Consider the following 56,472-nt stretch of genomic DNA (forward strand, 5'->3'; position numbering starts at 1 on the left):
ATCGGTGAACTGTTGACGCTGTCACGCGCTGAACATGAGAGCATGCCGGGTGAGCAGTATTTTGACCTTACCGGTTTGCTGCATGCAGTGGTGACGGATGTGCGCTATGAAGCGCAGATTCCCGGCGTAAAGGTGGATTTCAATGTGGATGAGAATGCGGATTATACCGTGCACGGTAATGCTGAGCTGATACGTCGTGGCGTGGAAAACGTACTGCGCAACGCGCTGCGCTTCTCACATCAGGGGCAGCATATCAGCGTGCGCTTACAGGCGGAAAATCAGTGGCTGGCGATTCGCGTACGCGATCAGGGGCCAGGCGTTGATGATGAGAAGCTGTCCAGCATCTTTGATCCTTTTGTCCGCGTAAATTCGCCCATGATGGGCAAAGGTTACGGTTTGGGGCTCTCTATCGTGCGTAAGGTGATTCTGGCGCACCATGGTGAAGTCCAGGCGGTAAATCGCCCGGAAGGTGGGCTGGAGCTGACGTTAAGGCTACCGCGCTGGAAGCAGGACTGAAGGTTTAAAGCGCCTGCAATCTAAACCGCAGCTTTGAATTCTTAATCGAGCGATCCATTCGGCAAAGGCAAGCGCATAATATACAGCGACTTACGCGACAAAAACGATTGCACTTTTCGAGCCATCTCGCACAGTGAAACAGCACGCACTATGTTGAGCAGGGCAGGACGGACCGGGCAGAGGAGCAAAGCGGCCCTCGCCATGGATGACGAGGGTAGAGGCCCTGGGATGGTTTATGCCGTCTTTGCGATCTGCCCGGTCCGTCCTGACCGAGAGCACTGAACTCGACTCCTCCGCACCCTGCAGGCACAAACAAAAACGGCACCCAAATGGGTGCCGTTTTTAATGATGCAAGCGCTGCTTACTTCTTGATGCGGATAACCGGGGTTTCACCCACAGTCACCTGACCGGAGAGTTTGATCAGGTCTTTGATTTCGTCCATGTTCGAAATCACAACCGGCGTCAGCGTAGATTTTGCTTTCTCTTCCAGCAGTGGCAGATCAAACTCGATCACCACATCGCCTTTTTTCACTTTCTGGCCTTCTTCAGCAATACGTTTGAAGCCTTCACCTTTCAGTTCAACCGTATCAATACCGAAGTGGACAAACAGCTCGATGCCATTGTCAGACTCGATGGAAAAAGCGTGGTTGGTTTCGAAAATCTTACCGATAGTACCGTCAACCGGTGCAACCATTTTGTTGCCAGTCGGTTTGATAGCGATACCGTCACCCACGATTTTCTCAGCAAAAACCACATCAGGTACGTCTTCGATATTTACGATTTCGCCTGACAGAGGCGCAACGATATCAATTGTCCCTGACGCGCTCTCTGATTTTTCGCCAAAAAGTTTAGAAAACAAACCCATGATCTTCTCCTAAGCAGTAATTTGGGGCCAGCATCTCGTGGATCAGCAGAGCGTTTTTTCTTTGATGAACTTGTTGACCAGGTTCATCAAATCTTCCGCTGTGGGTTGAGCCAGAGCCTGCTCCGCCAATGCCTTCGCATCTTCGAAATTAGTATTACGAATAATCTTCTTGATGCTTGGGATTGAAATGGCACTCATGCTGAATTCGTCCAGCCCCATTCCCAGTAACAGTAGTGTAGCACGTTCATCACCAGCCAGCTCACCACACATGCCGGTCCATTTCCCTTCGGCATGTGATGCGTCGATCACTTGCTTGATGAGGCCCAAAACAGATGGCGTCATTGGGTTATAGAGGTGTGAAATCAAATCATTACCACGATCGACCGCCAGAGTATACTGCGTCAGGTCATTTGTCCCAATACTAAAGAAGTCGACTTCTTTCGCCAGATGGCGCGCAATCACCGCTGAAGCCGGTGTTTCCACCATAATGCCCACTTCAATGGTTTCATCAAAGGCTTTACCTTCTTCGCGCAGCTGGGTTTTCAGCAGCTCCAGCTCGGCTTTCAGCGCACGCACTTCTTCCACGGAAATGATCATCGGGAACATGATGCGCAATTTGCCGAAGGAAGAGGCACGCAGGATAGCGCGCAGCTGGGCATGCAGAATTTCTTTGCGGTCCATGGCGATACGAATTGCACGCCAGCCGAGGAACGGGTTGTCCTCTTTCGGCAGATTCATGTACGGCAGGTCTTTGTCGCCGCCGATGTCCATGGTTCGCACGATAACAGCCTGAGAACCCATCGCTTCTGCGACGGCTTTATAGGCCTGGAATTGCTCTTCTTCGGTTGGCAGTGAGTCGCGGTCCATGAACAGGAACTCGGTGCGATACAGGCCAACGCCTTCTGCACCGTTGCGCTCTGCACCGGCGACATCACGCACGGTACCGATGTTGGCGCACACTTCAACCTGATGACCGTCCAGCGTGATGGCAGGCAAATCTTTCAGTTTCGCCAGTTCGTGTTTTTCAGACAGGTATTGCGTCTGAATCGCTTTCAGTTCTTCTTGTTCAGCATCGGAAGGATTGACGTAAATCTTGTTGTTTACGCCATCAAGGATCAGGAAATCACCGTTTTTAATTTGCGTGGTGACGTTGCCGGTCCCGACAATCGCTGGGATCTCAAGAGAACGCGCCATGATGGACGTATGTGAAGTACGACCACCGATATCGGTAATAAAGCCCAGCACCTTCTTCAGGTTCAGCTGTGCAGTTTCTGAAGGCGTTAAGTCTTTTGCCACCAGAATAGATTCTTCTGCGATAGCACCCAAGTCGACAATATGCAGACCGAGGATGTTTTGCAGCAGACGTTTGCCGATGTCACGTACGTCAGCCGCACGCTCTTTCAGGTATTCGTCGTCGAGTTCTTCCAACGCCTTGGCCTGGCCATCAATGACAGAGTACGCTGCAGCGTCAGCCGTTGCGTGATCTTTCTTAATCAGGTCGATGATTTCCTGCTCAAGCTCTTCGTCTTCGAGCAGCATGATGTGACCTTCAAAGATCGCCGCTTTCTCTTCACCGAGGGTTTCACCGGCTTTGACACGGATGGCTTCAAGCTGTACTGCCGCTTTGCCACGTCCATCAAGGAAGCGTTGAACTTCTTGCTCAACCTGATCGTCAGTAATTTTTTTACGGCTGATGACGATCTCATCTTCCTTCAGCAGAAGTGCTTTGCCGAAAGCGATACCCGGTGATGCTAAAATGCCTGAAATCATAACCCTACCTTTTAATCACGATGGCTCATTGACCCAATGCGTTGCCACTGTCGCGGAACAGTACTCTAAGGAAGCAAGAACGCGGACAGGTTGTCCGCGATCAAGATATTTGCACTCAATGGGGCAAAGGAGTCGGTTTAGTTGCTTGCCTGAGCGGAATTACTCCAGCTCAGCCATCAGTTTCACCAGGTGCTCAACCGCTTGCTGCTCATCTTCACCTTCAGCAGACAGCGTAACAACCGTACCCTGAGTCAGACCCAGAGTCTGCAGTTTGAACAGGCTTTTCGCGCTGGCAGATTTGCCATTGGAGGTCACAGTGATTTCTGACTGGAAAGCCTTAGCTTCTTTAACAAACTGAGCTGCAGGACGGGTATGAAGGCCGTTAGGTGCGGTAATGGTAACTTCTTGCTGGAACATTCTATTTCCCCAACTTTATCAGGTTTGGTGTTATGGATCTAAAGTCTAGCCTGGAGCCGACACTTTAGCCTATGAAGGTGCGCGGGTATGGCATTAAGCTGACCAAAAAAATGCGCTTAAAAATGTGCGTCTTTCGGTGGCAGATCAAAAACTGCGCGAATTCGTCACCCTGCTAAGTATGCCGCGAATCGCCGTTTCGCCAAATCAGTAAATCAATTCACCTTGATCCACTTCAAAGGCTGATTAATTTCAAGCACCGAAATAATTGTGAGCTTAAATACCAGAGCCGCGTCATTGAAATCAATCTGCCTGGTGGTAAAAGTGAGATCTACGCCACAAAAAAGCACCCATTCGGGTGCTTTTTTCATCGTTTTAAGAATTTGACGTTTACTGTTGCAGCTCTTTTTCGGTGAACAGATCGGCAAACAACGCGGTGCTGAGATAACGCTCTCCCGAAGAGGGCAGAATGACCACGATGTTCTTGTTAGCGAAGGCTTCATCTTCTTGCAGCTTCAGCGCTGCCGCAACCGCTGCACCTGAGGAGATACCGGCGAGAATGCCTTCTTCTTCCATCAATTGACGCGCAGTGCTGATGGCTTCTTCGTTGGTGATAGCCACCACGCGATCGACCAGTTTCAAATCAAGGTTGCCCGGAATGAAGCCGGCACCAATACCCTGGATTTTATGCGGGCCTGGTTTGATCTCTTCACCAGCGATAGCCTGAGCGATGACCGGGGAGTCAGTCGGCTCGACTGCCACCGTAATCAGCTCTTTCTTGCCCTTGGTGTTCTTAATGTAGCGGCTCACACCGGTCAGGGTACCGCCGGTGCCCACGCCCGCGATAAATACGTCCACTTCACCGTCGGTATCTTCCCAGATCTCTGGACCCGTGGTTTTTTCGTGGATTTCTGGGTTAGCGGGGTTACTGAACTGCTGGAGCAACACAAATTTGTCAGGATCGCTGGCCACAATTTCTTCAGCTTTAGCGATGGCACCTTTCATACCTTTAGCGCCTTCGGTCAGCACCAGATTAGCACCAAGCGCTTTCAACAACTTACGGCGCTCAACTGACATAGTCTCGGGCATGGTCAGCGTCAGTTTATAACCGCGCGCCGCAGCCACATAGGCCAGTGCAATACCGGTGTTACCGCTGGTTGGCTCTACCAGTTCAACACCAGGCTTAAGAATGCCGCGTTTTTCCGCGTCCCAAATCATATTGGCACCGATACGGCATTTCACGCTGAAGCTCGGGTTACGCGATTCGACCTTCGCCAGGATGCGTCCATTACCGATGCGGTTCAGTCGAACCAGCGGCGTATGACCAATTGTCAGAGAGTTGTCTTCATAGATCTTACTCATAGCCCGTCCTTAACTGTATGAAATATTGGGAACCCTCAGAGCATACCTGTTCTTCTCGCCTGCGGAAGGAAAGAAATCGTATATCTATATAGCCCACAACCATAAGCCTTAAGCAAAAATGCATAAGGCATTTTTAAGCATAATTAATGACGCGCGTGCTGCGTGCGATAGCGATCAACCCACATTGCGGTTGCCCCGCAAACGGCCACCGGCATGATGGCGAGATTCAGAATCGGAATCATAGTGAAGAGGCTCACCATGGCGCCAAACTGCATATTGGCCGTTTTGTGCTGGCGCAGAGCATTGCGCATCTGGTGAAAACTCACTTTGTGGTTATCAAACGGATAGTCGCAATATTGAATCGACAGCATCCAGGCACTAAACAGGAACCATAATACCGGTGCCACGGTTTGTCCAAATCCAGGAACAAAATAGAGCAATAGCAAACCTATCGCGCGGGGTAAATAGTAGCCGAGCTTCTGTAATTCTCGCTTCATGATACGTGGAATATCTTTGAACATCGCCACCCAGCCGCTGTCGGGGAGGGGTTTTCCGGTGAGCCTGCCTTCCAGTTGTTCCGCCAGCAAGCCGCAGAACGGCGCAGCAATCCAGTTAGCCACGGTCGAGAAGAAATAACTAAACACCAGCACGATGGATATCACCGAAAGCGGCCATAGCAGATAGCTCAACCATTGAAGCCAGTCAGGTATGTGCGACATGAGGTCAGGGATCCATTGACCAAGACGTTTGAAAAGCCAGATAAACGCCCCGCCCAACAACAGGATGTTGACCAGCAGCGGAACAATGACGTAGCGGCGAATACCGGGCAGACGCACCAGTCTCCAGCCTTCGGCAAAGTAATGAAGACCATTCAATGTTGGGGCCGAATTCTCAGCAGGCATAACGAGCCGTTCTCCTTAGGGTTGTCGCGTACGCATCATAACCTGGCTTTTTGTCGGCGGCAGGCGTACTTTGCGCGAAAAAACAGCAAAAAAGCGTGGGACACCTATCTTATTTGTCAGAAAATACTGCACAGACTTGCACTTGTGTAGCTGGGCAAATACAGTTAGAGGATAAAGTTTGCCGTGGTGGCAAGGTATTGGAACAACAGAGAATACAATGATGCAGGATTTGCGTCTGATATTAATCGTTGTTGGCGCGATCGCCATAATAGCGCTGCTCCTTCACGGACTGTGGACCAGCCGTAAAGAGCGGTCTTCTGTGTTTCGCGATCGCCCTCACAAACGTCTGAAACAGCGCGAAGAAGCCGATGAAGATCTGCTGAGCGACGAAGATGATGGCGTAGGCGAAGTTCGCGTGAGCCGTCAGCGTGACGCTCATGAAGAGCCTGAATTCGACGCGCCTGTGGTTAAGCCTGTCAGCGCGCCGCGTGCGCCTGAACCTGCGCGCCAACCCTTCTCGCGCCATGAAGCGCCATTGATGGGCGATCCTCTTCTGGATGACGAGCCAGAGGTGCGTCAGCCTGCGCCGCAGCCGCCTGTCGTGAAGCCAGCGCCGCAGCCTAAACCTCAGCCACAACCTCAACCGGTTCAGGCCGATCCTTTGCTGGATAATGAGCCACTTTCTGCGGCTCAGCCTGAACCTGCATTCCAGGCAGCAGAAGAGCCTGAATATGAAGAAGAAGCACCGGTTGCCCATGAAGAAGTGGCGAAACAACCTGCATCTTCTCAACGTAAAAATGAAGCGGTCTTGGTGTTGCATGTTGCGGCACATGCAGGGGGCGAACTGAACGGTGAAGCACTGTTGCAGGGTATTCTGCAGGCGGGCTTCCAGTTCGGTGAAATGAATATTTTCCATCGCCATCTGAGCCCTGCGGGCAGTGGCCCTGTGCTGTTCAGTCTGGCAAACATGGTCAAACCGGGTTCATTCAACCCAGACACCATGGGCGACTTCAGCACGCCGGGTGTCTCCATTTTTATGATGGTGCCGTCTTACGGTGATGCGAACCAAAACTTCAAATTGATGCTGCAATCTGCGCAGCGTATTGCGGATGACGTTGGTGGAGTGGTGCTGGATGATGAGCGTCGTATGATGACGCCACAGAAGCTGGAAACCTACAAAGCGCGTATTCGCGAAGTTATCGGCTGATAGCTGCTAGCAAAATCAAATATTAACGAAACAACCCCCGCTAGTCGGGGGTTTTTTATCGGATAACAAACTATGAAATCGGTTCAGGAGCAGATAACCGCGCTGCGCACCTCATTACGTCACCATGAATACCTTTATCACGTCATGGATACGCCGGAGATCCCGGATGCTGAATATGACCGATTGATGGGGCAACTGCGTGAACTGGAAGCGGCGCACCCAGAACTCATCACCCCCGACTCTCCCACGCAGCGCGTCGGTGCAGCCCCCTTGGCCGCTTTTGAGCAGGTGCGTCACGAAGTGCCCATGCTGTCTCTCGACAACACCTTTGATGAAGCCGGTTTTCTTGCCTTCAATAAGCGCGTGCAGGATCGCCTGAAAAGTAGCGATGACCTCACCTACTGCTGTGAACTCAAGCTGGATGGCTTGGCAGTGAGCCTGTTGTATGAGGACGGCTTGCTGGTGCGCGCGGCGACACGCGGCGATGGCACCACCGGTGAGAACATCACTGCGAATGTTCGTACCATTCACGCGATTCCACTGCGTTTGCACGGTGACAATATCCCGGCGCGGGTAGAGGTGCGTGGTGAAGTGTTTATGACGGAAGCAGGCTTTGAGAAGCTCAATGAGGATGCGCGTCGTACTGGCGCGAAGGTCTTCGCCAACCCGCGCAACGCCGCTGCGGGATCGCTGCGCCAGCTTGATCCGCGCATCACCGCCAAACGCTCATTGACCTTCTTCTGCTACGGCTTCGGCCTGCTGGAGGGGGGAGAAATGCCTGCCAGCCACTGGCAGCGCCTGCAACAGTTTAAAGCCTGGGGTCTACCTGTCAGCGACCGCATTCGCCTGGCGCACACGGCGGAAGAGGTGCTGGAATTTTATCGTCAGGTTGAGCAGGACCGTCCGTCACTTGGATTTGATATTGATGGTGTGGTGATTAAGGTCGATTCACAAGCGCTACAGGAGCAGTTGGGTTTTGTCGCCCGCGCTCCGCGCTGGGCTGTGGCATTCAAATTCCCGGCGCAAGAGCAGATGACCTTCGTGCGCGATGTGGAGTTTCAGGTGGGACGTACCGGCGCCATTACCCCTGTCGCGCGTCTTGAGCCGGTTCAAGTCGCTGGTGTGGTGGTGAGTAATGCCACGCTGCACAACGCCGATGAAATTGCGCGTCTTGGCCTGCGCATTGGCGACAAAGTGGTGATTCGCCGCGCCGGTGATGTCATTCCGCAGGTGGTGAATGTGGTGGAATCAGAACGCCCGGATGATACGCGTGAAATCGTCTTCCCCAGCCATTGTCCGGTTTGCGGTTCTGATGTTGAGCGTGTGGAAGGTGAAGCGGTTACCCGTTGTACCGGCGGGCTGATCTGCGGCGCACAACGCAAAGAGGCGCTCAAACACTTTGTCTCCCGCCGTGCCATGGACGTTGATGGCATGGGTGACAAGATCATCGATCAGCTGGTTGAAAAGGAGTATGTGCAAACACCCGCCGATCTGTTCCGTCTTACGGCTGGCAAGCTAACCGGACTGGACCGCATGGGGCCGAAATCGGCGCAAAATGTGGTGGATGCCCTGGAAAAAGCCAAGCTCACCACGCTGCCACGTTTCCTCTATGCACTGGGTATACGTGAAGTCGGTGAAGCCACCGCAGCCAATCTGGCCAATCATTTCGGCGATCTGGAAAAGGTGATGAATGCCGATCTCGACGCGCTGATTGCGGTGCAGGATGTGGGCAAAGTGGTGGCGGCGCACGTGCGTAATTTCATGGAAGAGGAGAGCAATCGCGAAGTGATCCGCGATCTTACCGAAGAGATGGGTGTGCACTGGCCAGCGGTTGAGGTGGTGAACGCCGCTGAGATTGACAGCCCGTTTGCCGGCAAGACCATCGTGCTGACCGGTTCGCTGTCGCAGATGAACCGTGACGATGCCAAAGAACGTTTAGCTGCGCTAGGTGCAAAAGTTAGTGGCAGCGTGTCGAAGAAAACGGACTTACTGATTGCCGGTGAAGCGGCCGGTTCCAAACTGGCGAAAGCGCAAGAGCTGGGTATTCCGGTGATCGATGAAGCGGAAATGATTCGCCTGCTCGGAGCCTAATGTGGATAAACACCAGCTGGTTGAAATCGCTAACACGGCGATGCCGTTTGGCAAGTATAAGGGTCGCATGCTCATTGATTTACCCGAAGAGTACTTGCTGTGGTTTGCGCGTAAAAACGAATTTCCTGCCGGCAAGTTAGGCGACCTGATGCAGCTGACATTGGCGATCAAAATAGAAGGGTTGCAAGGGTTAGTCACCCCCCTTAAACGCAGCGAATAACAAAACGGCCCGCATTTGCGGGCCGTTTTGTTTAGGATTTCTGTGCTTCGATTTGCTGTTGCGCCAGTCGTTTTTCGTTACCGGCTTTATAGCGCTGGGCAATGAAAGAACACACCATTAACTGTACCTGATGGAAAATCATTAACGGCAACACGATAATCCCGACGGAAGCGGCGGGGAACAGAATGTTTGCCATGGGAACCCCATTCGCCAGACTCTTCTTGGAACCGCAAAACAGCACCACGATTTCATCGGCACGGCTGAAACCAAACAGACGTGAGGCTCCAAGGTTAATGGCTAAGGCAATAAACAGGATTGCCAGGCTGCCAACCAGAATCCACAGCAGCGTATCGATCCCCACGCGATGCCAGATACCATTTACAACCGCTTCACTGAAGGCTGAATAAACCACTAGCAAAATTGAGGTCTGGTCAGTTTTACCAATCAAGCTGCGGTGCTTCTCAACCCAGCCTCCAATCCAACGGCGTGACAGGTGCCCAATCACGAACGGCACCAACAGTTGCAGCATGATTTTACCAATCTGCTCAAGACCATTACTGGGCGCATCGCTGTGTACGTTCATCACCAGGTTCACCAGCAGAGGTGAAACAAACACACCCAGCAAGCTCGAAGCGGAAGCCGCGCACACCGCGGCTGCGACGTTACCTCCAGCCATAGAGGTAAAGGCGATAGCGGACTGCACGGTCGCGGGCAGGATACACAGATAGATAAAGCCGGTGTAAATCTCTGTGCTGACGTTGACCGGGTGCCACCAAACCAGCAGCAGGCCGAGGATCGGGAACACCACGAAGGTGCTGCACATAATCCACAGATGTAAGCGCCAGTGGCTGCTGCCCGCAATAATCTTCTCACGTGACAGCTTGGCACCGTGCATAAAGAACAGCAGGGCGATAGCCGCCGTCGTCAGGTATTCAAAGAAATCGACAAACCCACCTTTGGCCGGGATAAAGCTGGCCAGCAGCACGGTAATGATGAGTTTCACCATCATTGGGTCGAGTCGTAAAAAGCCCATTGTTACAATCCGGTTAAATTAAAAAAATGATGGGGCTGATTGTGCGCTACTCGGGTTTAGAAATAAAATTGATTTATTGCATTAATCTATGAGTAATATCGATGAATTACAGCTTACGTCAGTTACGCACCTTTGTGGCCGTGGCGCAGCAGGGCAGTTTCAGCCAAGCGGGGCAGGCAATAGGTCTTAGTCAGTCAGCGGTGAGCCACAGTATCAAAGAACTTGAGGCTGAAATGGGCGTGCGATTGCTTGACCGCACCACGCGAGAAGTGATTCTGACCGAAGCGGGACATCAGTTGGCTACGCGGCTGGAACGTCTACTGGAAGAATTGAATACCACGATTCTGGATGTGCGCAGCTACGGCGAACAGCGCAGCGGGACAGTTAGGGTTGCTGCCAGCCAGACGCCTTCCGCTAATCTGATGCCGCAATGTCTGGCGAGCAGCCAACAGCGCTATCCCGATATCCGGGTGATTCTGCAAGACCGCGCACAACAGTCAGTGTTGCAGAGTGTACGCAATGCCGAAGTTGATTTTGGTATTGTCATAGGACCGCTGGCAGATGCTGATTTTGATTACGAAGCGATTTTGGAGGAGCCGTTTTTGCTGTTGTGCCATGAGGATGACGAATTGGCGCAGGTTGAGCAGGCAAAGTGGACGATGTTAGCAGGACGTAATCTGGTGCTGCAGGATTATGCATCAGGTAGCCGTTTGCTGGTCGATGCGGCATTGCAGCAGTTGGCCATTAACGTGCAGGTGGTGCAGGAGATTGGTCATCCGGCCACGCTGTTTCCGATGGTGGAAGCGGGAATCGGCATTAGTGTTCTGCCAGCACTGGCGTTACCACTGCCATCTGGACGAAAACTGCGGGTACGCCGACTCTATCCTGAGATCAATCGCAACCTGATGCTGATTAAACGCAAAAATCGCTCACTGACTCCCGCCGCCGAAGCGATCTGGCAAGAAGTGCGTCAGCAGGCAAGCCTGCTGACGCAACAACGCGTACTTAAACCCGCGTTTTAAACATAAACGTTGATTTGATTGGTATCAGTAGGACGGTTAATGCCATCGGCTTTCTGAGCGCTGGTCGCACTTGCAGTAGTCGGTTGCTGGGCTTCCTGCTTCTGCTGTGCCTTTTCAGCCGCCTGCTGCTCGATTTGTGCAATCTGCGCTTCAATCATCTGAATCTGTGACTCCAACATCTGCTCCTGTTCAGATTTTTGCTCATCTGTCAGGGTATCGTCGTTGGAAAGATCTTTGACTTGCTGGGTCAGGCTTTGAATCTGTTTATTCAGGCTGGCAATTTGTGACGTTGAACCGCCACCGCTGCTCGCCGTACTGATACTGCTAACACTTGAGATAGTAGACATGGTTTTCTCCTTGCAATAGACCATTATCGTTATCGGCAAGGGGATAAAACGGCTTGAGCACACAAAACGTTAAGTGATTGAAAAGGTTTTGTCAGGATGGTGGCGAATCACAGAAAGCAAAAAGGCGCCTTTAGGGCGCCTTTCCACATTGGTGGGTCGTGCAGGATATGCCTCGGCCCATCCGGGGCCTCGCCCTACGGCTGATGCGACAGGTTCTCATCCTGCACATCAAGCATCAGCGCACAGAAACAAAAAAAGCGCCTATAGGCGCTTTTCTCTGAATTGGTGGGTCGTGCAGGATATGCCTCGGCCCATCCGGGGCCTCGCCCTACGGGTGATGCTGTCGCATCAGCCTGAATCGTTCCTGACGATTCAGTCGAACCTGCGGCAGGTTCTCATCCTGCACATCAAGCATCAGCGCACAGAAACGAAAAAAGCGCCTATAGGCGCTTTTCTCTGAATTGGTGGGTCGTGCAGGATTCGAACCTGCGACCAATTGATTAAAAGTCAACTGCTCTACCAACTGAGCTAACGACCCGAAGTGGTGGGCGATGACGGGCTCGAACCGCCGACCCCCTCCGTGTAAAGGAGATGCTCTACCAACTGAGCTAATCGCCCACTTCGGAACTGCTTAACAAGAGTGTCATCTGACTAAGATATGGTGGGCGATGACGGGCTCGAACCGCCGACCCCCTCCGTGTAAAGGAGATGCTCTACCAACTGAGCTAATCGCCCATATCTTACTCTTGCACACTGCGGACCACTTTAAGAGTGGTGGGTGATGACGGGCTCGAACCGCCGACCCCCTCCGTGTAAAGGAGATGCTCTACCAACTGAGCTAATCACCCCCGCTGTGTGGAGTCGCATTATAGGGATCCTTCGAAGTGAGTCAACGCTTTTTAAAACATAAATGTTTGTTCGCTTTAAATTTAGGCGTTATGTCGCGCTTTTAGCCAATGTGCTGGTTTTATTAGCAGAAAAACGCAGTTGAATAAGCGATGCCCCCGCGACAGTCATTGAGGAAAGCGTCTCACCTGCTAGAATATGCGCACTGTTTTTTCGCGTTAACCCGTTTTTTTGTCATCCAGATAAAGAAACCTGCGCATCTAAGGCAATGCTGAATGAAAATCAAAACTCGCTTCGCACCCAGCCCCACTGGTTATCTGCACGTGGGCGGTGCTCGTACTGCACTTTATTCCTGGCTTTATGCTCGCCATAACAAGGGCGAATTCGTTCTGCGTATCGAAGATACCGATCTGGAACGTTCAACGCCGGAAGCTATTGAAGCCATCATGGATGGGATGAACTGGCTCAACCTGCAGTGGGATGAGGGCCCGTACTACCAGACCAAGCGTTTTGATCGTTACAACGCGGTCATCGATGAAATGGTGGAAGCGGGTACTGCCTATAAATGTTATTGCTCTAAAGAGCGTTTAGAGGCCCTGCGTGAAGAGCAAATGGCAAAAGGCGAGAAGCCGCGTTATGACGGCCGCTGCCGTGACAGCCACGAGCATCATGCAGCCGATGAACCTTGTGTGGTGCGTTTCCGCAACCCACAAGAAGGCTCGGTGATTTTTGATGACCAGATCCGTGGCCCGATTGAGTTCAGCAACCAGGAACTGGATGATCTGATCATCCGCCGCACCGATGGTTCACCAACCTACAACTTCTGTGTGGTGGTGGATGACTGGGATATGGGGATTACGCACGTAATCCGTGGTGAAGACCATATCAACAACACGCCGCGTCAGATCAACATCCTTAAAGCGATCGGCGCAGAAGTGCCAACCTATGCGCATGTTTCGATGATCCTGGGTGATGACAGCAAGAAACTGTCGAAGCGTCATGGCGCCGTAGGTGTGATGCAGTATCGTGATGACGGCTATTTGCCGGAAGCGCTACTCAACTATCTGGTTCGTTTGGGCTGGTCACATGGCGATCAGGAAATCTTCAGCGTGCCTGAGATGGCAGAACTGTTTACCCTGGATGCGGTCAGCAAATCTGCCAGTGCTTTCAACACCGAAAAACTGCAGTGGTTGAATCACCATTACATCAACACGCTGCCACCAGAGTATGTGGCTACGCAGCTGCAGTGGCACATTGAACAGCAAAACATTGATACGCGTACCGGCCCGGAACTGGCGAAGCTGGTCACGCTGCTGGGCGAGCGCTGCAAAACGCTGGTAGAGATCGCGGCGTCTTGTCGTTACTTCTATGAAGAATTTGACGCCTTTGATGCTGACGCGGCGAAGAAACATCTGCGCCCTGTTGCACGCCAGCCGCTGGAAGTGGTGCGTGACAAACTGGCTGCGCTGAGCGACAGCGAGTGGAATGCGGAAAATGTCCACAACGCGATTCAGGGCGCAGCTGATGCGCTCGAGTTGGGTATGGGCAAAGTGGGCATGCCACTGCGCGTAGCGGTGACCGGTGCAGGCCAGTCTCCGGCACTGGATGTGACTGTAGAAGCGATTGGTCGCAGCCGTAGCGTCGCGCGTATTGAAAAAGCGCTGGCGTTCATTGCTGAGCGTGAAGCCCAGGCATAATTGAACCCGCGGCAGCTGACGAGGCTGCCGCTGCAATTATCGCGGGCATTAAAAAAGCCGGGAGCAATCTGCACCCGGCTTTTTTTATTCTTCTTTTATTCCCAGCCGTTCCAGTACGCCACTTATCCCTTCTCGCAGCAATAAAGCAGCCAATTGATCTTGCTCGGCTGCTGTCATTTGCTGGACAGAATTTATTAATAACGCAGGCAACGTATTTTGTTGAGCACCGTAATGGGCCGCCGGTTCGGTCGCGTGGCGGGTTGACTGAACAAAGCTTTTTACGCGCTCATCAATATGAATCAACCGCGCTTTACCACCCTGTACGCCGGGCTTGGGCGTGGTTGTCCAGTTTTCGCGCTTGATCCACTTATTCACCGTTTGCCGACTGTAGCCCGTTTCCAGCGCGAGCTCCTCGGGAGTGAGCCATTCCTTTTTCACGATGCTTTCCCTGTTAAATACATTAGCTGTACATATTACAACAAAACGTAACGGGGAGAAGTCACCAGGCAGGAAAATGCCTTCTGTCAGATGACAAAAGGCATAATTCGATTATTGCGCTTCGCTGACGGAAGGCTGTTCAGGTCGGAAAGCGAGGAAATAGGTGAGGCCAACAAAAATTGCACCACCGACACCGTTACCAAGGAACACGGCAATCACGTTTGGTACAAATTCTGCCCAGCTCATTTGGCCAGCAAAAATGGCAGCAGGCACAATGAACATGTTGGCGATAACGTGCTGGAAGCCAATGGCGACGAAAGCCATCACCGGGAACCACATACCAAAGATTTTGCCAACCATATCCTTGCTGGCAAAGGCTAACCAGACTGCCAGGCACACCAGCCAGTTGCAGCCAATACCCGAGATAAAGGCATGCAGGAAATCAGCATTCACTTTGGCATGAGCGATGGCCACGGTTTTCTTCAAATAGTCACCTTCTGTCATGCCGAGCATATGACCAAAGAACCAGGCGACGGCAACGCTACCCATAAAGTTGGCGATGGTGACCCAAAACCAGTTACGTAAGACGCTGAACCCGCTAATGCGGCGCGCGAACCAGGCAATCGGCAACGTCATCATATTACCGGTCAGTAACTCACCACCGGCTAAGACAGTCAGGATCAGACCGACCGGGAACACCGCAGCGCCGAGGAAGCCGGCAAAGGAGCCCCATTCTGCAGGCAGTTGGTTGATGACATGCAGGTCAAGCAGGAAGCCCGTTGCGATAAACGCACCGGCCATAAAGCCAAGAATCAACAAGGTAGAAACAGGCAAACGGCTTTTAGCCACGCCTGATTGAATCGCCAGTTGGGCGATCTCTTTCGGTGTTTGCAGCGACATAGTTCACTTTTCTTTTGTTTAACAAGGGGAAATTGCTGGCCGATCAAAGAGAGATAAACCCTGGGCGGTTGATCGGTTAATTAGCGCGCTAAGTTTTACACGCACCTGTAACGAACACAAGATTATTCCTAACATCTTTAACCGTGATTTAACCTTGGTTGCAGGGCGTTATAGGCGAAAAGACGTTAACGAAATGCGCAATTTCGTTGAAAAAAAAGCCATTATGGTAAGGCGTTGCCGCCTTTTTCAGCGATCGCACACAGAACAAGAATTTGACGTTGACACTCAAGAAGCGGTTTCATATTATGCCGTCCGTCGAGTTCAATCGGCAGTTTTTCGGTGCTGGGGGTATAGCTCAGCTGGGAGAGCGCTTGCATGGCATGCAAGAGGTCAGCGGTTCGATCCCGCTTATCTCCACCAAATCGTTTCTAACGATGCACTGAAAAAGATTTCCAGATGTGGGGGTATAGCTCAGCTGGGAGAGCGCTTGCATGGCATGCAAGAGGTCAGCGGTTCGATCCCGCTTATCTCCACCAAATCTCTGTTCATCCTGAACAATTTCTAAACCTAATCCCTTTCAGATATCCATCATTACGTACTTGATTGTGCAATCAATTTCGCTAACTTCTTGTATTTCATGGTAATTTCCGCAGCATCACGTGCCTGATTGCGCGATGGCTCACTTCGCTAGCGTTGCTTGTATGCGACTATGCTCTCCACTGTATCCGGCAGCTGAATGCGCGATAAATCGCACCGCTACTGCGCCCTACGCACTGAGATTTTTCCATCTCAATGGCGCAGTCTTGTAGCGGTGCTATGTATTGTGCAAAGTGTTAGCGATCAAGCGGTTGTAGCTTGCACCTGTGCAGGCAGCACACGGAAACCATGGGTGCCATCGCGATCCAGCTGCGCCACCAAACCATATTCCCAATCGAGATAGGCTTGCATCACACCAGGTTCGATATCAGTGCCTTCATAGGGGCGGCGATAACGGTCAATCGCGGGAGACAGTAGCTGCTGTTCGCCCTGTTCAGTTGGCAGATTAGCCGCGCGCCAGGCAGCATTGCCACCTTCCAGCACGAATACCGGTTTACCGGTTAGCTCCGCTACCTGCTCCACGGCATAACCGGCCAGCAAGCTGCTACCACAGGTCAACACATAGCGTCGCGCATCAGGCAGTACGGCTTTACCCTGCTGTTGCAGCGTTGAGCGCAACAACCAACCCGCACCGGGAATATGGCTGTTGAGGTGGTTGGCTCGGGTGGTAAAGTCCAGCACTTTCGTCTGCCCCTCCGCCAGCCAGTCTGCGAGCTGTTGTGGTGAGATAAATTCCGGCTGTGCGACCGGGGGCACCTGTGGTTTCCAGTGACCGGTTGCATTGAAATCATCCGGCTGCAACTCTTCCAACACCGAAACCTGCCAGCCCAACTGGGCCAGCCAGGAAGCCGTCATGTTGGCGCGCACGCCATCGTCATCCACTAACACAATGCGCGCGCCGCGCACGCTGGCGTAGTGGTCAGTTTCCTGTAACAGTTGTCCGCCGGGGACGTGACGACTGCCCGGCAGGTGACCTGCGGCGTATTCTTCCGCATCACGTACATCAAACAGATAGGTAGTGCGCGACTCTTGCTGCCAGCGCTTCAACGTTGCCAGCAGAATACGCTCTACACCAGCACGATCGGCGGTGTTTCGTGCATGATTTGCCGCCTGGCGCTGCGCCGTTTCGCTGGTTTCGCCGTAGCGACGTGACTGGCCTTTATCCAGCGAATGTCCCGCTAGCGTCCAGCCGATAGTGCCGTTGCGCAGGGCAAAGACCGGATTGCGAATTCCGGCATTCACCAGTGACTGCGTACCAATAATGCTGCGCGTGCGCCCTGCACAGTTAACAATCACCGTGGTCTCTGGCGAGGGGGCAAGATCGCGCACGCGTAATACCAATTCACCGCCAGGCACACTGATGGCACTTGGAATGCTCATCGTCTGATACTCATCAAATCGGCGAGCATCCAGTACCACAACATTGGCATTGCTATTGATTAAGCTGTGCACTTCATCTGCTGACAGCGAAGGTGTCTTATTGTGGTGTTCAACCAACTCACCAAAAGCTTTGCTGGGAGAGTTCACATCAATAAACAGTTCGCCGCCTGCCGCTTGCCAACCGGCTAAGTCATCCTTCAGCAGCGCGACATTGCGGTAGCCGAGAGCAGCGAAACGTTCTGCAGCAGCCTGCGCTAACCCTTCGTCATTGTCATAGAGCGTGATGGCTGTGCTCTGTTGCGGGATGCGATCCAGCAGCTCCAGTTCCAGTTTAGAAAGCGGAATATTGACCGCAAACAAAGGATGACCCGTGGCAAACAACGCTTCGTCACGTACATCAACAATCGCCACTTCTTGCTGCTGACGCAGTGCTTCCAAAATTTCAACCGCCTGGCGGTAAGGGAAAACTGTCTTACTCATGTGATAAGTCCCAAATGTTTGGTAAATAGCGGTTGCTGTAACCAGAGATAAACTGTTTTTCACTGCCGTCTTCGCGATATACCGCACGTTTTACCGCGCCAATATTGGCACCATAAACATGGATACTGATCGATACACGGTCGTCGTAGGCGTTACTGACGCGGTGGATGTCACCGACGGTAGGGGAGACGGCTTCAACGTCGCCGGGGTTAAGTCGTATCGGTGCACCTTCCGGCTGCAAACCCTGTGGACTCGGCTGCCAAGGCTGTGAAATTTCTGCGCCGCGCAACATACCAATCAATCCCCATACACGGTGGTCGTGAATCGGTGTTTGCTGGCCAGGCCCCCACACGAAGCTCACGACGGAAAAGCGCTGTTGGGCATCGACGTAAAGCAGGTACTGCTGATAGTGCTCTGGATGAGGTTGTGTGTAGGCCTCATCCAGCCAGTCGTCATGGCGGATGAGCTCGCCAAGCCAGGCGCTGCCTCGTTGTAAAACGGTGGCCTCGTCGGGCTTTGTATCCAGCAACGTGGCCAAATGACTGACAAAATCGCGTAAACGGTGGTGCTGATAGCCACTCATGATTTGTCCCCCAGTGCATGTTGAGCGATCTGATTAGCCTGAGCAGACAAGCTGAAGTCAAAGGCTTTACTGACATCAACGGCTTTCGGCAACACCTGATAGCGATGGAAGAAGTCAGCAGATTTTTGCAGAGTTGGAATCAGTTGGGCATCAAACACCAGCGGGCGGATACGGGCATCAGCAATCCAACTGCGGGTGATGTTGGTTGGCATATTCAGTGTCTTGCCCAACACGCTGGCAAATTCCTGTGGATGTTGCTGCGCCCAGATTTGCGCTTTCGCCAGGCGGGCTAGCAGGTCGGCAATGGCTTTACGTTTATCGGCATCACTTAACGCCTCGTCACGTGCCAATGCATAAGAATAACCAGACATAATGCCTTTGCCGCCGCCATCAGGTACTCGCACGGTGCCATCGACGGCTGTGGAGGTGGCGATATAGGGTTCCCATGGCGCCCAGGCGGATACGGCGCCTGACGTTAGCGCGGCACGGCCATCGACGGGGTTCAGGAAGCGCATTGTGACGTCATCAGGCTTTAATCCGGCGCGTTCCAGCAGACCTAGCAGCAGATAATGGCCCCAGCCACCTTTATTCACCGCAATCTGTTTGCCTTTCAAATCTTGCAAACGATGAATGCCAGCGTTGGGACGCGTGAGCAGGGCAATACTGTCAGGGTTATTCTGCCAAGCCCCCACGGCCTTGACGGGGGCTCCTGCCGCATAGACAAACAGGAAAGGCAGATCGCCCGTGAAGCCAACGTCGAGCGCCCCGGCATTTAACGCCTCTTGTACCGGTGCACCTGAGTCAAATGCCGTGAGTTTCAGATCGTAGGGCAGGTTGTTAAGTTCGCCAGACGCCTTTAAAGCCGCGAAACGATCGCCTTTAACATCGCCCAGACGCAGCGTGACTTTATCGGCGGCAAAAAGTGGATTGAGCGTGGAGAGCGCCAGCGCAACACCGGTAAAGAGTGCAGCCAGGCGCATCAGGCGCTCCTTTTGTCGGCAGTATTGAGCGCAGCGACTTTTTCGCGCGTCAGTGGGATCAGTTCCTGACCATATTCCACCGCATCATTCAGCGGATCGAAGCCGCGAATCAATACGCTGTGAATGCCGAGGCGATAGTATTCCAACAGTGCGTCGGAAACCTGGTCGGCAGTGCCCACGAGCGCAGTGGAGTTGTAACCACCTTGCACCAGCTTAGCGACACCGGTCCATAGCACTTTGTCCAAGCGATCACCTTCATTGGCGGCCGCCAGCAAACGCTGAGCGCCAACACTTTGTGGTTTAGGCTTGCCGAACGCAAAGCCGGATGCCTGCAACTGCTTCTCAGCCCGTTCGCGGATATGTTCGGCGCGCTCCCAAGCTTCTTTCTCGGTTTTACCGATGATGGGCCGGAACGAGATATTGAAATCAATTTTACGCCCGTGCTGAGCTGCAGCGGCTTGCACGTTGCGTACCGTCTCTTCCGCCCCTTTCAGCGGTTCCCCCCACAAGGCAAACACATCGGCATGACGCGCAGCTACATCAATCGCTTCCTGTGACGATCCGCCAAAGTACACCGGCAGCTTGTTCTGCACGGGCTTGATGGCAGAAAACGCCTGCTCAGCCTGGTAAAAGTTTCCCTTATGATCATAAGGCTGGCTGGATTCCAGACTCTGTCTGAGCACGGTGAGGAACTCGTCACTGCGCGCGTAGCGTTCAGCTTTATTGAGGAAATCGCCATCACGGCGCTGCTCGACATCGCTGCCGCCACTGATGATATGCACCGCCAGACGACCGTCGGTGAGATGATCGAGTGAGGCCAGCTTACGTGCCGCCAGCGTCGGGGCGACAAAACCCGGGCGGTGTGCCAGCAGGAATTTTAGTTTGGAGGTGTGTGCCGCCGCATGCGCGGTGACCAGGAATCCATCCGGCTGATCGGACCAATATCCCACCAGAATGCGGTCAAATCCCGCTTCTTCATGGGCGCGGGCAAAACGCGCGATGTAGTCTTTATCGAACAGCGGACCACTAGCAGGGATGATTTCGGAAGCCAGGCGGTGGCCAATCATGCCAAGAAATTGAATGCTCATACGATTCTCCAGATGTGACGTCATGGAGAAAAACTACGGGCGCAGGCAACCGTGACGGAAATTCAATATTATGCAAAGGTTTTGCGAATGTTGGGGAAGCAGCGGATGGCGGGGGAACTATAGGGTTGAATGTGAGATAGAACAGAAAGGCATAAATAAGAAGAGAAGGGCGAGCCGCAGCTCGCCCGGTACATCAGAAGGCCAGAACCAGACCGGCGATAGCAGCAGAGAGCACACTCACCAGCGTTGAACCGTACAGCAGTTTCAGGCCGAAGCGCGAAACCACGTTACCCTGTTCTTCGTTCAAACCTTTAATCGCACCCGCCACAATCCCGATAGAAGAGAAGTTAGCGAAGGAGACGAGGAACACTGACAGAATGCCTTCCGCATGCGGTGACAGCTGACCGGCAATTTTCTGCAGGTCCATCATCGCCACGAATTCGTTAGAAACCAGCTTGGTCGCCATGATACTGCCTACCTGCAGCGCTTCGCTGGACGGTACGCCCATCACCCACGCAAACGGGTAGAACACATAGCCCAATACACCTTGGAAACTGATGCCGAAGATCAAGTCAAACAGTGCGTTCAGGCCGGAAATCAGGGCAATAAAACCAATCAGCATAGCGGCAACGATGATCGCCACTTTGAAACCGGCGAGGATGTATTCACCCAGCATTTCGAAGAAGCTTTGACCTTTATGCAGGTCTTGCAACTGCAGATCTTCTTCGCTGTCAACGCGGTAAGGGTTAATCAGTGACAACACGATAAAGGTGCTGAACATGTTCAATACCAGCGCAGCCACCACATACTTCGGTTGCAGCATGGTCATATAGGCGCCCACGATGGACATCGACACTGTCGACATCGCCGTAGCGGCCATGGTGTACATACGACGCTGAGACATTTTGCCGAGAATATCTTTATACGCGATGAAGTTTTCTGACTGTCCCAAAATCAGAGAGCTCACGGCATTAAAGGATTCCAGCTTGCCCATTCCGTTCACTTTTGACAGCACGGTACCGATGCCGCGGATAACCCAAGGCAGGATACGGAAATGCTGCAAAATACCGATCAGGGCCGAGATAAACACAATCGGGCACAGAACATTGAGGAAGAAGAACGCCAGGCCTTTGTCGTTCATGTTGCCGAAGACGAAGTTAGTGCCCTCGGCCGCATACTTCAGCAGGTGGTCAAACAGACCCGCAAACCCTTTCACGAAGCCGAGGCCCGCTTCAGAGTTAAGGAAGAACCACGCCAGCAAAACTTCAATCACCAGAAGCTGTACAATGTAGCGAATACGAATACTCTTGCGATCGTGACTGACCAGTAAGGCCAGCACGGCTACCACCGCTAATGCCAAAATAAAGTGCAAAATATGGGACATGTCGGCTCCAAATTTGAGGAGGGTTGTATTTTGTTGCGTATTCTATGTAACGCGTTACTTAAAAACGAGATCAAAACCACATTATAAGTATTCGATATCGACTAATTTCTAAGAAAAGTCTTACCGCTCACAACCTGTTCACAAACTCGTCACAAGAAATATCCACAAAAACATTGTCTATAAAATAACCCAAGAGTAGAGTGATTCCTGTTGCAAACATTTTGGCAAGAACTGGCTTTACCGCAAGGTATAGCAATGGCTATACTTCATAGCACCATCTATTAATACGATAACGAAAATCGAATTCACTTGCCTTGGTGGCTCTGTATTCTGTACGGGTCAACAAGCGTTAGGACAGGGTCCACACTATGTCAGAAAGCCGCACCGCTGAGCGCGCCGCTCGCGGAGCCAGAAAGATTAAACTCGCGTTGCTTGGCCCTGCCTTCATCGCGGCGATTGGTTACATCGATCCCGGTAACTTTGCCACCAATATCCAGGCGGGTGCGGCCTACGGCTACAAGCTGCTTTGGGTGGTGGTCTGGGCCAACGTGATGGCGATGCTGATTCAGCTCATGTCCGCCAAACTGGGTATAGCAACCGGCAAAAATCTTGCCGAGCATATCCGCGATCGTTTTCCGCGTCCTGCCGTGTGGTTCTATTGGGTACAGGCTGAGATCATTGCGATGGCGACCGATCTCGCTGAATTCATTGGTGCGGCGCTGGGGTTCAAATTGTTGCTCGGCATATCGCTGCTGCAAGGTGCAGTGTTAACTGGGGTCGCCACTTACCTGATTTTGATGTTGCAAAACCGCGGGCAGAAACCGTTGGAGCTGGTGATCGGTGGTCTCCTGCTGTTTGTGGCGGCAGCCTATATTGTTGAGCTGTTTTTCTCACAGCCTAAAGTGAGTGAACTGGTCACTGGCATGGCGCTGCCTTCACTGCCGACGTCTGATGCCGTGTTTCTTGCGGCCGGTGTACTGGGTGCCACCATTATGCCGCACGTGATTTACCTGCACTCGGCACTGACGCAACACGGTAACATTGGCAGCAAAGCGGATCGCTACTCGTCAACCAAACTGGATGTGGCGATTGCCATGACCATTGCCGGCTTTGTGAATCTGGCGATGATGGCAACGGCGGCAGCGGCTTTCCACTTTAGCGGTCATACCAGCATTGTGGATCTTGATCAGGCTTATTTGACGCTGCAACCGCTACTCGGTCATGCGGCAGCGATCGTGTTTGGTTTAAGCCTCGTTGCCGCAGGTTTGTCATCTACCGTAGTCGGTACCTTGGCAGGGCAGGTGGTGATGCAGGGCTTTATTCGCTTCCATATTCCGCTGTGGCTGCGTCGCACCATCACCATGCTGCCTTCCTTTATCGTAATTTGGGCCGGATGGGATCCGACGCGCATTTTGGTGATGAGCCAGGTGCTACTCAGTTTTGGTATCGCGCTGGCGCTGATTCCGCTGCTTACCTTTACCGGCAACCGTGAATTGATGGGCGATGAGATGGTGAATTCACGCCTGATGCAGAACGCCGGCCGTTTGATTGTGGTGCTGGTGGTGGCGCTGAATCTCTATTTGCTAGTGGGTGAAGCGCTCGGCTGGTAACTATTCGGTTGGTCAGCACGAAGAAAAGAAAATCCCGGCTATTAAGCCGTAATGCTTGTCAGTTAAGGGGCTCTTCAGATGAGGCTGTCATTTTCTTAAAATGGCAGCCTTTTTTATTATGCGCGGGTGGGCATGTTGGTGCGGGCCACAGCACCTCTGCTGCTGCCGGGCCGTCCTCGCGCCGCTTCGCGGTGCCCTCGGCTACAACGTCGTGCCGGCCGGAACGTTCGGGTACGGCCGTCCTGGCCTACCCGAACTGCCTGTCGCATCCCTGCGCCTGGCTCCTGGCACAACGTCTCCGCCTCAGCGCTGCGAATAGCCCTTGCAGCTTCAGTGGCGCTGTGGCCTCAGACACGGTGCCCTTTGTCGCAGTAAAAACGCTATCTTCTGAGTCATCGCGTCCTTTTCAACAGCGTAAACGGAAATTAGCAAGCAGGCTGGTGCCGCTCAGGGGATGGCATTTCGCAGCGCTGAACGGAATGAGGAAGCCAGGAGAGCCAGCAAGGATGCTGGCGAAAGGTGCAGCTGGGACAGGGAAAGTCCCGTCTGCGCCGGTCCGTCAGGCGGACGAGAGAAGTGAAGGTACCGCGTCAGCGGCGCGAGGACAGCCAGCCCCTGAGCGGCACCAGACTGCGTTATCACCTAATCCTTAACTGACAGGCATTACGGCTATTAAGCCGGGATTTTTGTATTAATGGTGGTGGTGATCATGCCTGTCATCATGGTGATGGTCATGGCGCCAGTGATCACGGCGTTCCCGTTCATGCCAGCGACGTTCGCGCTCACGTTCATAGGCCTGGTGACGACGCCACTCTTCATGACGCCACCAGCGGTGATCATTGTAGCGATAACGCTCATTCCACCAACGTGGCTCACGCCAACGGCCGCCATCCCAATAGTAACCACGACGATCGCGATCGCCGAGATGCAGCGTGACACCCGGAGCCAGCGTGAGGGTGGCACTGTTGGCTTCTGCTGTGTGCATCGCCAGGGGTGAGAGTGTTGCCAGCAAAGCGGCAAACAAAATTGCACGTTTCATAACTTCTCCTTTTCAGTGGCTTATCACTGCCACCGTTGCGCTAGTGTGCCACATCGGACCAGCGATGCCTTGAGAGTGAGTCTGAAAACGTTGAGGTAAATCTGAATTGAGAATTTTCTGCTGCGGAAAATACCCGGCCTGAACCGGGTAGGTAAGCGTTTACACTAAAATGGCCTTAATGGCGCTGATCTCGTCCGGAGTGAGCGTTGGTTGACTCAACATCTCAACGGCATCATCAATTTGCGCGGTTTTACTGGCACCAATTAACACCGAAGTGACGCGCGCATCGCGGAGCACCCAGCTTAGCGCCATTTGCGCCAGCTTTTGCCCACGTTGTTGAGCAATTGCTTGCAGCTTGCGGACTTTTTCCATCTTCTCTTGGGTCAGTTGGCTTTCATTCAGGAACTGGCTGCCACTGGCCGCACGTGAATCCTCAGGAATGCCTTGCAGATAGCGGTCAGTCAGCACGCCACCCGCCAGCGGTGAGAAGGCGATGCAGCCGACGCCATTATCACCCAGCACATCAAGCAAGCCCTGCTCTTCCGGCGCACGTTCGAACATGGAGTATTTAGGCTGATGAATCAGGCAAGGTGTGCCCAGATCGCGCAGAATGGCAATCGCCTCGGCGGCTTTATCCGCCGGGTAGTTGGAAATCGCGGCATACAGCGCTTTGCCCTGACGTACCACCTGATCCAGCGCGCGCATGGTCTCTTCCAGCGGCGTTTCCGGATCGGGACGGTGGTGATAGAAGATATCGACATACTCCAGACCCATGCGCTTCAGGCTCTGATCCAAGCTGGAAATCAGATACTTGCGTGACCCCCAGTCGCCGTAAGGACCGTCCCACATGGTGTAACCAGCTTTGGTGGAGATCACCAATTCATCACGCAGTCCGGCAAAATCTTCACGAAGAATACGGCCAAAATTGGATTCTGCGGACCCTGGAGGTGGCCCGTAGTTGTTGGCAAGGTCGAAGTGCGTGATGCCACGATCAAAAGCATGGCGCAGTAGCTCACGGCTATTATCGACACGGGTACTGTCACCAAAGTTATGCCAGAGACCGAGTGAAATCGCCGGTAATTTCAGGCCGCTTCGGCCACTGCGACGATATTGCATCTGTTGATAACGATCGGGATGGGGAAAAACACTCATACAGCGTTCCTGTCTCAATAAGGGAGAAAGTGACATCAGCATAGCAGTGTATGCGTTTACACTAAGCCGAAACGCGCCGAAGATCGCAACTTACAGAATTTTCTGTCGTCGTAACGATTGCTTTCCACAAATCACCGTGTGCTGATGGTGAAAATCTCGCCAATTCAGCCACATCGCTGATACTTCGATCATCCCCTTAAGAAGGAGCTGTCGATGAAAACCCTCAATGTTGGCGATTATTTACTGCACCGTTTACAGCAAGCTGGCATTCGTCATCTGTTCGGCGTGCCGGGTGATTACAACCTGCAATTTCTCGACAGCGTCATCGCCCACCCCGAGATTGCCTGGGTCGGCTGTGCCAATGAGTTAAATGCGGCCTACGCAGCGGATGGCTATGGCCGTTGCCACGGTGCCGCGGCATTGCTCACCACTTTTGGCGTCGGCGAACTGAGTGCTATCAACGGGATTGCTGGCAGCTATGCGGAATATGTTCCCGTCATTCACATTGTCGGTGCGCCTGCCAGTCGCGCACAACAGCAAGGTGATTGCGTGCATCACTCCCTGGGTGACGGCGACTTCCATCACTTCCTACGTATGGCACAAGAGGTGAGCACCGCCAGCGCGGTGCTGACAGCGGAGAATGCGGTTGAAGAAATTGACCGCGTGATAGCGGAGGCGCTTCACAAGCACCGACCTGGCTATTTGCTGCTGGCGGTGGATGTCGCGGCAACGGAGATTAGGATGCCTGATGCTCAGCCCGCAGCACCTGTCCATCAGGACACCGCCGTTGCGACAGCTTTTGCTGCTGCCGCTGAACGCTTACTGGCTCCTGCACAGCGTGTTGCGTTACTGGCCGATTTCCTTGCTTCGCGCTGGCAATTGCAATCGCCGCTGTTTGCACTTCGTCAACTGCGCGCTATCCCCGCTGCCACGTTACTGATGGGCAAAGGCGTGCTTGATGAACAACAGGCCGGCTATGTTGGCACCTATGCCGCCGAGGGCAGCAGCGATCAGGTGCGCCGTGCTATCGAGGAGACGGACGTAACGTTGTGCGTGGGCGTGCGTTTCACCGATACCTTAACCGCCGGTTTCACCCAGCAATTACCCGCAGAGCGCGTTATCGACCTGCAACCGTTTCACGCCACGGTAGGAGGAGAATGCTTTGCGCCGCTCAGCATGGCGCAGGCTCTCGCCGCATTATTGCCCGTTTATCAACGTCACTGCGCACATTGGGCGCTGGCTGACACCGCATCTTGCGAAGAAATTGAGCAGAACGATGATGCGGTAATCAGTCAGCGCGCATTCTGGCAGGCGATGCAGCGCTTCCTGCAGCCGGGTGATATTATCCTGGCCGACCAAGGCACGGCTGCCTTCGGGGCCGCCGCGCTGCGTTTACCACCGGGAGCACAATTGCTGGTGCAACCGTTATGGGGATCGATTGGCTATACTCTACCGGCGACTTTTGGCGCGCAAACGGCGCAACCCGACCAGCGCGTCATTTTGATTATCGGTGACGGTTCCGCGCAACTGACGATCCAGGAACTGGGCTCCATGCAGCGCGATGGGCAGCAGCCGATTATCTTCCTGATCAATAATGACGGTTATACTGTTGAGCGGGCGATTCACGGTGCTGAACAGCGTTACAATGACATCGCACAGTGGAACTGGACCGCGCTGCCCCATGCGATGAGCGTTCAGTGTGCGGCACAAAGCTGGCGCGTGAGCGAAACGGTGCAGTTAACGGCAGTGATGGAGCAATTAATGCTTAATCGTCGCCTGACGCTAGTGGAAGTGGTGATGGAAAAACAGGATCTGCCGCCGCTGCTGCGCAAGGTGACCGCGGCATTGCATCAGCGCAACGGCGGCTAGAGGATTTTCGTCTCGTTACGTTGGACCAGGCGACGCCCGAAAATCCTGACGTGCTAGTTTTTCGTCCCCGTTTCTCCACGCAAGATGAGGCGGCGCGGCAGTTTCGGAAAGTTGCCTCTATACAGTGAAGCCGCGGATTGTCAGGCTGTGCCACGCACCAGACATGTTTACGCCCATCGTGCTGGTGGGCGTTATTGTTTTATTGGCAGGCTCTTATATAGTGTCCTGCAATTGTTTATGACCCAAGCGGAGCAGCAGAAGAATGACAAAATACGCCCTGGTCGGCGATGTGGGTGGCACCAACGCCCGTCTCGCCCTGTGTGAGGTGGAAACCGGCGCCATCTCCCAGGCCAAAACATTCTCAACATCAGACTACGACAATCTCGAAGCGGTGATTCGTGCTTATCTCGACGAGCAAAAGCTGGACATCAAGCATGCCTGTATCGCCATCGCCTGTCCTATCACCGGTGATTGGGTGGAGATGACCAACCACGATTGGGCATTCTCAACGCGTGAGATGAAAGAACATCTGGCATTCGACAGTCTGGAAATCATCAATGATTTCACCGCCGTGTCGATGGCAATCCCGATGCTGACCGACAATGAAGTGATTCAGTTTGGTGGGAAATCACCGGTAGAGGGCAAACCGATTGCCATTTATGGCGCCGGCACCGGATTGGGCGTCAGCCATCTGGTCCACGTTGATAAACGCTGGATCAGCCTGCCGGGAGAGGGGGGCCACGTTGACTTCGCCCCGAACAGCGAAGAAGAGGGTGAAATCCTTGAAGTGCTGCGTGCTGAACTCGGCCATGTGTCGGCGGAGCGCGTGCTGTCAGGTTCCGGTCTGGTCAATCTGTACCGTGCCATCGTCAAATCAGACCAGCGCGAGCCTGAAAACCTGAAGCCGAAAGACGTGACCGAGCGCGCATTGAAAGACAGCTGTATTGATTGCCGTCGCGCGCTTTCACTGTTTTGCGTAATCATGGGGCGTTTCGGTGGCAACCTGGCGCTTAATCTCGGCACCTTTGGTGGCGTGTACATCGCAGGGGGAATTGTGCCGCGCTTCCTCGACTTCTTCAAAGCTTCCGGCTTCCGTGCCGCCTTTGAAGATAAAGGTCGTTTCCGTGATTATCTGGTCGATATCCCGGTGTATATGATCACGCACGATCAGCCTGGCCTGCTGGGTGCGGGCGCGCATTTGCGTCAGACGCTGGGTCGCGTGCTGTAATTTGTTCCGGCGAGCAGCGTCTTGCTGCTCGCTTTACAACCTCATCAACTGGCGGAACGCCTTCACCTTGCTGCGGCTCACCGGCACTTGCGCATCCAAATCGCGTAGCTTCACCAGATAGGTATTGTTAAACCACGGCTCGATCTCACGAATTTTGCTGAGATTGACGCAATACGAACGATGACAGCGGAAGAAAAGCTGTTCAGGCAAGCGGTTGCAAAACTCTGTGATGGCTACAGACATGACATAAGCTTCGCGCCGCGTATAAACAAACGTCAGTTTTTCATGCGCCTCAACGTAATAGATATCGTTGATATCCGTCACGATAATGCGCTCATCTTTCACCAGATTGACTGTTTGTGGTGCGCTTTGTGGGGTTTGTGGTTGAGTCAGTTGCTGCTGCGCGCTGGCTTCCAGTTTGTTCAACATGGTGATAATGCGCAACTCATGATAGGGCTTGAGGATGTAGTCGAACGCATCCAGTTCAAAAGCATCCACCGCATGCTCCTTCCACGCGGTGATAAACACAATCAACGGCTTGTGCACAAACTGATTGATGTTCTGCGCCAGTAGCATGCCATCCAGCGAGGGGATGTTGATGTCGAGAAAAATGACATCGACGCGATGATTTTGCAGATACTTCAGCACCTCCAGACCATCATCAAAGCAGGCTTCAATGCTGATCTGGCTATGCTGTTGGATCATCCAGCTCAGCTCTTGCTGAGCGAGAAATTCGTCTTCAACGATGATGGCTTTCACGTGGTGGGTTCCGTGATAGGGCTGAGCGGTGCCGCCAAACGCGGTTCACTCTTGCTGAGTGTAAAGGCAATCTCGGTACCTGGTTGATGGCGGATGATGGTTAACCCCTGGCCGGACAGCAGTTTGACGCGATGGTGTACATTCAACAGGCCTATTTTATTCCCCGGCATCTCGTCCCGTGCCACGCGGCCAATAATCTCTTCACTGATGCCTGCGCCCGTGTCCCGCACCGAAACGCGCACGCTGTCTCCTAAATCTTTCACGCTCAGCGTGACCACGCCTTTACCACGACAAGGTTGGATGCCATGCACGATGGCATTTTCCACCAGCGGCTGAATCAGCAAACTGGGCAGTGAAAAGTGCAGATCCTCATCGATGTCATAAATCATCGACAGCTTATCGCCAAAGCGTGCCTGCTCAATGGCGATGTAATCCTTCACCTGCCATAGCTCCTTTTTGATGTCGATAGGCTCGTCATCGTTGAGCTCCAGGTTGTAGCGCAGATAACGAGACAGGTTAATCACTAACTGGCGAGCGGTATCTGGATTAAGGCGAATGGAAGAGGAGATAGCATTCAGTGCGTTGAACAGGAAATGCGGGTTGATCTTACTTTGCAGTGCACGCAACTCGGCTTTATTCGCCATCTCACGTAATTGCTCCGCGCGCGAGACTTCGAGTTGCGTAGAGATGATTTGCGACAGGCCAATCGCCATTTCTTTCAACGAACCAGTAATGCGATGCGCGCGGCGATAATAGATTTTTAATGTGCCTGTCACTTCCCCTTTTTCCCAAAGGGGAATAACCAGCATTGAGTGAATATCTTTAGTGCGGTGCGCTTCATCATTGTTCTTAATGATGATTTTTCCGCTGGCGATAGACTGCGCAGTGGTTGGACTGATGCCGTCATCACCATTCTGATAGTTGTGCTCGCCGTAACCGACGTAAGCCAGAATTTGCTTGGTATTGGTAATGGCAACCGCATCGGCGTGAATATCGCTGCGAATAATCGCGCATACCTGGCGCAAAGACTGGCTATTCACCTGACGAAACAGCGGCAGAGTTTTATTGGCTATCTCCAGGGCTAACTTGGCCTGGCGCGCGGCAATCGCCTCTTTTTCACCCTCCACGCTCTGTACCAGCAGTACAATCAAACCGATACTGGAAGCGCCGAGAATCATTGGCAGGGCGATCTCGGAAACAATGGAAAAGCCCAGCGTCATCGGCCTTGCCCATAGCACAATCAGAACCATGGTGAGGGTTTCGCATAGCATTCCGCCCAGAATGCCGGCACGCCAGCGCTGCTCTTTGCTGACGCGGCGGTTAATGACGCCAGACGCGACCCCGGCGATGATGCTGGTGATCAAACAAGGTACCGCGGTGACGCCATCCATATCGATCAGATAACGGTGAACTCCGGCAATCACGCCAGTGGCAATCCCAACCCAAGGACCAAACAGAATGCCGCCCGACATGACCGCAATCACGCGGACATTCAACAGCGAGCCATCAACGTTGATGCCAGACCAGGTGCTGAACAGGGCAAACAGCGAGAAAATTGCCGTCACTACCACTTTCTCTTTGATCGAATGCTCATCTTTTTGCAACAGCTGACGGAATACCCGCGTGCGGGTAAGGAAGAACAGGCAAATCAGCATCAGCGCAGCGCGGTCAAAAACCGCTAGCAGCATGTCAAAGTGGGAAGGCAAGGGCATCTCTCGGGGTGAACCTGGGTGAGGCTATGATAAAAAATGTGATCGAGATCTACCAGCGCCGCGACACCTGCAAAACGTTTCTCATGGTTTAGATCAATTTTCCAGCGGTTTCAAAACAACAACGCATGCATCTCAAGACCAGAGCGGGCTATCCCAAAAATCAAAGCACCACCAATAGCCTGTCAATTTCCAGGGCATGCTCCGCGCGTTTTTTTAAAACAGCAACGCATGCAGCTCAAGGCCAGAACGGGCCAGCCCGAAGAGCAAAGCGTCCGCGCCAAGGATGGCGCGGCCGATCTGCATGGATGCGTTTTGTCTTTGCGATCGGGCTGGCCCGTTCTGGCCTAGGCACCCAACTCACAGCGACAATTAACCCACAGCGACAATCAACCCACAGCGACAATTAACCCGCAGCGACAATTAACTCACAGCGACAATTAACTCACAGCGACAATCAACCCGCAGCGACAATCAACCCGCAGCGACAATTAACCCACAGCGACAATCAACCCGCAGCGACAATCAACCCGCAGCGACAATCAACCCAGCTCCCTCAATTCTCTTAATTCACCAAAAAGAGGAAATCTTGAGTAACAAAAAGAGGATTAATGAATCCGTGCGCTGAGCGCTGGTTGTCTATGGCCCGGTTTGCTATGTTGCCCTAAGTAAATTCGCGGAGCGCATTAATGCAACTTCTCACCCCTCGGTTAATCCTGACTCGCTTACAACCGGAAGACTGGCAAATCTTTAAAGCAGTACACGAAGATCCCGGCACCATGACCTGGGTGAGTGAAATTCCTGACGAAAACGACATTCGCCAACGCTTTACGGAGCGCCTCGCACCTTGGCAGATCACCAGTTTTCATATGCTCTGCCTGGTAGCACGTCTGCGTGAAACCAATGAACCCATTGGCCTGTTTGGTTGCAGCGCCGAATGGCAGCCTTATCGTCAGGCAGAAGTCGGCTACATGCTTTGCCATCGCTACACCGGAAACGGCTACGGTAGTGAAGCGCTTAAAGCACTGTGCGACTTCTTGCTACAGGCAGAATTTCATAAGCTCAAAGCGCTGGTCATCGAGGGGAATTGGCCATCACGCCGCATTCTGGAAAAGAATGGTTTCGCCTTAGAGGGTACGCTGCGGGATAATTATCTACTAAACGACCAATGGGTGAACGATTGGGTGTTTGGCCGCCTGAATCCGCAAAATTAAAAAAATTTTCTGTTGCTCTCGACAACTCTGTTATCAGCGCGTTATGTTCTTCTTCGGTCACCGCAGTGACCAGCGTCGCTCGGACGGTCCGGGCGCTAACGTAATCCAGAGGACATCATGGCTGATAACAGCACACCCCGTCGTTTCTCGCGTATTGAACGCCTTCCCCCTTATGTATTTAACATTACCGCCGAATTGAAGATGGCTGCGCGTCGGCGCGGCGAAGACATCATCGATTTCTCGATGGGGAACCCAGATGGCCCCACGCCGCCACACATCGTGGAAAAACTCTGCCAGGTGGCACAACGCGAAGACACGCACGGCTATTCAACCTCTAAAGGTATTCCTCGCCTGCGTCGCGCTATCTCACGCTGGTACGCAGATCGCTATCAGGTCGATATCGATCCGGAATCGGAAGCGATTGTCACCATCGGCTCCAAAGAAGGGCTGGCGCACTTGATGCTGGCCACACTGGATCACGGTGACACCGTACTGGTACCAAACCCAAGCTATCCCATTCACATCTACGGAGCGGTCATTGCCGGTGCTCAGGTGCGTTCGGTGCCGTTGGTGGCGGGCGTTGATTTCTTCAATGAGCTGGAACGCGCCATCCGCGAAAGCTATCCGAAACCGAAGATGATGATTCTCGGCTTCCCTTCGAATCCGACTTCACAGTGTGTTGAACTGGACTTTTTCGAGCGCGTGATTGCGCTGGCTAAACAGTACAACGTGCTGGTAATCCACGATCTCGCTTACGCCGACATCACCTACGATGGCTGGAAGGCGCCGTCGATTATGCAGGTGCCAGGCGCGCGTGACGTGGCTGTGGAATTCTTCACCCTGTCGAAAAGCTACAACATGGCGGGTTGGCGTATTGGCTTTATGGTGGGTAACAAAGAGCTGGTGGCTGCACTGGCGCGTATCAAAAGTTACCACGATTACGGCACCTTCACGCCGTTGCAGGTCGCGGCGATTGCGGCATTGGAAGGTGACCAACAATGCGTGCGTGATATCGCAGAGCAGTACAAACGCCGCCGCGATGTGCTGGTGAAAGGTCTGCATGAAGCGGGATGGATGGTCGATCTGCCTAAAGCGTCTATGTACGTCTGGGCAAAAATCCCCGATCACTACGCGCATCTCGGTTCGCTGGAGTTCGCTAAGCTGCTGCTGCAGGAAGCCAAAGTGTGCGTTTCGCCGGGTATTGGTTTCGGTGACTACGGTGATACCCACGTGCGATTTGCCCTGATTGAAAACAGCGATCGCATCCGCCAGGCGGTGCGCGGTATCAAAGCCATGTTCCGAGCGGATGGTATTTTGCCGGGAACCGTGAAAGCGCAGGAAGAAGAAGAGTAAAACTGAGAAGGGCGACTCAGGTCGCCCCACCTGGCAGGATTATTTGAGCATCAGCACGAAAGTGCCTACCCAGATCAACAGGAAGAAAGAAACTCCCATCAAAGCGTATCTCACAAAATGACTCCTCTGAGCGGTTACCATGCTGGTGATCCCAGTCCAGCGTAACCCGAACAGAATAAGAGAAAGGTGAAGTTCATAACCGCTGCACGCTTTCTTCTCAGGTGGTTCCAAGCGAACTCAGAACAGGATCGAGCGCTAATTTACGCGCAATCGATCCGAAAATAAATAGGCCACTTCTGAGAGATTGCTCACATTTTCAGCGCGCTTCAATTTCCGGTATCGCGGACATACCCACACGCAGTTGCGCCAGGTCCGGCTGGTTGGCATCCAGCACGATTTTCACCGGTAAGCGCTGAACCACCTTGGTGTAATTTCCGGTGGCATTGTCCGGCGAAATGGCTGAAAAAGTCGCTCCAGTGGCCGGTGCAATGCTATCAACACGACCGGTAAAGGTCTTGCCGGGCAACGCATCCACTCTTACCACCGCCTTCTGCCCTGGCTGCACATCCGCCAGTTGCGTCTCAAGATAATTGGCCGTGATATAGGTCTGCTGCAATGGCACTACTGCCAGTAAACGTGTACCCGCGCTGACATAGGCACCCAGGCGCACCGAACGCTGTCCGACCATGCCATCTACGGGGGCAACAATGCGCGTGTAAGACAGGTTCAGTTTGGCCTGATCCACACTGGCTTGTGCCGCTGTGACATCGGCTTCCGCCTGACGCACTGCCGCCTGCAACACACCTACCTGCTTCATCGCCGCCGCCACTGCCGCTTCACTCTGACGCACTGCCGCAGAGGCTGAGCGCTGGGTTGAACTCGCTTTCTGCTGTTCATCGGCGGCAATGGTGCCACTTTTATACAGTTGGTTGTAACGCGCAGCGCTCTGACCTGCGTACTGTGCCGATGCCTGGCTGGCCGCGAGGGTCGCCTTCGCTTCATCAATGGTGGATTGCTGCTGTTCCAACTGGGCCACACTGCTTAACCGTTTGGCGTCACTCACTTGCAGATTCGCCAGTGCGGTTTCCAGCGCGACACGGTAATCGCGGTCATCCAGCGTGGCCAGTAGTTCGCCGGCTTTCACGCGTTGGTTATCTTGCACATTGACGCTGGCCACATAGCCAGAGACTTTCGGGGCGACCAGGGTGTAGTCCGCGTTGACATAGGCATCATCCGTGCGATGGTCATTGCCGGTCATTGATGACCAAACAAAAAAGGCCATTGCCAGCAACACGATTAATAGGGCGCTCAGCAGCACCGTTCTTTTAAGAGCAAAAGCTTGCATATCAATTATCTCGATGTCGTCGTAACAGGTTGAATCAGGGTTTGCGGCGGCCAAACACGTTTCGGCAGCCAGGCCGTCAGCAGCAGCAACAGGGCGGCAAAAGCAATCAGCATCTGATAGCAATCACTCAAGCTCAGCACCATCGCTTGATGTTTCAGTAAGGTGGCGAAACCGCTAAGGTTTTCCGCGCTGCTGGCGCTGCCATCAGGCAATAAAGGGAAACTACTGCTGGATTGTGCGCTGGAAGGGGCGGTCATCAGCCATGGGCGGCTGGCGGCACTCCCCACCAGAATATTGGAGTGAAACTGTTCGCGGTGGCTGATAAACCACTCCACTAAGGTGCTGGCGGCAATACTGGAAAATCCACGAACGGTGTTGAACATGGCTGAAGCGAAGGGGCCTTCGGGGGGCGCCACGACGCTGGTGGCACTCATCAATACCGGCAAAATCACCATCGGCTGACCAAACGCCTGCAAGATCTGGATTAACCAGAAGTTTTGCCGAGCCCAATCAGTGGTGATCTGCATCCCCATCAAACAGGAGATGACCAGTAGCATCACGCCTGCGGTCAGCATCCAGCGGCAATCTATCCAGCGCAGATTCAGCAGTGCAGCCACCAGCGGAGCGATCAGTAATTGCGGCAAGCCGATGGTCAAGGCCAGCGGCGCAAATTGCAGCGTGCGGAATCCCTCTACCTGGCCGAGATAGGCAGACGGCAGTGCCGAGCCGGACAGGGCCAGAATCAATACGCCCGCCAGTGCCAGTAAACCGTGCGTCAAATTATGCCGACGCAGCATCTGTAATTTGAACAGCGGCAATGGGTGAAACCATTCATTAATAAAGAACACAGTCAGCAATGCGAGAGCACTGAATAATAGCGCGGCAAACAGCGGTGAGCTGAGCCAGTCAAGGCGTTCACCTTGCGTCAGCGCCAGAATCATCAGCGCCATACCAGAGCAACCGGTCAACATGCCAAACAGGTCAATTTGCTTAAAGCGTTCGAAGCGCAGGGGATCTTGTGGCAGGCCCCAGCCAATCAGCAGCATCGCGATCATCATGGCGGGGATAACTTGCCAAAACACAAACATCCAACTGACTTCGTCGGTCCAGAATGCGGCCAGTGTCGCGGCAAGATTGGGGCCAAAGGTGGCGGTCAGCGCGTAGGCACCTAAGCCATATAGTTTGATCGGCGGTGGCAGAAAGCGCAGGGCGACCGTCATTAACAGCGGCGGTAATGCGCCACCGAAGAGGCCCTGAATCACCCGCAGCGCAATAAACAGTGGCGCATTGGGCAACAGCGGCAGTAATAGGCCGCTCAGCATAAAACCGGCCGAAACCGCGAGGGCAAAGCGGCGCAGAGAAAAGGTCACGGCAAACCAAGGCGCGATCATCATGGCGGCCACTTCCGCGGCTTGATAGGCGGATATAATCCAACTGCCCTGATCGTAGCTGATGCCGATGGCGGCACGAATATCCGCTAGCGCGATATCGGTTACGCGGTCATTTAATCCGGAGGTGAGCGCAGCAATCAGCACGCCAACCAATCCCAGCGCGAGGCGCAGAGTAAACGGATGGGGTGCCGGAGCCGCAACTGGCTGGGCGTTCATAGCAGGCTTCTCGTTTTAATATTGATGCAGTGTATTGCGATGTGATACATGTCGCATCTTACATCTCGGTATGATGTATTGCAATGTGATACAGGGTGTAAAAGTGCGGTCATTCGCGCTAAAGTAGGGCAGGCCAAAAAGGAACGCACAATGGTTGAACTTCCCTCAAGCCGTGAGGATGAAAAAGCGGGTGGCATCCAAGTCATCGCGCGTGCGGCAAAAATTCTGAATGCACTGGGTGAACATCCGGGCGGTATGAGTTTGGGCGAAATTGCCCAAGTGGTGGATTTGCCTCGTTCAACCGTGCAGCGCATTATCGCCGCGCTGGACAGCGCTCAACTGGTGCGTAGTACTGGCGCAGGCGGTTTACGTCTCGGTCCGGCGCTGCTGAAGTTGATCTCTAGCGTGCACAGTGATGTGGTTGAGATAGTGCGTCCTTTCCTTGAACAACTCTCGGCAGATATCAATGAAACGGTTTCTCTGGCACGCGCAAGCGGGACACAGCTCGCGATTGTGCATTATGTAGTGGCGTCGCGTGAATTACGCGTTGTGCCGCGCATTGGGTTGAATCTGCCGCTTTACAGCACGTCGGGCGGCCGCGCACTGTTGGCGCTGGAGAGTGATGACGATGTGCGAGTGATGGTCGGTGAAGCTTATAAAGAGCTGACCGAAATGACGGTGAAAACGCTGCCGCAACTGCTAGAGCTGATCGCGGAAGTGCGCATCAGCGGTCTGGCTATTGATCGCGGTGAAACTCTGGAAGGTATTTCCACCATGGCGGTGGCGATCGACACCTTGTTTGGTCGATTCTCTATTTCGCTGCTGGTGCCGACCGCGCGTTTCCATAAACAGGAAGCGCGCTATCGTGAGGAAATCTTGAAGTGCAAAGAGGCGCTGATTCGCGAAATTGGCAAAATGACCGCTGTGGAAGGATAACCAACTGATGAAAACCCTGCTGATGGCCATTGATAACTCTCCGGTGGCAGAAAAAGTGATCGCATTAACGATCGAACAAGCCTTGGCACAACACGCGCAGGTGACGGTATTGTGCTGTGTCGATCCGGCCTATTCATCCTGCAATCAACCGATCGAAATTGATGCAGGAGAAGATCCTGACGATTTTGTGGCCGCTAAAGATGAGCAAAACACGGCGGAAATGGTAGTGCGCCATGCATTGGCTCCCATTTTACGTGCTGGCGTCACGGCGAAAGGTTTGATTCTTGCCGGTGAAGCTGCGGAAACCATTGTGGCGCAATCTAATCTGCTCAAAGCCAGCATGATAATCATGGGGCGCCGCCACCTGTCGCCTTTTAATCGGCTGCTGAAAGGCTCGGTCAGCGCAGCAGTGATTGAGCGCGCCAACTGCCCTGTATTGATTGACGTTCGCAAGGATTAATAACGCTCCATGCTCTCGCTTTTCCCTATTACGCTAGCGGCCTTTGTGCTGCTGGCGATCATTATTATTGTGTTGGTCCGCACTATGTCACTGCGCTTATGGCAGGGTGTTATTCTTTTTCTGTTGCCGTTGGTGTTGGCAAACCTACTGTGGTTCAGCTGGCTGCATCCTCGCCAGGAGCGACAAGCGCTGGCGCAGGAAGTCACGACCCAATTGAGCCTCGCCCCCGGTTACCGCCTGCTGAAAACCCAAGAGCCAGCCCTGTGGCAACTCCTCCATCGTGAATTGCTCCACAAGCGCATGGAAGGGGTTCCCGCTGAGCAGGCTCTGGGTGAAATGCGTGGTTGGTTGATGGATCTCGTCAACCAACGCATGGCGCGTGCTGATGATGAGACGCTGGTGAATTATCTGCGTGTTTCCGTTGAGGAAATGCAGGCGTTGAAGCAGCCTGAGCCTCAGCGCTGTTTCCGCTTCCTCTATCCTCAGGTTAATGGCGGCATTAACTTGCAGCAGGTGCTGTCACCTGAACTTTATCAGCGTGATGCCCAGGCGCTTGATCAGTTGTTGCAACAAAGCACCGGCAACGACATGCCGATCGATCAGGCTCTGGCGCAGCGCGATTTGCAAAGCATTGTCGAAAAACTTTACGGCAAATGGGGAGATAAGCTACAGCAGCTCAACATGCCAGCGGATACCGCCGTGGATCGTAGTGCTATGTGCGCCATGTCTATTGACCTCTACAGCGGTATTCTCGCATTGCCTGCCAAACAAGCGGCCAATCTTTTACGTAAGATGGTCAGCTTAACCGGTTAACCGGCAAAAAAAGCCCGCTCAGCGCGGGCACAAAGGTCACTATCCGTTTCTTTCTTCTGGGTATAACCTGGTGTGGTGCAGACTTCGTTTCGTCTGGATGCATCATCTCATTACCACTTAGATAAGAAAAACCGTTTGGTTTTATCAATTTGATTGGTAAAAACTTTGCATGTTTGCGTATTTCGCGCCTGTTTCCTATAGATGCGCACGATGCTGCCTTTTAGACTGCAGCATCTAATGAGGACACCCTAATGAAGAAAATGCTTATTAGCGCAATGGCGCTTTTTATGCTGGCCGGTTGTGGCGTCAGCAAACCCGGCGGATTTGAACGTGTTGATGAAGATACCAGCTCAAATACCGTACAGTATCGCTATGATCCGCAGAAATTGAATAAAGACGCGATGGAACTAGATTTAGCGAGTTATTGTAATCAGCGTGGATTCGATAAAGTGGAATCGCTTCCTGCTCAGGACAGCCATTTGCCGGGATTAAAGAAAGCCTGGTACCAATGTAATTATGCAGTGAAGAGCTAAAAAAATAGGGCGGGATAAATTCCCGCCCTTTTTATTTCTTATTATTTGCTGTGTGTGCTTTGCCCAATTACCAGTGACGTCCGTGGTAGCCGCGGTCGTGATGCCAGCCGCCACCGTGGCCCCAGCCGGGGCCGCGCCCATATCCATCATGAACAATACAGCCACTCAACATGGTCATGATGGCAACAACCGAAGCAACCTTAATTAACTTATTCATGGAGAGTCCTCCTCTTTTCCAATGAACTCAGATTACTGTGGAAAAGTGGAGTGAAGATGCAGTGAATGTAGAGTTATTTCTGGATCTATTACCAGATATGTCAATTAAAGGCTAAAAAATTCAGGAGGGGAAATAAACCAATCAGATAAAGCTGAATGCCTGTTGATAATACCGCGAATAATCTGAAATGCAATGTTAAATAACAGTCATTCTCAATAAGGAACTATTTATGCAGAAATTGTGGAGAAAGAGGATGCCGCTTTCTCACGGCATCCAACAAACTTAATTATGCAGCAAAGGCTCGCTGACGTTTTGACGATTTGGCAGACGAATGCTGAGGGACAGCACCAGAGAAATCACCAGCAATGTCATGATGAGACTGAAGGTCACGGTAAACCCACCGAACACGGAAGCCACCAACGAACCCATGACGCTGCCAATGCCGAAACCAAGGTAGATCAGGCCATAATTTTTGGTGAGATTGTTGAGCCCAAAGAAGTCACTCACCAGTGAAGGGAACACGGTGATCGTGCCGCCAAAGCTGAAGGCGACGCAGGCCAGAGAGAGGAAGAAGGAGGTTTCATTCATGCGGGTGAACAACAGAATGCTCATCCCGACCAGTGAGACGATCTGTGCCAGAGAAATCACGCGAATGCGCGCTATCTTATCTGACAGCACGCCCAGAATCAGACGACCACTCAGGTTTGCAATCGCAATGATGGTGACGGCGTTTGCGGCGGTTTGCGTTGACAGATGCACCATGCCCTCGCCGATATCCTTTGCCACCCCAATGACATACAAACCACTCATACAGGCGGTGAGGAACATCAGTGCCAGCATCCAATATTGTGGCAAACGCACCGACTGTGCCAGGGTGTAATCTTTCGCCTGTGTCTGCATGTTGCCGCTTGCCTGCTGTACCGGCGCGTCTCGCATCATCAGTGCGCCTACAATGATCATCGTCATCGCCAGAACACCCCAGATCATAAAGGTGTTTTCCAGACCATAATTCGTCAGCAGTGCCCCACAGATAAACTTGAAGCCGAGGCTGCCTAAACCGTAGGCACCAATTGAACAGGCTGATATCAGCCCCTTGCGCTCTGGGAACCATTTCACGCAGTTAGACAGCGTCATCAGATAACCCGCACCGTCTGCCAGACCGACCAAAATCCCGGCACTGAGATAAAGCATCATCAGATTATCGGCGTGAGCCGTAAGCCAGAAGCCAACAGCCATTAATACGCCCGCACCAATGGTGACGTTACGGACGCCAAAACGTTCCTGCAACTTACCCGCCAATGAGGAGGCAATCGCCAACCCTAAGCTGAGCAAACCAAAGGAGAAAGCGACCTGACTGATCGGCGCATCGAGTTTGTGCGCCAGTTGGCCATTAAACAGGCTCCAGGTGTAAACCGAACCCAGTGCAAATTGGGTGATAATGGTGCCGATAAGAGTAAGCATGCGGGTACGCTGATACTGCGCAGTGATTGCTGTTTTCATTTTTATCTCTCCCCTTAGGGAATACGGAATCTGCAGCCATCATATGTTCCTCACGCGCGTGCAGGGTGGGAGAGGGCGTGAATAGCCCGGACGGTGGAATGAAATGCAGCGAAACGGGTATGAATGGCATTGCGTGATGAGATTTAAGCGTAGCGAAAAGATGTCATTTAAAGCGTAGCGGTTGCCATGCGTAAATATGTGTAACCAAGCGTGATAACCAGGGCCGTTTCTCTGCAAGATTGCAGATTTTTGCCAGGATTAAAGCTCACTCAACGGGAGGAAATATGAAAGACCGAGCATATGAATCCGCATCCAACGAGGATGAAGTTTGCTGCATCATCGGTCAGGCGGTGATCGAGTTAAGCGATGAGCATCAGCCTGTGAATAAATCCACACTGTCGCTGAAATTACTGGCTATGGCCGATCGCGATAGAGATGATGAACGCGTTCTGCTTTACTGGATTGCCAGAAAAGCCATCAATCAACCTCACCAGCTCAATATCGGTGTTCAGGGCTGGCGATAGAGGAAAAAAGAGCGGGCGCAATGCCCGCTCTCGCATTTCTAGGCCAAGCGTAATTTCCGCGCAGTCGGCCAACGCACAAACATCACCATATTCCCTGCCAGAATCATCACCAGCCCGATAATCGCATTACTATGCCACTGGTAACCTTCATAAAAGGTAGACAGCGTCAGAGCGACCAGCGGGAAAAGCAGTGTGCTGTAAGCGGCCTGGCTGGCGCCAATACGACCTACCAAAGTGAAGTAAGCACCAAAGCCCAGCACCGAACCAAAGATGGCCAGATAACTCATCGCACCCATCCACTGTAAGTTGAGGGCCGGGGCCAGTGAATCGCCGTTTAGCAGTGCCAGTATCGCCATCATCATCGCGCCGTACAGCATGGCATAACTGTTGGTGGTGAGCACATCACGCTGGCGACGTTGATGACGAGTAGAGATCATATTGCCCAGTGAAAAGCCCAGTGTGCCCAGTGCGCTGAGACCGATACCCCATAGCAACTGCGGAGCCGGATGCGCCGCCTGAATATCATTCCAGAACAGGGCGACAATGCCGCCAAGACCCAGCACAGCCGCTGGCAACAGGCGAAATGGCGGTCGCTGACGGAAGAATATCCAACTATTCAGCGCGTTATATAGCACCGCCATGGAGAAAATGACGGACTCCAATCCACTGCTGACCCACGCAGCCGCATGGTAGAAACAGACAAAATTAAAGCCAAATACACAACAGCCCTGTAGCAGACAGAATAAGTGATCTTTCTTATCTAAAGGACGCAGGCGTTTGATAACTTTGAGTATCACCAGCATCAATACTGATGCCAGCAGGAAACGCCAGAATACCGCGACCAGCACCGGTGTGCTGCCCGCTTCTTGTTGCAGAAAAATGGCGATCCATGTGGTGCCCCAAATTAACACCACCGCGAGGTACAACATTATGTTCATTACAGATTCTCCAGCACAATCATGCCCTGTAGTTTGTCCGACCTACTGCTCAGCCGCTTGCATGCGTTTGCGCGAGGATTGCAAAATCTTGCGCATTTTTCCCAAGATGTCCTGTGCTGGACTGTCTTCTGTCCCGCGAGATCCGTACACTGAGGGCAATTGAACCCCAGTGGACAGCTTTGATGCCCGATTACCAGACCTTCAACATGTTGCAGCGCCATAAAGCGCAACTGCGCGATAGCGTGCAGTTGACGAGTGGCATTAAGCTGGCGGCCTGGTTTAACAGTGGCGATCGCGTCACTAATCTCAGCGATCACCATACGCTGAGCCTCTATACGGCGGACGGCTACGATACCTGGCATAAAACCCCGAACGGGTGGCGCAACGGTGGGGGGCCGGATCGTTTCTGTCTGATGCCTTCGGGCGTGGAATCGACCTGGGATCTGCGCTCAGATTTGTCATTCGTGCATCTTTACTGTACCGACGAACACTTGCGTCATCTGGGTGAACAAATTTGGGATCGCAGTCCGGCGCAGCTCAATCTGCACGAGAAAATCTTTGCCGAGGATGACCGCATTACGCAGCTTTATCGGCATTTCTTGTTGAGTGTTGACTGGCAGCAACCGGCCAACCAACTGATGCTAAGCAGCGCGTCGACGCTGTTGATGACGCATCTGCTACAGCGTTATAGCGAAGTTCAGTGGCAGGCTCCGCAAGTGCGTGGCGGCTTAGCCCCAGCGGTGCTGCGTCGCGTGCTGGCCTTTATTGATACTCAACTGGACCAACCTTTAACGCTGGCGCAATTAGCTGCCGAAGCCGCCTTGAGTGAGTATCACTTTGCACGTATGTTTCGTTGCAGTGTGGGTGAAGCACCGCATCAATATGTGATGCGCCGCCGCATGGATACCGCATTGCAGCTGTTGAAGTTCAGTACCCTGCCTTTAACGGAGATCGCACTGCGTTGCGGCTTCCACTCCTCAAGCCACTTCAGTAACCGCTTTCGCCAACTCCACGGCGTAACGCCTTCGGTGTGGCGTCAAAGCGCGCATCAGATTTAATTTCGCTGTAATTGACTGAAACAGCCAAGTTTAACTTACGAGAAACGTCTCAGATTCCTTCACTCACAGGCTAAATGTGGTGATTTCCCCTTCGATATAGATACAATGAAAACATTAACGTGTTGTTTTTTATTATGATAATTACATGTTCAACTTATGCGGAGTGGTAATGATGGAAATGCGTATTGAGAAGGTTGAGGCTGATATCGATGAGTTGAAGAAGGATATGTCTATAGTGAAAACCGATATCGCGGTGATCAAATCTAACTACGTCACGAAAGGTGATTTGCATCAGGAGATCGCCAAAATTCATGTAGAGATGATTAAACAAACCAAATGGATTCTGGGTGGCATACTGAGCACGGCTGGAATCAGCCTGGCGATTGCTCGCTGGTTGTTCTGAGGTGTCATAATTGATGCCAACATGAGTAAAAGATGAACAGTCCAAGCCGTCTAACGTTCATTAGGGTGAGAGAATGATTATGCGCATACCTGAAACTAAGGGGATTTTACGAACGAGAGGAGGATGGGAGACGGCTGCTATATGGTGTCCCCTGCAGGAATCGAACCTGCAACTAGCCCTTAGGAGGGGCTCGTTATATCCATTTAACTAAGGAGACGCGGCGCGCAGTATAGCGTACCAACCAGCAAAATTTAACCGTGTAAATCCTGTTTGCTCAATCTATCAGCAATGTCGTGCCGTGTATCACTGTTGTTTCTTCTGCGCTTTCTCTTTGCGCTTCTGCTCAGCCTTCGCTTTGGCCTTTGCCGCTTCGCTCATGTCATTGCGTATTTGCGCATGGCTGATTAAGGCAAAAATGAGCGTGCCGCCGGTAATATTCCCCAGCAAAGTCGGCAGAGCAAAGGGCCAGAAGAACTCATACCAGGGCAGCGTGCCAGCAAATACCAGATAAAGAACCTCCACCGACCCCACCACGATATGCGCCAGATCCCCCAGCGCAACTAGCCATGTCATCATCACGATGACCACAATTTTCGCCGCGCCCGCATAGGGAAACATCCACACCATGGTGGCAATAATCCAGCCAGAAATGACCGCGTTGGCGAACATCTCGCGCGGTGGATTGGCCATCACTTTTTCGCTGATCAAGGTAAAGGCTTGGCGTGTGGCATCGTCAAAGATGGGCATATGATTAAACGCCAGCGCGCCGAGTGCCGTACCAATCAGATTACCCGCCAGTACGACCCCCCAAAGACGCATCAGCAATAAAGCATTCCCACCTGTGGGTTTATGCATCACGGGTAGTACTGCTGTGACCGTGTTCTCGGTGAACAACTGTTGGCGCGCCATAATCACGATGACGAAACCAAAGGTATAACCCAGATTCTCGAGCAAAAAACCGCCCGGCACTTCTGCTAAATGCACGTGGAAAATGCCTTTAGCCATCAGTGAGGCGCTCATGGAAAGCCCAGCGGCTACTGCAGACCAAAGCAATGCCATGCCGTCACGTTCTAACTCTTTCTCACCATCTTGGCGGATCTCTTCATGGATAGCTGCCGCACGTGATGGCAAGGCTTCTTCGTCCACCTCAATCTCTTTTCCTTGCTCTTTTTCCTCACTCTCAACATCGTTGTCATGTTCTGAAATGGATTGTGATGGCTTCATGTTTTCCCCGAGTGATAATGCCAATGCGTAATAAGCGTAGACGGTTTTATCAAGGGCGAAATGTTACTTAGATTCAATTTAAGAGTAACAAGATTTTAACTGAGGCGGTTTTTTGAGCAGATCCTTGAGGTGATGCGCACGAATAACCCCTTTCGGGGAAGTGAGAGCTAACTCACAGACTTCGGCCCACAGATTCATTGTGGTATTATCGCCGCCTTATTTCATAGCTGCGATTCCTTCTTTCATGCTCAATGTTATTAATCTCTCATGCATCCGCGATGAGCGAACCCTGTTTCATGGGCTGAGCTTCCATGTGCACCCGGGTGACATTGTGCAAATTGAGGGCCCTAACGGGGCAGGAAAAACCTCACTGCTGCGTCTGCTGGCCGGGTTAAGCCGGGCAGAGGAAGGTGAGGTGATGTGGCAATCGCAGCCGATTCGTCAGCAGCGTGAGATATGGCATCAAAATCTGCTTTATCTTGGCCATCATCCCGGCGTTAAATCGGTACTCTCTCCCTTGGAAAACCTGCATTTCTGGCATGGGAACCATGATGAAGAGGCGATTTTTGAGGCTTTGGAGCAGGTCAATTTGTTGGGTTATGAGGAAGTGCCTGTCGCGCAATTGTCAGCCGGACAGCAACGTCGTGTTGCGCTGGCGCGTCTGTGGCTAAGCCCGGCAAAAGTATGGATTCTGGATGAACCCCTCACAGCTATCGATAAAGGCGGCGTGGAAAAATTAATGGCCCGCTTCGCGGAACATGCCGATAACGGTGGCGCGGTCATTTTGACGACGCATCAGGATTTGCCTGGAGACGCTGAACGAGTGCGTAAAATTCGTCTGACTTCGGAGTGGGCTTGATGTTAGGCCGAGTGATTCAGCGTGAATTAAAGATCGCTTTCCGCAGCGGCGCAGAGGTGATCAATCCGCTGTGGTTCTTCCTGATTGTTATCACGCTGTTTCCGTTAGGTATCGGCCCGGATCCGCAGCAGCTGGCGCGCATTGCGCCAGGCGTGGCATGGGTTGCCGCTTTATTAGCGTCGTTGCTGGCGCTGGAACGCCTGTTCCGTGACGATTTTCTGGATGGTTCACTTGAGCAATTACTTTTGCTGCCAACGCCATTACCCGTGACGGTATTAGGCAAAGTGATCGCTCACTGGCTGATTACCGGTCTACCGCTGATTTTGCTCTCGCCGCTGGCGGCATTGCTGCTGTCACTGGATTTTTCCGGCTGGCGCGCCATGGCGCTGACGTTATTGCTGGGTACGCCAACCCTGAGTTTCCTGGGGGCCATTGGCACAGGTCTGACGGTTGGGCTGAGGCGTGGCGGCGTATTACTGAGTTTACTGGTATTGCCCTTGTCGATACCGGTTTTAATTTTTGCTAGCGCGGCGATTGATGCCGCCGGCCAAGGGTTGCCTATTGGAGGTTATCTGGCAATTCTTGGCGCGATGCTGGCAGTGAGCGCAACACTTTCGCCGTTTGCAACTGCTGCGGCCCTGCGTATTAGTCTGCACTAATCCTTGCGGCCCCAGAGCAGCAGGATTTTAAATTCTTTAATTGTGAGCTATGCAAATGTGGAAATGGTTACACCAGTGGGGCAAGCCTGAGCGGCTTTACCAACTATGCGGTCGCTTGATTCCGTGGTTCGCGCTGCTTGGCGTGGCGACGCTGCTACTCGGTTGGGTGTGGGGTTTCGGCTTCGCACCAGCAGATTATCAGCAAGGCGACAGCTTCCGAATTATGTACATTCACGTGCCTGCGGCGATGTGGTCCATGGGCGTTTATGCCTCAATGGCGATTGCGGCGTTCATTGGCTTGGTTTGGCAGATGAAAATGGCGGACTTAGTTTCCGCAGCCATGGCCCCAATTGGTGCGGTGTTTACCTTTATCGCCCTGATCACCGGCTCCGCATGGGGTAAACCGATGTGGGGCACCTGGTGGATTTGGGATGCCCGCCTGACCTCTGAACTGGTGCTGCTGTTCATCTATATGGGCGTGATCGCGCTCTATCATTCGTTCGAAGATCGCCGTACAGCAGGGCGTGCCGCGGGTATTCTGATTCTTGTTGGCGTGGTTAACCTGCCGATTATTCATTTCTCGGTGCAGTGGTGGAACACGCTGCATCAGGGCTCCTCCGGCATTCTGCAGCAGGCGATCGCGCCAAGTATGCGTACCCCGCTGCGTTGGGCCATCCTCGGGTATCTACTGGTATTCGGTGCGCTGACGCTGATGCGTCTACGAAACCTGATCTTGTTCACTGAACGTCATCGCCCTTGGGCAATTGATGTGGCTCAGGGAGGGCGCAAAGCATGACGCCAGCCTTCTCGTCGTGGAGCGATTTCTTTGCCATGGGAGGCTATGCCTTTTATGTCTGGCTCGCCGTTATCCTCACTTTGATTCCATTGATCGGTCTGGTGCTGCACACCGTGCTGTTTCGCCGCCGCTTGCTGGCCGAAATTCGCCAGCGTCAATCCAGGGAGCGCCGTATTCGCGACGCCAAATCGAAAAAAGCTGCCAGTGAAGCAGCAGGAGAGTCTGTGTGAATATCCGTCGTCGTAATCGCCTGTATGTCGTCGTGGCGATTTTGGTGGGCCTGGGCTTGGCCACATCGCTGGTGATGTACGCGCTGCGTTCCAACATCGATCTGTTTTACACCCCGAGTGAAATTTTGTATGGCAAAGGTGAGGCGCATCAGATGCCTGAAACTGGGCAGCGACTGCGCGTCGGCGGCATGGTTATGCCTGGCAGCGTGAAGCGTGATCCGAAAACCTTAGCGGTCTCTTTCAAATTGTATGATGCCAATGGCGTGATCAGCGTGAGCTATGAAGGCATCCTGCCGGACCTGTTCCGTGAAGGGCAGGGCGTTGTCGCGCAAGGTGTGCTTGAAAAGGGCAACCTGGTGAACGCCAAAGAAGTGCTGGCCAAGCATGATGAAAAATACACCCCGCCAGAAATTGAAGATGCAATGAAGCAAAACCATAAAGGGCCTGCAGCCGCTTATCAGCAGGCAGGTGCACAATCATGATTCCAGAAATTGGTAGCTTTTTATTGTGTCTGGCGCTGGGATTGTCGCTGCTGTTAAGTGTTTATCCCCTGTGGGGCGCAACCCGTCAGGACGCACGTTTGATGGCAATGGCACGTCCGCTGGCGTGGGGCATGTTTGCTTGTATCGCCGCCGCCTTCCTCGTGCTGGTGCATGCCTTTATCGTCAACGACTTCACCGTAGGTTACGTCGCCACTAACTCCAACACTTTGCTGCCGGTTTATTACCGCATTGCAGCAACCTGGGGAGCTCACGAAGGTTCACTGCTGCTGTGGGTGTTGCTGCTCAGCACCTGGACGGTGGCGGTGGCGATTTTCAGCCGTGGTATGCCGCAAGATGCGCTGGCTCGTGTGCTGTCGGTGATGGGAATGATTAATCTCGGCTTCCTGCTGTTTATCACTCTCACCTCGAATCCCTTTACACGCACCTTACCCAATTTCCCAATTGATGGCAGCGACCTTAATCCGATGCTGCAGGATATTGGTCTGATTTTCCATCCGCCTCTGCTGTACATGGGATACGTTGGTTTCTCAGTCGCGTTCGCCTTTGCCATTGCGTCACTGATGGCGGGACGTCTGGATACCGCGTGGGCCCGCTGGTCGCGTCCCTGGACCACTGCTGCATGGGTGTTCTTGACGATTGGTATCGTGCTCGGCTCGGCTTGGGCCTATTACGAACTTGGCTGGGGTGGCTGGTGGTTTTGGGATCCGGTCGAAAATGCGTCCTTCATGCCATGGCTGGCCGGTACGGCGTTGATGCACTCACTGGCCGTAACGGAAAAACGCGGCAGTTTCAAATCCTGGACGGTACTGCTGGCGATTACGGCGTTCTCGCTTAGCCTGTTGGGTACTTTCCTCGTGCGTTCCGGCGTGCTGGTATCGGTGCACTCGTTTGCTTCCGACCCGGCACGTGGCATGTTCATCCTTGCCTTCCTGGTGATTGTGATTGGCAGTTCGTTGCTGCTCTACGCCCTGAAAGGTGGCAAAGTGCGCAGCCGAGTACAAAGCGAAATCTGGTCGCGTGAATCCTTCCTGCTGGGCAACAACGTGCTGCTGATTGCCGCCATGTTGGTGGTATTGCTCGGGACGCTGTTGCCACTGGTCCACAAACAGCTTGGACTGGGTAGCATCTCTGTCGGTGAGCCGTTCTTCAATACCATGTTTACTTGGTTAATGGCACCTTTTGCCCTGATGCTGGGCATTGGACCGCTGGTGCGCTGGCGTCGTGATGAGTCACAAAAATTGTGGAAACGTCTTGGCGTGGGCCTGTTGGTCACCTTGATTCTGTCCATCGCGCTGCCTTGGCTGTTGCAGGATCGCATTGAGGCGATGACGGTCATCGGTCTGCTGATGGCGATTTGGGTGATTTTGTTGACGCTGATGGAACTGCACGAACGCGCTACGCATCGTCATAGCTTCGTTAAAGGTCTTCGCCATCTGACGCGCAGCCACTGGGGCATGGTGCTGGGGCATCTCGGTGTGGCCGTGACCGTGGTCGGCATCGCCTTCAGCACACAGTACAGCGTAGAACGCGATGTGCGTATGAAGTCGGGCGATACCGTTGACATCCACAACTATCATTTCATTTTCCGTGATGTCCATAACCTGCAAGGGCCCAACTACAGCGGCGGTGTAGCGATTATCGACGTCACCCGCAACGGTAAACCTGAAGCGGTTCTGCATGCAGAAAAACGCTTCTACACCGCGGCGCGTACCATGATGACTGAAGCGGCAATCAGCGGTGGATTCACCCGCGATCTCTACGCCGCGCTCGGTGAAGAGCTGGATGATGGTTCCTGGGCTGTGCGCATTTACTATAAACCCTTTGTTCGCTGGATCTGGTTCGGCGGCGTCTTTATGGCGGTGGGCGGTTTGTTCTGTCTGCTTGACCCGCGCTACCGCTCGCGCAAAAAAGCGCAGCGGGAGGAGCTGGCATGAATAAGAAAATACTGTTTATCCCCCTGGTGTTGTTCCTGCTCCTGGCGGCAGCGTTAATGTGGCAGCTGTCACGTAACGCCAACGGTGACGATCCGACCCTGTTGGAATCCGCTTTGATTGGCAAACCGGTCCCCGTATTTAAGCTTGAAGCGCTCGATAAACCGGGAAAAATCTACGACCAGCAGGTCCTGACCGACGGCAAACCTATTCTGCTGAATGTCTGGGCCACTTGGTGTCCTACCTGCCGCGCTGAGCATCAATACCTGAATACGCTGGCTGAAAAAGGTGTGCGTGTGGTGGGGCTGAATTACAAAGACGATCGCACTAAAGCGGTCACCTGGCTGAATACATTAGGCAATCCTTACGCACTCAGTTTGTACGATGGTGATGGAATGCTGGGTCTGGATCTTGGCGTCTATGGCGCACCTGAAACCTTCCTCATCGATGGTCACGGCATTATTCGTTATCGCCATGCAGGCGATATGAATGACCGCGTATGGAATGAAGAAGTGAAACCGCTGTGGGATAAATACAGCAAAGGAGCGGGCGCGTGAAACGGCTGCTTCTGTTATTTGTGGGCTTGATGCTCAGCACCAGCCTGTGGGCGGCCATCGATACTTATCAATTCGATTCGGTGCAGCAGGAAGAGCAATATCGCGATCTCACTGGCTCACTGCGTTGTCCTAAATGCCAAAACAACAGCATTGCCGATTCCAATGCAATGATTGCCGCCGATATGCGCCTGAAAGTGTATGAGCTGATGAAGCAAGGCCAGAGTCGTCAACAGATCATTGATTACATGGTGGCACGCTATGGCAACTTCGTGACCTATGAACCGCCAGTCACCCCCTCGACGCTGATCCTGTGGGTAGGGCCTGCGCTGTTTGTGGTGCTCGGAGGGTTAATTATTATTCTGCGCAATCGCCGCGGTAAATCGCGTAGCGATCTCGATGACGATGAACAACAACGCCTTGCGGCGATTCTAAAGCGTGACGGGAAGCCGTAATGACTGGATTTTGGATTACCCTGATTATTTTGCTGGTGGCGGCATCCGTGCTGTTCGTCAGTGCGGGCTGGCGTCAGCGTGAAGCCAGCAGTGGCGACCGCGATCGCCTGAACACCGATTTTTATCAGCAACGTCTGCGTGAACTGGAGCGCGATGAAGAAGAAGGCGTCGTGGCAGAACGCCCTGAGATGGTACGTGAACTGCAGCAAACCTTGCTGACCGATGTGCCCACGGAGCACGCTGCACGCATTCATCACAGCAGCCGTTGGATTTTACTGCCGGGTGTGATTGTGCTGCTGCTGGTGTCAGTGGGTTTCTATCTGAAAACCGGCGGATTGGGGCAACTGGCAGGTTGGGTGAGTGTGCAACAGGAGTATCCTGAACTGCGTGCCCGCTTAATGGATCCGAAAGCCACGCCATTGACGATGGAAGAGTTGGCACGTTTACAATTGGGATTGCGTAGTTCATTGCAGAACGATCCTCAGAACCTCAACGACTGGACGATGCTAGGTCGTCTGGGCATGGTACTGAACAATGCCACCAGTGCGAGTCAGGCTTTCCAGCGCGCACTGCAACTGGCGCCAAACAACCTGGAACTGCAGCAAGATTACGCCGAGGTTCTGACACGCTCCAGCGATCCGCAGGATAACCGTCAGGCGAATGTCTTGCTGAAAGATCTGTTAAACCACGATAGCAACAACGTGCGCACGCTGAGTCTGTTGGCATTTAATGCTTTTCAGCAGCAGCAATATGATGAGGCGATAAGCACGTGGCAGGCGATGCTGAAGGTGCTACCGGCAGGTGATAAGCGTATCACTATGATTCAGCGCAGCATTGAACAAGCGAAAACGGATGCAGGGCAGCAAAATAGTCACCTGGCATTGACGGTGAGTTTAGCTCCGCAGGCAGAAAAAATGTTACCGCAAGGCGGAGTGATGTATATTTCTGTGTCTGACGGTGTTTCACCGGTGCCTGTGGCTGTGAAGCGTTTACCGCTGAGCCACTTCCCGTTATCGCTCACGCTGGATGACAGTAACGCCATGATGCAAGACCGCCTACTTTCGGCGCAGCATCAGGTGCAGGTCCGGGTGCGTATCTCGCGCGATGGTAGTGCCAATCCTCAATCTGGGGACTGGTTTGGTCTAAGCGCGGTTACCCCTTGGGATGGTCATCAGCAACTGGCTGTGGAAATTAATCAACAGCAGCCCTGAAGCGATACATTTTTCAACCGCACAGGGAGATAAGAATGAATAACCGCCTGACCGGTCTGGCGCTGGCCAGCTTGCTGCTGGTGGGATGTGCCAGTTCAAAACCGGCGGATCCGACGCAGCCTGCGCAGCGCAGCGATCCGCTCGAAGGCTTTAACCGCACGATGTTTAACTTCAACTACAACGTGCTGGATCCTTATGTCGTGCGTCCGGTTGCGGTTGCGTGGCGCGACTACGTGCCAGTGCCTGCGCGCAGTGGTTTAAGTAATTTCCTGGGAAACCTGGATGAACCTGCCAGCATGCTGAACTCGATTCTGGTGGGAGAGCCGCGTCAGGCGGGGATCCACTTTACGCGTTTCTTCCTCAATACCGTGTTGGGGTTGGGCGGATTTATCGATGTGGCCGGCAAAGCGAATACAGAGTTGGCGCGTGAAGTACCGCACCATTTTGGTAGCACTCTGGGTCGTTACGGTGTGGGCTACGGTCCATACGTGGTGCTGCCGGGTTACGGTAGTTTCACGGTGCGTCAGGATGGTGGCGACTATGTTGATACGCTCTACCCGGTGCTGAGCTGGCTCACCTGGCCAATGTCGATTGGCAAATGGACACTGGAAGGCGTGGAAACGCGTGCACAGCTGCTCGATTCAGATGCAATCCTCAAGCAGCAGCAAGATCCGTATGCCTTTATACGTAATGCCTATTTCCAGCGTAATGACTTCCTCGCCAATGGCGGCAAGTTGAAGCCGGAAGAGAACCCGAACGCCAGCGCGATTCAGGATGATTTAAAAGATATCGATTCACAGTAAAAATCATGGCGACTTTCACAGTCGCCATTTTTTTATGCCTGCTTTACGGGCTGCTTGAGTAATATGCCCACCCACACTGCGCACCCAAGCGTTATCGCTGCCAATCCGTAGAGCAGGATAAAATACGCCTGCTCCACATTGTTTATCAGCAAGGGGACAGGAATCTGGGGCAGCAGTTCATGTGCTTGCAGAACGTGGCTACCCGATAACCATACCGCTGCTTTATCGCGTGTCACGGTGTCCAGAATGGGTAAACTCTGCTGGAGGCCCAGCCGATTGAACAGCGCGAGCAGCGCCATCACTATCGCCAACGCCATCCCTTCACCCGCCACACGCACAGTGTTAAATAAACCTGCCGCCATACCTGCACGTTCAACGGATACCGCCGACACGGCCAGCCCGTCCATTAATCCCCATGGCAATGCGGCACCCATGCCGGTCACAAACATTGAGCCAGCGAGAACGATGAGTCCATCCGTTTTTATCGCATGTGCCATGCCGATTAAACCCAGGGTTGCCAGCAGCAAGCCTGCCACTGAGATTTTCCCCGGATTAAACCAACGTGTTAGCCAAGCCGCAACGCCAGGAAAGATCAACATCGGAGCTGTGAGTGCCAGCAAGATGACCGCGCTTTGTGTTTCGCTAAGATCACGCGCGCCGATTAAAAATAGCGGGATAACAATCAACAGCACTACGTAGCAATAGCAGGTTGCCACCGGCAACAGCAGCACGCCGGCAAAATGCGGCTGACGCAGCAGTGCCAGAGTGAAAACCGGATGGGCGATACGCTGCGTGTGGCGGACAAACAATGCGCCGGCCAGCAGAGTCGTGGCCAACCCGATGAACACCGTCAGTGACAATGGTCCGTATTGCGGTAGCAGGATCAGTGTAGTGGTGACGGCGAGGAGGGCGAGGCTAAACAATGCCGTTCCGCGTATGTCTGCCGGCGCGGATGGCGGGGTCTTCAAGGCAGTGATACTGAGATGTCCCGCCAGTCCGATTACCATTGCCATGGCAGCCAACAGCGCATACACCCAACGCCAGCTGAGCGCATCGGTGATGATGCCCATCACTAGGGGGCCGAATGCCAGGCCAACGCCGAACAAAGTACCTAGTAAACTGAAAACCCGCGTGCGTGCTGGCCCGCTGTAGAGATGCGCCAGCGCCGTGGCACCCCCCGCCAGCGTCAACGCGGCGGCAATGCCCTGCAAGGCACGATAAATGCCGAGTGTTAATGTGCGACTGGTGAGGGCAATCATCAGGGAGCTGACAGCGAATAGCGCCAGTCCGGCGATGAATATGCGCTTATGTTGAAGCTTGTCGGCCGCCACGCCAGCCGCTAATAAGCCACTGCCAAAGGTCAGCATAAAGCCATTGGTTAGCCAGGCGAGCGACAGTGGTCCCCCGTGAAGATCCCTGCTGATTGCGGCGGTGGTCACCACGCCGCCGGTAAAACTCAAAGGGAGTAATAGCGCTGCCAGTAAAATCGCTAAGGTCGCACTGATGTTGACGCCTGAAGAGGAGGTGCTGCTGATTTCCGTCATTGCGTGTCTCGTACAAAATGGAATAGATGACGTAACAGACTATTGCGGATATAAAAGAGGATAAATGGGCTATAACTCCACTCTTTGCGGACGTAAGGTTTATTATCATGGACAGTCTTACCTCATTGAGCGCTTTTGTGCGTACGGCTGAAACACTCAGCTTTGTGCAGGCAGCACAGCTGTTGGGCATTTCTGCCTCTGCAGTGGGGAAAAATGTCGCTCGGCTTGAACAACAGCTTGGGGTAAGACTGTTCAATCGCAGCACACGCAGTGTGAGTCTGACAGCCGAAGGGGCGCTGTTACTGGCACGAACACGTCCCATCCTTGAGCAACTTCGTGACGTTGAAGCGGAGATCACCCAAGCCGTTGCCCATCCAAGTGGCAAACTGCATGTGTCATTACCGGTGGTAGGGTATCGATTGATTACGCCACTGCTCCCGCAATTTCATCAGCTCTATCCTGACGTTGAATTGGATTTTGATTTTAGCGACCGACTGGTCAATGTGATTGATGAGGGGTTTGATGTCGCTATCCGCAGTGGCGAGATGCAAGATTCACGGTTACAGGCGCGTACGCTAGGACCTTTTCGTTTTGTGCTTTGCGCCAGTCCAGACTACCTTGCAGCAAGAGGTGCGCCATCGGTGAGTGCTGACTTGGCACAGCATCACTGCATTTTCTTTCGTTTTCCCGCAACAGGGTTGATTCAACACTGGGAACTGGCGGATCTTCGCGTTACCGGAGATTTCCAGCCCGCTAAATCACTGACGCTAAATAATATCGAAGCGATGGTGCAGAGCACGTTAGCCGGTATGGGTATCAGCTATATCCCTGATTTTGTAGTGCGCGAAGTGCTGGAACAGGGCAAGTTAGTGGAAGTGCTTCCGGGGAGCTGCGTTCGAGAAAGTGGTTTTTCGGCAATCTGGCCGGGTCGCTATCTCTCACCGCGCGTGCGTTGCTTTATTGATTTTCTCGCCGAGCACTGGCCGGTTCCCCGTTGCCAATAAAAACGGCGACATTGCTGTCGCCGCTGTACACACCTTTGTTGGCATCAGAACTTGTAGTTAAAGCCCGCGCCGTACAGCCAAGCTTTGCCGTCGGAGTTAAAGGTATATGAACCTTCTTTGATGGTGACTTTCTGGCCGTGCATGTAGGAAATACCCAAATCAATAGAGGCATCTTCATTGATGGCATAAGATGCACCGGCACTCAGCCACAGGCGATCCTGATCCGGGATGGAGATAGAGCGTTTGTCAGCCGGTACTGGGCTGTCATCAAACGCAATACCGGTACGGAAGGTCCAGTTATCATCATAGA

At 53.1% G+C, this 56,472-nt stretch carries 56 protein-coding genes, 7 tRNA genes and 1 other RNA gene (2 of these 64 running past the window's edge); 31 read left to right on the forward strand and 33 right to left on the reverse strand.

Translation table 11 applies throughout. From position 1 onward, the window contains the following. Window positions 1-516, forward strand: partial view of an ATP-binding protein gene (locus F3J38_RS16265; RefSeq protein ID WP_167140127.1) — the 3' end only. The gene continues 846 nt to the left of window position 1, outside the view; the window shows 516 of its 1,362 coding nt (coding positions 847-1,362); its start codon lies off the left edge, out of view; the stop codon is at window positions 514-516. 361 nt (window positions 517-877) lie between these two features. On the opposite strand, the gene crr is transcribed toward F3J38_RS16265, so the two are convergent. From crr to cysZ, 5 genes are all read right to left on the reverse strand, one after another. Next, window positions 878-1,381, reverse strand: coding sequence for a PTS glucose transporter subunit IIA (gene crr / locus F3J38_RS16270; RefSeq protein ID WP_034825872.1), 504 nt, complete (start codon window positions 1,379-1,381; stop codon window positions 878-880). 42 nt (window positions 1,382-1,423) lie between these two features. Next, entirely contained in the window at window positions 1,424-3,151 is a 1,728-nt protein-coding gene (ptsI, locus tag F3J38_RS16275) for a phosphoenolpyruvate-protein phosphotransferase PtsI (protein ID WP_167140129.1), read from the reverse strand. Between the two features lie 159 nt (window positions 3,152-3,310). After that, on the reverse strand, window positions 3,311-3,568 hold the full coding sequence (gene ptsH / locus F3J38_RS16280) for a phosphocarrier protein Hpr (protein ID WP_007889063.1): 258 nt from the start codon (window positions 3,566-3,568) through the stop codon (window positions 3,311-3,313). 387 nt (window positions 3,569-3,955) lie between these two features. Next, the gene (gene cysK, locus F3J38_RS16285) at window positions 3,956-4,927 is read right to left on the reverse strand and encodes a cysteine synthase A (RefSeq protein WP_167140131.1); all 972 of its coding nucleotides are present in this window, start codon (window positions 4,925-4,927) and stop codon (window positions 3,956-3,958) included. A 143-nt stretch (window positions 4,928-5,070) separates the two neighbouring features. Continuing rightward, window positions 5,071-5,829, reverse strand: coding sequence for a sulfate transporter CysZ (gene cysZ / locus F3J38_RS16290; protein ID WP_167140133.1), 759 nt, complete (start codon window positions 5,827-5,829; stop codon window positions 5,071-5,073). Window positions 5,830-6,046: 217 nt separating this feature from the next. On the opposite strand from cysZ, the gene zipA reads away from it, so the two are divergent. From zipA to F3J38_RS16305, 3 genes are all read left to right on the forward strand, one after another. Then, a complete protein-coding gene (gene zipA / locus F3J38_RS16295; protein ID WP_167140135.1) occupies window positions 6,047-7,036 on the forward strand; it encodes a cell division protein ZipA in 990 nt (329 codons plus the stop codon). A gap of 72 nt (window positions 7,037-7,108) precedes the next feature. Beyond that, window positions 7,109-9,127: an NAD-dependent DNA ligase LigA gene (ligA, locus tag F3J38_RS16300; protein WP_167140136.1), complete on the forward strand. Its 2,019-nt coding sequence runs from the start codon at window positions 7,109-7,111 to the stop codon at window positions 9,125-9,127. 1 nt (window position 9,128) lies between these two features. Continuing rightward, complete coding sequence (locus F3J38_RS16305) at window positions 9,129-9,347, forward strand: DUF3820 family protein (RefSeq protein WP_167140137.1); 219 nt, start codon at window positions 9,129-9,131, stop codon at window positions 9,345-9,347. A 31-nt stretch (window positions 9,348-9,378) separates the two neighbouring features. On the opposite strand, the gene F3J38_RS16310 is transcribed toward F3J38_RS16305, so the two are convergent. Further along, entirely contained in the window at window positions 9,379-10,380 is a 1,002-nt protein-coding gene (locus F3J38_RS16310; protein WP_167140138.1) for a bile acid:sodium symporter family protein, read from the reverse strand. Window positions 10,381-10,481: 101 nt separating this feature from the next. On the opposite strand from F3J38_RS16310, the gene F3J38_RS16315 reads away from it, so the two are divergent. Further along, window positions 10,482-11,402, forward strand: coding sequence for a LysR family transcriptional regulator (locus F3J38_RS16315; RefSeq protein ID WP_167140139.1), 921 nt, complete (start codon window positions 10,482-10,484; stop codon window positions 11,400-11,402). On the opposite strand, the gene F3J38_RS16320 is transcribed toward F3J38_RS16315, so the two are convergent. The 6 genes from F3J38_RS16320 to F3J38_RS16345 form a co-directional block, all read right to left on the reverse strand. Next, window positions 11,399-11,749 (reverse strand): FlxA-like family protein, encoded by a 351-nt coding sequence (locus tag F3J38_RS16320; RefSeq protein WP_167140140.1) that lies wholly within the window; start codon window positions 11,747-11,749, stop codon window positions 11,399-11,401. The two genes, F3J38_RS16315 and F3J38_RS16320, sit on opposite strands and share 4 nt — an antisense overlap. 283 nt (window positions 11,750-12,032) lie before the next feature. Next, window positions 12,033-12,169: non-coding RNA, RtT sRNA (locus F3J38_RS16325), on the reverse strand. Window positions 12,170-12,211: 42 nt separating this feature from the next. Next, window positions 12,212-12,287: transfer RNA gene (locus tag F3J38_RS16330), tRNA-Lys, on the reverse strand. Between the two features lie 4 nt (window positions 12,288-12,291). Further along, window positions 12,292-12,367, reverse strand: a tRNA-Val gene (locus F3J38_RS16335). 41 nt (window positions 12,368-12,408) lie between these two features. Further along, window positions 12,409-12,484: transfer RNA gene (locus F3J38_RS16340), tRNA-Val, on the reverse strand. Between the two features lie 37 nt (window positions 12,485-12,521). Beyond that, window positions 12,522-12,597, reverse strand: a tRNA-Val gene (locus F3J38_RS16345). A gap of 273 nt (window positions 12,598-12,870) precedes the next feature. Here F3J38_RS16345 and gltX point away from each other — a divergent pair. Continuing rightward, entirely contained in the window at window positions 12,871-14,292 is a 1,422-nt protein-coding gene (gltX, locus tag F3J38_RS16350) for a glutamate--tRNA ligase (protein ID WP_167140141.1), read from the forward strand. A gap of 84 nt (window positions 14,293-14,376) precedes the next feature. Here the strand turns inward: gltX and F3J38_RS16355 are convergent, their stop codons facing one another. Beyond that, window positions 14,377-14,730 carry a YfeC-like transcriptional regulator gene (locus F3J38_RS16355; protein ID WP_167140143.1) on the reverse strand — a complete coding sequence of 118 codons (354 nt, stop codon included), beginning with the start codon at window positions 14,728-14,730 and terminating at the stop codon, window positions 14,377-14,379. 111 nt (window positions 14,731-14,841) lie between these two features. Then, window positions 14,842-15,630, reverse strand: coding sequence for a formate/nitrite transporter family protein (locus tag F3J38_RS16360; protein ID WP_167140145.1), 789 nt, complete (start codon window positions 15,628-15,630; stop codon window positions 14,842-14,844). A 344-nt stretch (window positions 15,631-15,974) separates the two neighbouring features. Between F3J38_RS16360 and F3J38_RS16365 the strand changes: the two genes are divergently transcribed. After that, window positions 15,975-16,050, forward strand: a tRNA-Ala gene (locus F3J38_RS16365). A gap of 40 nt (window positions 16,051-16,090) precedes the next feature. Continuing rightward, window positions 16,091-16,166 (forward strand) — tRNA-Ala (locus F3J38_RS16370). Window positions 16,167-16,470: 304 nt separating this feature from the next. Here the strand turns inward: F3J38_RS16370 and F3J38_RS16375 are convergent. From F3J38_RS16375 to F3J38_RS16395, 5 genes are all read right to left on the reverse strand, one after another. Beyond that, window positions 16,471-18,087, reverse strand: a complete 1,617-nt coding sequence (locus F3J38_RS16375; protein WP_167140148.1) for a rhodanese homology domain-containing protein — start codon at window positions 18,085-18,087, stop codon at window positions 16,471-16,473. Beyond that, on the reverse strand, window positions 18,080-18,670 hold the full coding sequence (locus tag F3J38_RS16380; protein WP_167140150.1) for a cysteine dioxygenase family protein: 591 nt from the start codon (window positions 18,668-18,670) through the stop codon (window positions 18,080-18,082). The genes F3J38_RS16375 and F3J38_RS16380 overlap by 8 nt, the downstream gene beginning before the upstream one ends. After that, on the reverse strand, window positions 18,667-19,650 hold the full coding sequence (locus F3J38_RS16385; RefSeq protein WP_167140152.1) for an ABC transporter substrate-binding protein: 984 nt from the start codon (window positions 19,648-19,650) through the stop codon (window positions 18,667-18,669). Before F3J38_RS16385 ends, F3J38_RS16380 begins: the two co-directional genes overlap by 4 nt. Continuing rightward, on the reverse strand, window positions 19,650-20,738 hold the full coding sequence (locus F3J38_RS16390) for an LLM class flavin-dependent oxidoreductase (protein ID WP_167140154.1): 1,089 nt from the start codon (window positions 20,736-20,738) through the stop codon (window positions 19,650-19,652). The genes F3J38_RS16385 and F3J38_RS16390 overlap by 1 nt, the downstream gene beginning before the upstream one ends. Before the next feature lie 193 nt (window positions 20,739-20,931). Next, window positions 20,932-22,122 (reverse strand): NupC/NupG family nucleoside CNT transporter, encoded by a 1,191-nt coding sequence (locus F3J38_RS16395; protein ID WP_167140156.1) that lies wholly within the window; start codon window positions 22,120-22,122, stop codon window positions 20,932-20,934. 368 nt (window positions 22,123-22,490) lie between these two features. Here F3J38_RS16395 and F3J38_RS16400 point away from each other — a divergent pair, with 368 nt between their 5' ends. Next, window positions 22,491-23,732, forward strand: a complete 1,242-nt coding sequence (locus F3J38_RS16400; RefSeq protein ID WP_167140158.1) for an Nramp family divalent metal transporter — start codon at window positions 22,491-22,493, stop codon at window positions 23,730-23,732. A gap of 691 nt (window positions 23,733-24,423) precedes the next feature. Here the strand turns inward: F3J38_RS16400 and F3J38_RS16405 are convergent. Together F3J38_RS16405 and mgrA are read right to left on the reverse strand one after the other, a co-directional pair. Beyond that, entirely contained in the window at window positions 24,424-24,771 is a 348-nt protein-coding gene (locus F3J38_RS16405; RefSeq protein ID WP_167140160.1) for a DUF2502 domain-containing protein, read from the reverse strand. 159 nt (window positions 24,772-24,930) lie between these two features. Next, window positions 24,931-25,923 carry an L-glyceraldehyde 3-phosphate reductase gene (gene mgrA / locus F3J38_RS16410; RefSeq protein WP_167140162.1) on the reverse strand — a complete coding sequence of 331 codons (993 nt, stop codon included), beginning with the start codon at window positions 25,921-25,923 and terminating at the stop codon, window positions 24,931-24,933. Between the two features lie 213 nt (window positions 25,924-26,136). Here mgrA and F3J38_RS16415 point away from each other — a divergent pair, with 213 nt between their 5' ends. Both F3J38_RS16415 and glk read left to right on the forward strand, forming a co-directional pair. Beyond that, window positions 26,137-27,792 carry an alpha-keto acid decarboxylase family protein gene (locus F3J38_RS16415; RefSeq protein ID WP_167140164.1) on the forward strand — a complete coding sequence of 552 codons (1,656 nt, stop codon included), beginning with the start codon at window positions 26,137-26,139 and terminating at the stop codon, window positions 27,790-27,792. Window positions 27,793-28,054: 262 nt separating this feature from the next. After that, window positions 28,055-29,020 (forward strand): glucokinase, encoded by a 966-nt coding sequence (gene glk, locus F3J38_RS16420; protein ID WP_167140166.1) that lies wholly within the window; start codon window positions 28,055-28,057, stop codon window positions 29,018-29,020. A 33-nt stretch (window positions 29,021-29,053) separates the two neighbouring features. Here glk and F3J38_RS16425 read toward each other — a convergent pair whose 3' ends face one another. Further along, window positions 29,054-29,779, reverse strand: coding sequence for a LytR/AlgR family response regulator transcription factor (locus tag F3J38_RS16425; protein WP_167140168.1), 726 nt, complete (start codon window positions 29,777-29,779; stop codon window positions 29,054-29,056). After that, window positions 29,776-31,467 (reverse strand): sensor histidine kinase, encoded by a 1,692-nt coding sequence (locus tag F3J38_RS16430; protein WP_304623129.1) that lies wholly within the window; start codon window positions 31,465-31,467, stop codon window positions 29,776-29,778. The genes F3J38_RS16425 and F3J38_RS16430 overlap by 4 nt, the downstream gene beginning before the upstream one ends. A 710-nt stretch (window positions 31,468-32,177) precedes the next feature. Between F3J38_RS16430 and F3J38_RS16435 the strand changes: the two genes are divergently transcribed. Together F3J38_RS16435 and alaC are read left to right on the forward strand one after the other, a co-directional pair. Beyond that, on the forward strand, window positions 32,178-32,702 hold the full coding sequence (locus F3J38_RS16435; protein WP_167140170.1) for a GNAT family N-acetyltransferase: 525 nt from the start codon (window positions 32,178-32,180) through the stop codon (window positions 32,700-32,702). Window positions 32,703-32,819: 117 nt separating this feature from the next. Next, window positions 32,820-34,055 (forward strand): alanine transaminase, encoded by a 1,236-nt coding sequence (gene alaC / locus F3J38_RS16440; protein ID WP_167140172.1) that lies wholly within the window; start codon window positions 32,820-32,822, stop codon window positions 34,053-34,055. 39 nt (window positions 34,056-34,094) lie between these two features. Here the strand turns inward: alaC and ypdK are convergent, their stop codons facing one another. The 3 genes from ypdK to F3J38_RS16455 all read right to left on the reverse strand — a co-directional run bounded on the left by ypdK (window position 34,095) and on the right by F3J38_RS16455 (window position 37,007). Further along, the gene (gene ypdK, locus F3J38_RS28390; protein ID WP_100701370.1) at window positions 34,095-34,169 is read right to left on the reverse strand and encodes a membrane protein YpdK; all 75 of its coding nucleotides are present in this window, start codon (window positions 34,167-34,169) and stop codon (window positions 34,095-34,097) included. Window positions 34,170-34,371: 202 nt separating this feature from the next. Next, window positions 34,372-35,400 carry an HlyD family secretion protein gene (locus tag F3J38_RS16450; RefSeq protein ID WP_167140174.1) on the reverse strand — a complete coding sequence of 343 codons (1,029 nt, stop codon included), beginning with the start codon at window positions 35,398-35,400 and terminating at the stop codon, window positions 34,372-34,374. Window positions 35,401-35,405: 5 nt separating this feature from the next. Further along, window positions 35,406-37,007: an MFS transporter gene (locus tag F3J38_RS16455; protein WP_167140176.1), complete on the reverse strand. Its 1,602-nt coding sequence runs from the start codon at window positions 37,005-37,007 to the stop codon at window positions 35,406-35,408. A gap of 150 nt (window positions 37,008-37,157) precedes the next feature. Between F3J38_RS16455 and F3J38_RS16460 the strand changes: the two genes are divergently transcribed. The 4 genes from F3J38_RS16460 (at window position 37,158) to F3J38_RS16475 (ending at window position 39,749) form a co-directional block, all read left to right on the forward strand. Then, window positions 37,158-37,943: an IclR family transcriptional regulator gene (locus F3J38_RS16460; RefSeq protein ID WP_167140177.1), complete on the forward strand. Its 786-nt coding sequence runs from the start codon at window positions 37,158-37,160 to the stop codon at window positions 37,941-37,943. Window positions 37,944-37,950: 7 nt separating this feature from the next. After that, window positions 37,951-38,403 carry a universal stress protein gene (locus F3J38_RS16465; protein ID WP_167140179.1) on the forward strand — a complete coding sequence of 151 codons (453 nt, stop codon included), beginning with the start codon at window positions 37,951-37,953 and terminating at the stop codon, window positions 38,401-38,403. Between the two features lie 9 nt (window positions 38,404-38,412). Then, window positions 38,413-39,216, forward strand: coding sequence for a hypothetical protein (locus tag F3J38_RS16470; protein WP_167140181.1), 804 nt, complete (start codon window positions 38,413-38,415; stop codon window positions 39,214-39,216). A gap of 251 nt (window positions 39,217-39,467) precedes the next feature. After that, window positions 39,468-39,749 carry a putative periplasmic lipoprotein gene (locus F3J38_RS16475; protein ID WP_167140184.1) on the forward strand — a complete coding sequence of 94 codons (282 nt, stop codon included), beginning with the start codon at window positions 39,468-39,470 and terminating at the stop codon, window positions 39,747-39,749. 67 nt (window positions 39,750-39,816) lie between these two features. Here F3J38_RS16475 and F3J38_RS16480 read toward each other — a convergent pair whose 3' ends face one another. Further along, complete coding sequence (locus F3J38_RS16480) at window positions 39,817-39,966, reverse strand: hypothetical protein (protein ID WP_167140186.1); 150 nt, start codon at window positions 39,964-39,966, stop codon at window positions 39,817-39,819. A gap of 282 nt (window positions 39,967-40,248) precedes the next feature. Further along, window positions 40,249-41,466, reverse strand: a complete 1,218-nt coding sequence (locus F3J38_RS16485) for an L-lactate MFS transporter (RefSeq protein WP_167140188.1) — start codon at window positions 41,464-41,466, stop codon at window positions 40,249-40,251. Between the two features lie 284 nt (window positions 41,467-41,750). Between F3J38_RS16485 and F3J38_RS16490 the strand changes: the two genes are divergently transcribed. After that, window positions 41,751-41,990 carry a hypothetical protein gene (locus F3J38_RS16490; RefSeq protein WP_084934546.1) on the forward strand — a complete coding sequence of 80 codons (240 nt, stop codon included), beginning with the start codon at window positions 41,751-41,753 and terminating at the stop codon, window positions 41,988-41,990. Between the two features lie 38 nt (window positions 41,991-42,028). Here the strand turns inward: F3J38_RS16490 and F3J38_RS16495 are convergent, their stop codons facing one another. Beyond that, window positions 42,029-42,928: a DMT family transporter gene (locus F3J38_RS16495; protein WP_167140190.1), complete on the reverse strand. Its 900-nt coding sequence runs from the start codon at window positions 42,926-42,928 to the stop codon at window positions 42,029-42,031. A 182-nt stretch (window positions 42,929-43,110) separates the two neighbouring features. Between F3J38_RS16495 and F3J38_RS16500 the strand changes: the two genes are divergently transcribed. Both F3J38_RS16500 and F3J38_RS16505 read left to right on the forward strand, forming a co-directional pair. Then, window positions 43,111-43,986: an AraC family transcriptional regulator gene (locus tag F3J38_RS16500; RefSeq protein ID WP_167140192.1), complete on the forward strand. Its 876-nt coding sequence runs from the start codon at window positions 43,111-43,113 to the stop codon at window positions 43,984-43,986. A 169-nt stretch (window positions 43,987-44,155) separates the two neighbouring features. Then, window positions 44,156-44,389: a hypothetical protein gene (locus F3J38_RS16505; RefSeq protein WP_240156019.1), complete on the forward strand. Its 234-nt coding sequence runs from the start codon at window positions 44,156-44,158 to the stop codon at window positions 44,387-44,389. Window positions 44,390-44,531: 142 nt separating this feature from the next. Here F3J38_RS16505 and F3J38_RS16510 read toward each other — a convergent pair. Next, window positions 44,532-44,606: transfer RNA gene (locus F3J38_RS16510), tRNA-Arg, on the reverse strand. Between the two features lie 86 nt (window positions 44,607-44,692). Next, window positions 44,693-45,613 carry a formate/nitrite transporter family protein gene (locus F3J38_RS16515; RefSeq protein WP_167140194.1) on the reverse strand — a complete coding sequence of 307 codons (921 nt, stop codon included), beginning with the start codon at window positions 45,611-45,613 and terminating at the stop codon, window positions 44,693-44,695. A gap of 244 nt (window positions 45,614-45,857) precedes the next feature. On the opposite strand from F3J38_RS16515, the gene ccmA reads away from it, so the two are divergent. Genes ccmA through mlaA form a run of 10 tightly spaced genes read left to right on the forward strand, consistent with a single transcriptional unit; the run spans window position 45,858 to window position 53,614 of the window. After that, on the forward strand, window positions 45,858-46,472 hold the full coding sequence (gene ccmA / locus F3J38_RS16520) for a cytochrome c biogenesis heme-transporting ATPase CcmA (protein WP_167140196.1): 615 nt from the start codon (window positions 45,858-45,860) through the stop codon (window positions 46,470-46,472). Further along, window positions 46,472-47,131: a heme exporter protein CcmB gene (gene ccmB, locus F3J38_RS16525; protein ID WP_084934550.1), complete on the forward strand. Its 660-nt coding sequence runs from the start codon at window positions 46,472-46,474 to the stop codon at window positions 47,129-47,131. Before ccmA ends, ccmB begins: the two co-directional genes overlap by 1 nt. A 55-nt stretch (window positions 47,132-47,186) precedes the next feature. Beyond that, window positions 47,187-47,927: a heme ABC transporter permease gene (locus F3J38_RS16530; protein ID WP_167140496.1), complete on the forward strand. Its 741-nt coding sequence runs from the start codon at window positions 47,187-47,189 to the stop codon at window positions 47,925-47,927. Then, the gene (ccmD, locus tag F3J38_RS16535; RefSeq protein ID WP_084934552.1) at window positions 47,924-48,157 is read left to right on the forward strand and encodes a heme exporter protein CcmD; all 234 of its coding nucleotides are present in this window, start codon (window positions 47,924-47,926) and stop codon (window positions 48,155-48,157) included. Before F3J38_RS16530 ends, ccmD begins: the two co-directional genes overlap by 4 nt. Then, window positions 48,154-48,639: a cytochrome c maturation protein CcmE gene (gene ccmE, locus F3J38_RS16540; protein ID WP_167140198.1), complete on the forward strand. Its 486-nt coding sequence runs from the start codon at window positions 48,154-48,156 to the stop codon at window positions 48,637-48,639. The genes ccmD and ccmE overlap by 4 nt, the downstream gene beginning before the upstream one ends. Next, on the forward strand, window positions 48,636-50,594 hold the full coding sequence (locus F3J38_RS16545; protein ID WP_167140200.1) for a heme lyase CcmF/NrfE family subunit: 1,959 nt from the start codon (window positions 48,636-48,638) through the stop codon (window positions 50,592-50,594). The genes ccmE and F3J38_RS16545 overlap by 4 nt, the downstream gene beginning before the upstream one ends. Then, window positions 50,591-51,148 carry a DsbE family thiol:disulfide interchange protein gene (locus F3J38_RS16550; protein WP_167140202.1) on the forward strand — a complete coding sequence of 186 codons (558 nt, stop codon included), beginning with the start codon at window positions 50,591-50,593 and terminating at the stop codon, window positions 51,146-51,148. Before F3J38_RS16545 ends, F3J38_RS16550 begins: the two co-directional genes overlap by 4 nt. Window positions 51,149-51,177: 29 nt before the next feature. Further along, on the forward strand, window positions 51,178-51,600 hold the full coding sequence (locus F3J38_RS16555; protein ID WP_205298296.1) for a cytochrome c-type biogenesis protein: 423 nt from the start codon (window positions 51,178-51,180) through the stop codon (window positions 51,598-51,600). Continuing rightward, window positions 51,600-52,811: a c-type cytochrome biogenesis protein CcmI gene (gene ccmI / locus F3J38_RS16560; protein ID WP_167140205.1), complete on the forward strand. Its 1,212-nt coding sequence runs from the start codon at window positions 51,600-51,602 to the stop codon at window positions 52,809-52,811. Before F3J38_RS16555 ends, ccmI begins: the two co-directional genes overlap by 1 nt. A 35-nt stretch (window positions 52,812-52,846) precedes the next feature. Then, window positions 52,847-53,614, forward strand: coding sequence for a phospholipid-binding lipoprotein MlaA (gene mlaA, locus F3J38_RS16565; protein WP_167140207.1), 768 nt, complete (start codon window positions 52,847-52,849; stop codon window positions 53,612-53,614). Between the two features lie 32 nt (window positions 53,615-53,646). Here mlaA and F3J38_RS16570 read toward each other — a convergent pair whose 3' ends face one another. Next, window positions 53,647-55,158, reverse strand: a complete 1,512-nt coding sequence (locus F3J38_RS16570) for an MFS transporter (protein ID WP_167140209.1) — start codon at window positions 55,156-55,158, stop codon at window positions 53,647-53,649. A gap of 107 nt (window positions 55,159-55,265) precedes the next feature. On the opposite strand from F3J38_RS16570, the gene F3J38_RS16575 reads away from it, so the two are divergent. After that, window positions 55,266-56,162 carry a LysR family transcriptional regulator gene (locus F3J38_RS16575; RefSeq protein ID WP_167140212.1) on the forward strand — a complete coding sequence of 299 codons (897 nt, stop codon included), beginning with the start codon at window positions 55,266-55,268 and terminating at the stop codon, window positions 56,160-56,162. Between the two features lie 44 nt (window positions 56,163-56,206). Here F3J38_RS16575 and fadL read toward each other — a convergent pair whose 3' ends face one another. Beyond that, on the reverse strand, window positions 56,207-56,472 hold the 3' portion of the coding sequence (gene fadL, locus F3J38_RS16580) for a long-chain fatty acid transporter FadL (RefSeq protein ID WP_167140214.1). Its footprint extends 1,018 nt past the window's final position; only the last 266 of its 1,284 coding nucleotides appear in the window; the start codon falls outside the window, past its right edge; it ends in the stop codon at window positions 56,207-56,209.

Source organism: Candidatus Pantoea formicae (assembly GCF_011752625.1).
Classification (GTDB): Bacteria; Pseudomonadota; Gammaproteobacteria; order Enterobacterales; family Enterobacteriaceae; genus Pantoea; species Pantoea formicae.

Coding starts and splice junctions, on each gene's coding strand:
- F3J38_RS16530 (WP_167140496.1), top strand. CDS start 47,187: ATGTGGAAATGGTTACACCAGTGGGGCAAGCCTGAGCGGCTTTACCAA.
- F3J38_RS16570 (WP_167140209.1), bottom strand. CDS start 55,158: ATGACGGAAATCAGCAGCACCTCCTCTTCAGGCGTCAACATCAGTGCG.
- F3J38_RS16500 (WP_167140192.1), top strand. CDS start 43,111: ATGCCCGATTACCAGACCTTCAACATGTTGCAGCGCCATAAAGCGCAA.
- zipA (WP_167140135.1), top strand. CDS start 6,047: ATGATGCAGGATTTGCGTCTGATATTAATCGTTGTTGGCGCGATCGCC.
- ccmD (WP_084934552.1), top strand. CDS start 47,924: ATGACGCCAGCCTTCTCGTCGTGGAGCGATTTCTTTGCCATGGGAGGC.
- F3J38_RS16465 (WP_167140179.1), top strand. CDS start 37,951: ATGAAAACCCTGCTGATGGCCATTGATAACTCTCCGGTGGCAGAAAAA.
- F3J38_RS16395 (WP_167140156.1), bottom strand. CDS start 22,122: ATGTCCCATATTTTGCACTTTATTTTGGCATTAGCGGTGGTAGCCGTG.
- crr (WP_034825872.1), bottom strand. CDS start 1,381: ATGGGTTTGTTTTCTAAACTTTTTGGCGAAAAATCAGAGAGCGCGTCA.
- F3J38_RS16505 (WP_240156019.1), top strand. CDS start 44,156: ATGATGGAAATGCGTATTGAGAAGGTTGAGGCTGATATCGATGAGTTG.
- F3J38_RS16545 (WP_167140200.1), top strand. CDS start 48,636: ATGATTCCAGAAATTGGTAGCTTTTTATTGTGTCTGGCGCTGGGATTG.
- ccmB (WP_084934550.1), top strand. CDS start 46,472: ATGTTAGGCCGAGTGATTCAGCGTGAATTAAAGATCGCTTTCCGCAGC.
- F3J38_RS16390 (WP_167140154.1), bottom strand. CDS start 20,738: ATGAGCATTCAATTTCTTGGCATGATTGGCCACCGCCTGGCTTCCGAA.
- mlaA (WP_167140207.1), top strand. CDS start 52,847: ATGAATAACCGCCTGACCGGTCTGGCGCTGGCCAGCTTGCTGCTGGTG.
- F3J38_RS16480 (WP_167140186.1), bottom strand. CDS start 39,966: ATGAATAAGTTAATTAAGGTTGCTTCGGTTGTTGCCATCATGACCATG.
- F3J38_RS16470 (WP_167140181.1), top strand. CDS start 38,413: ATGCTCTCGCTTTTCCCTATTACGCTAGCGGCCTTTGTGCTGCTGGCG.
- F3J38_RS16455 (WP_167140176.1), bottom strand. CDS start 37,007: ATGAACGCCCAGCCAGTTGCGGCTCCGGCACCCCATCCGTTTACTCTG.
- F3J38_RS16435 (WP_167140170.1), top strand. CDS start 32,178: ATGCAACTTCTCACCCCTCGGTTAATCCTGACTCGCTTACAACCGGAA.
- cysZ (WP_167140133.1), bottom strand. CDS start 5,829: ATGCCTGCTGAGAATTCGGCCCCAACATTGAATGGTCTTCATTACTTT.
- mgrA (WP_167140162.1), bottom strand. CDS start 25,923: ATGAGTGTTTTTCCCCATCCCGATCGTTATCAACAGATGCAATATCGT.
- F3J38_RS16360 (WP_167140145.1), bottom strand. CDS start 15,630: ATGTCGCTGCAAACACCGAAAGAGATCGCCCAACTGGCGATTCAATCA.
- glk (WP_167140166.1), top strand. CDS start 28,055: ATGACAAAATACGCCCTGGTCGGCGATGTGGGTGGCACCAACGCCCGT.
- F3J38_RS16485 (WP_167140188.1), bottom strand. CDS start 41,466: ATGAAAACAGCAATCACTGCGCAGTATCAGCGTACCCGCATGCTTACT.
- F3J38_RS16400 (WP_167140158.1), top strand. CDS start 22,491: ATGTCAGAAAGCCGCACCGCTGAGCGCGCCGCTCGCGGAGCCAGAAAG.
- ligA (WP_167140136.1), top strand. CDS start 7,109: ATGAAATCGGTTCAGGAGCAGATAACCGCGCTGCGCACCTCATTACGT.
- F3J38_RS16515 (WP_167140194.1), bottom strand. CDS start 45,613: ATGAAGCCATCACAATCCATTTCAGAACATGACAACGATGTTGAGAGT.
- cysK (WP_167140131.1), bottom strand. CDS start 4,927: ATGAGTAAGATCTATGAAGACAACTCTCTGACAATTGGTCATACGCCG.
- F3J38_RS16495 (WP_167140190.1), bottom strand. CDS start 42,928: ATGAACATAATGTTGTACCTCGCGGTGGTGTTAATTTGGGGCACCACA.
- ptsI (WP_167140129.1), bottom strand. CDS start 3,151: ATGATTTCAGGCATTTTAGCATCACCGGGTATCGCTTTCGGCAAAGCA.
- F3J38_RS16555 (WP_205298296.1), top strand. CDS start 51,178: ATGCTCAGCACCAGCCTGTGGGCGGCCATCGATACTTATCAATTCGAT.
- F3J38_RS16380 (WP_167140150.1), bottom strand. CDS start 18,670: ATGAGTGGCTATCAGCACCACCGTTTACGCGATTTTGTCAGTCATTTG.
- F3J38_RS16405 (WP_167140160.1), bottom strand. CDS start 24,771: ATGAAACGTGCAATTTTGTTTGCCGCTTTGCTGGCAACACTCTCACCC.
- F3J38_RS16310 (WP_167140138.1), bottom strand. CDS start 10,380: ATGGGCTTTTTACGACTCGACCCAATGATGGTGAAACTCATCATTACC.
- F3J38_RS16450 (WP_167140174.1), bottom strand. CDS start 35,400: ATGCAAGCTTTTGCTCTTAAAAGAACGGTGCTGCTGAGCGCCCTATTA.
- F3J38_RS16475 (WP_167140184.1), top strand. CDS start 39,468: ATGAAGAAAATGCTTATTAGCGCAATGGCGCTTTTTATGCTGGCCGGT.
- alaC (WP_167140172.1), top strand. CDS start 32,820: ATGGCTGATAACAGCACACCCCGTCGTTTCTCGCGTATTGAACGCCTT.
- F3J38_RS16375 (WP_167140148.1), bottom strand. CDS start 18,087: ATGAGTAAGACAGTTTTCCCTTACCGCCAGGCGGTTGAAATTTTGGAA.
- F3J38_RS16315 (WP_167140139.1), top strand. CDS start 10,482: ATGAATTACAGCTTACGTCAGTTACGCACCTTTGTGGCCGTGGCGCAG.
- F3J38_RS16385 (WP_167140152.1), bottom strand. CDS start 19,650: ATGCGCCTGGCTGCACTCTTTACCGGTGTTGCGCTGGCGCTCTCCACG.
- F3J38_RS16460 (WP_167140177.1), top strand. CDS start 37,158: ATGGTTGAACTTCCCTCAAGCCGTGAGGATGAAAAAGCGGGTGGCATC.
- gltX (WP_167140141.1), top strand. CDS start 12,871: ATGAAAATCAAAACTCGCTTCGCACCCAGCCCCACTGGTTATCTGCAC.
- ccmI (WP_167140205.1), top strand. CDS start 51,600: ATGACTGGATTTTGGATTACCCTGATTATTTTGCTGGTGGCGGCATCC.
- F3J38_RS16320 (WP_167140140.1), bottom strand. CDS start 11,749: ATGTCTACTATCTCAAGTGTTAGCAGTATCAGTACGGCGAGCAGCGGT.
- F3J38_RS16430 (WP_304623129.1), bottom strand. CDS start 31,467: ATGCTGCTAGCGGTTTTTGACCGCGCTGCGCTGATGCTGATTTGCCTG.
- F3J38_RS16490 (WP_084934546.1), top strand. CDS start 41,751: ATGAAAGACCGAGCATATGAATCCGCATCCAACGAGGATGAAGTTTGC.
- F3J38_RS16415 (WP_167140164.1), top strand. CDS start 26,137: ATGAAAACCCTCAATGTTGGCGATTATTTACTGCACCGTTTACAGCAA.
- ptsH (WP_007889063.1), bottom strand. CDS start 3,568: ATGTTCCAGCAAGAAGTTACCATTACCGCACCTAACGGCCTTCATACC.
- F3J38_RS16575 (WP_167140212.1), top strand. CDS start 55,266: ATGGACAGTCTTACCTCATTGAGCGCTTTTGTGCGTACGGCTGAAACA.
- F3J38_RS16550 (WP_167140202.1), top strand. CDS start 50,591: ATGAATAAGAAAATACTGTTTATCCCCCTGGTGTTGTTCCTGCTCCTG.
- ccmA (WP_167140196.1), top strand. CDS start 45,858: ATGCTCAATGTTATTAATCTCTCATGCATCCGCGATGAGCGAACCCTG.